This is a genomic window from Campylobacter concisus (assembly GCF_902460595.1).
Classification (GTDB): Bacteria; Campylobacterota; Campylobacteria; order Campylobacterales; family Campylobacteraceae; genus Campylobacter_A; species Campylobacter_A concisus_BL.
Map to the genome: position 1 here is coordinate 202,453 of NZ_CABPVA010000002.1, position 57,671 is coordinate 260,123.

At 40.3% G+C, this 57,671-nt stretch carries 51 protein-coding genes and 1 tRNA gene (1 of these 52 running past the window's edge); 28 read left to right on the forward strand and 24 right to left on the reverse strand.

Features of this window, described 5'->3' with window-relative positions:
• Window positions 1-29 precede the first annotated feature (29 nt).
• From F3G86_RS05740 to F3G86_RS10475, 11 genes are all read left to right on the forward strand, one after another.
• The gene (locus tag F3G86_RS05740) at window positions 30-1,136 is read left to right on the forward strand and encodes an MlaE family ABC transporter permease (RefSeq protein ID WP_149723276.1); all 1,107 of its coding nucleotides are present in this window, start codon (window positions 30-32) and stop codon (window positions 1,134-1,136) included.
• Window positions 1,133-1,873: an ABC transporter ATP-binding protein gene (locus tag F3G86_RS05745; protein ID WP_149723277.1), complete on the forward strand. Its 741-nt coding sequence runs from the start codon at window positions 1,133-1,135 to the stop codon at window positions 1,871-1,873. Before F3G86_RS05740 ends, F3G86_RS05745 begins: the two co-directional genes overlap by 4 nt.
• Window positions 1,874-2,809, forward strand: coding sequence for an MlaD family protein (locus F3G86_RS05750; RefSeq protein WP_148786852.1), 936 nt, complete (start codon window positions 1,874-1,876; stop codon window positions 2,807-2,809).
• Window positions 2,806-3,366 carry an ABC-type transport auxiliary lipoprotein family protein gene (locus F3G86_RS05755; protein ID WP_149723278.1) on the forward strand — a complete coding sequence of 187 codons (561 nt, stop codon included), beginning with the start codon at window positions 2,806-2,808 and terminating at the stop codon, window positions 3,364-3,366. Before F3G86_RS05750 ends, F3G86_RS05755 begins: the two co-directional genes overlap by 4 nt.
• A gap of 103 nt (window positions 3,367-3,469) precedes the next feature.
• The gene (locus F3G86_RS05760) at window positions 3,470-4,888 is read left to right on the forward strand and encodes a COG3400 family protein (RefSeq protein ID WP_149723279.1); all 1,419 of its coding nucleotides are present in this window, start codon (window positions 3,470-3,472) and stop codon (window positions 4,886-4,888) included.
• A gap of 3 nt (window positions 4,889-4,891) precedes the next feature.
• Window positions 4,892-5,929 (forward strand): 3-dehydroquinate synthase, encoded by a 1,038-nt coding sequence (aroB, locus tag F3G86_RS05765; protein WP_149723280.1) that lies wholly within the window; start codon window positions 4,892-4,894, stop codon window positions 5,927-5,929.
• Window positions 5,926-7,515 (forward strand): mechanosensitive ion channel domain-containing protein, encoded by a 1,590-nt coding sequence (locus F3G86_RS05770; protein ID WP_103573081.1) that lies wholly within the window; start codon window positions 5,926-5,928, stop codon window positions 7,513-7,515. The genes aroB and F3G86_RS05770 overlap by 4 nt, the downstream gene beginning before the upstream one ends.
• Window positions 7,515-8,753, forward strand: coding sequence for a tRNA (N(6)-L-threonylcarbamoyladenosine(37)-C(2))-methylthiotransferase MtaB (gene mtaB, locus F3G86_RS05775; RefSeq protein ID WP_149723281.1), 1,239 nt, complete (start codon window positions 7,515-7,517; stop codon window positions 8,751-8,753). The genes F3G86_RS05770 and mtaB overlap by 1 nt, the downstream gene beginning before the upstream one ends.
• Window positions 8,740-10,392, forward strand: coding sequence for an ATP-dependent metallopeptidase FtsH/Yme1/Tma family protein (locus F3G86_RS05780; protein WP_149723331.1), 1,653 nt, complete (start codon window positions 8,740-8,742; stop codon window positions 10,390-10,392). The genes mtaB and F3G86_RS05780 overlap by 14 nt, the downstream gene beginning before the upstream one ends.
• A 13-nt stretch (window positions 10,393-10,405) precedes the next feature.
• Window positions 10,406-10,945: a molybdopterin adenylyltransferase gene (gene mog, locus F3G86_RS05785; RefSeq protein WP_149723282.1), complete on the forward strand. Its 540-nt coding sequence runs from the start codon at window positions 10,406-10,408 to the stop codon at window positions 10,943-10,945.
• A 228-nt stretch (window positions 10,946-11,173) separates the two neighbouring features.
• Window positions 11,174-11,515 (forward strand): hypothetical protein, encoded by a 342-nt coding sequence (locus F3G86_RS10475; protein ID WP_188116430.1) that lies wholly within the window; start codon window positions 11,174-11,176, stop codon window positions 11,513-11,515.
• 36 nt (window positions 11,516-11,551) lie between these two features.
• Here F3G86_RS10475 and F3G86_RS05795 read toward each other — a convergent pair whose 3' ends face one another.
• The 15 genes from F3G86_RS05795 to murA all read right to left on the reverse strand — a co-directional run bounded on the left by F3G86_RS05795 (window position 11,552) and on the right by murA (window position 24,444).
• Window positions 11,552-12,160 carry a thiamine phosphate synthase gene (locus F3G86_RS05795; protein WP_149723332.1) on the reverse strand — a complete coding sequence of 203 codons (609 nt, stop codon included), beginning with the start codon at window positions 12,158-12,160 and terminating at the stop codon, window positions 11,552-11,554.
• Window positions 12,153-13,307, reverse strand: coding sequence for a 2-iminoacetate synthase ThiH (gene thiH / locus F3G86_RS05800; protein ID WP_149723283.1), 1,155 nt, complete (start codon window positions 13,305-13,307; stop codon window positions 12,153-12,155). The genes F3G86_RS05795 and thiH overlap by 8 nt, the downstream gene beginning before the upstream one ends.
• On the reverse strand, window positions 13,307-14,071 hold the full coding sequence (locus tag F3G86_RS05805) for a thiazole synthase (RefSeq protein ID WP_149723284.1): 765 nt from the start codon (window positions 14,069-14,071) through the stop codon (window positions 13,307-13,309). The genes thiH and F3G86_RS05805 overlap by 1 nt, the downstream gene beginning before the upstream one ends.
• On the reverse strand, window positions 14,072-14,923 hold the full coding sequence (gene thiF / locus F3G86_RS05810) for a sulfur carrier protein ThiS adenylyltransferase ThiF (RefSeq protein ID WP_149723285.1): 852 nt from the start codon (window positions 14,921-14,923) through the stop codon (window positions 14,072-14,074).
• Between the two features lie 7 nt (window positions 14,924-14,930).
• Window positions 14,931-15,134, reverse strand: coding sequence for a sulfur carrier protein ThiS (thiS, locus tag F3G86_RS05815; protein WP_149723286.1), 204 nt, complete (start codon window positions 15,132-15,134; stop codon window positions 14,931-14,933).
• Complete coding sequence (locus F3G86_RS05820) at window positions 15,134-16,312, reverse strand: pyridoxal phosphate-dependent aminotransferase (RefSeq protein ID WP_149723287.1); 1,179 nt, start codon at window positions 16,310-16,312, stop codon at window positions 15,134-15,136. The genes thiS and F3G86_RS05820 overlap by 1 nt, the downstream gene beginning before the upstream one ends.
• A gap of 11 nt (window positions 16,313-16,323) precedes the next feature.
• Window positions 16,324-18,159: a biosynthetic arginine decarboxylase gene (gene speA, locus F3G86_RS05825; RefSeq protein WP_103558040.1), complete on the reverse strand. Its 1,836-nt coding sequence runs from the start codon at window positions 18,157-18,159 to the stop codon at window positions 16,324-16,326.
• Window positions 18,156-19,382, reverse strand: coding sequence for a histidine--tRNA ligase (gene hisS, locus F3G86_RS05830; RefSeq protein WP_149723288.1), 1,227 nt, complete (start codon window positions 19,380-19,382; stop codon window positions 18,156-18,158). Before hisS ends, speA begins: the two co-directional genes overlap by 4 nt.
• 29 nt (window positions 19,383-19,411) lie before the next feature.
• Entirely contained in the window at window positions 19,412-19,999 is a 588-nt protein-coding gene (tmk, locus tag F3G86_RS05835; RefSeq protein ID WP_149723289.1) for a dTMP kinase, read from the reverse strand.
• A gap of 1 nt (window position 20,000) precedes the next feature.
• Window positions 20,001-20,471 (reverse strand): pantetheine-phosphate adenylyltransferase, encoded by a 471-nt coding sequence (gene coaD, locus F3G86_RS05840; RefSeq protein WP_021092340.1) that lies wholly within the window; start codon window positions 20,469-20,471, stop codon window positions 20,001-20,003.
• Entirely contained in the window at window positions 20,468-21,019 is a 552-nt protein-coding gene (locus F3G86_RS05845) for a UbiX family flavin prenyltransferase (protein ID WP_149723290.1), read from the reverse strand. The genes coaD and F3G86_RS05845 overlap by 4 nt, the downstream gene beginning before the upstream one ends.
• A complete protein-coding gene (gene flgA, locus F3G86_RS05850) occupies window positions 21,016-21,822 on the reverse strand; it encodes a flagellar basal body P-ring formation chaperone FlgA (RefSeq protein ID WP_107916751.1) in 807 nt (268 codons plus the stop codon). The genes F3G86_RS05845 and flgA overlap by 4 nt, the downstream gene beginning before the upstream one ends.
• Before the next feature lie 65 nt (window positions 21,823-21,887).
• Window positions 21,888-21,962, reverse strand: a tRNA-Gly gene (locus F3G86_RS05855).
• A 50-nt stretch (window positions 21,963-22,012) separates the two neighbouring features.
• On the reverse strand, window positions 22,013-23,173 hold the full coding sequence (locus F3G86_RS05860) for a molybdopterin molybdotransferase MoeA (RefSeq protein WP_149723291.1): 1,161 nt from the start codon (window positions 23,171-23,173) through the stop codon (window positions 22,013-22,015).
• Between the two features lie 2 nt (window positions 23,174-23,175).
• Window positions 23,176-24,444 carry a UDP-N-acetylglucosamine 1-carboxyvinyltransferase gene (gene murA / locus F3G86_RS05865; RefSeq protein ID WP_149723292.1) on the reverse strand — a complete coding sequence of 423 codons (1,269 nt, stop codon included), beginning with the start codon at window positions 24,442-24,444 and terminating at the stop codon, window positions 23,176-23,178.
• Between the two features lie 138 nt (window positions 24,445-24,582).
• Between murA and F3G86_RS05870 the strand changes: the two genes are divergently transcribed.
• Genes F3G86_RS05870 through F3G86_RS05885 form a run of 4 tightly spaced genes read left to right on the forward strand, consistent with a single transcriptional unit; the run spans window position 24,583 to window position 27,115 of the window.
• Window positions 24,583-25,263, forward strand: a complete 681-nt coding sequence (locus F3G86_RS05870; protein ID WP_103610146.1) for an NlpC/P60 family protein — start codon at window positions 24,583-24,585, stop codon at window positions 25,261-25,263.
• The gene (locus F3G86_RS05875; protein ID WP_149723293.1) at window positions 25,247-25,822 is read left to right on the forward strand and encodes a rhomboid family intramembrane serine protease; all 576 of its coding nucleotides are present in this window, start codon (window positions 25,247-25,249) and stop codon (window positions 25,820-25,822) included. The genes F3G86_RS05870 and F3G86_RS05875 overlap by 17 nt, the downstream gene beginning before the upstream one ends.
• Window positions 25,809-26,621 carry a ferritin-like domain-containing protein gene (locus F3G86_RS05880; RefSeq protein WP_107969612.1) on the forward strand — a complete coding sequence of 271 codons (813 nt, stop codon included), beginning with the start codon at window positions 25,809-25,811 and terminating at the stop codon, window positions 26,619-26,621. The genes F3G86_RS05875 and F3G86_RS05880 overlap by 14 nt, the downstream gene beginning before the upstream one ends.
• On the forward strand, window positions 26,618-27,115 hold the full coding sequence (locus F3G86_RS05885) for a SixA phosphatase family protein (RefSeq protein WP_107829673.1): 498 nt from the start codon (window positions 26,618-26,620) through the stop codon (window positions 27,113-27,115). Before F3G86_RS05880 ends, F3G86_RS05885 begins: the two co-directional genes overlap by 4 nt.
• Before the next feature lie 742 nt (window positions 27,116-27,857).
• Here the strand turns inward: F3G86_RS05885 and F3G86_RS05890 are convergent.
• The 5 genes from F3G86_RS05890 to F3G86_RS05910 are packed head-to-tail and all read right to left on the reverse strand — an operon-like array spanning window position 27,858 to window position 34,914.
• Window positions 27,858-28,349 (reverse strand): flagellar protein, encoded by a 492-nt coding sequence (locus tag F3G86_RS05890; RefSeq protein ID WP_149723294.1) that lies wholly within the window; start codon window positions 28,347-28,349, stop codon window positions 27,858-27,860.
• Between the two features lie 4 nt (window positions 28,350-28,353).
• The gene (locus tag F3G86_RS05895; protein WP_149723295.1) at window positions 28,354-29,700 is read right to left on the reverse strand and encodes a TolC family protein; all 1,347 of its coding nucleotides are present in this window, start codon (window positions 29,698-29,700) and stop codon (window positions 28,354-28,356) included.
• A gap of 1 nt (window position 29,701) precedes the next feature.
• On the reverse strand, window positions 29,702-31,630 hold the full coding sequence (locus F3G86_RS05900) for a MacB family efflux pump subunit (protein ID WP_149723296.1): 1,929 nt from the start codon (window positions 31,628-31,630) through the stop codon (window positions 29,702-29,704).
• Complete coding sequence (locus F3G86_RS05905) at window positions 31,631-32,827, reverse strand: efflux RND transporter periplasmic adaptor subunit (RefSeq protein WP_149723297.1); 1,197 nt, start codon at window positions 32,825-32,827, stop codon at window positions 31,631-31,633.
• 53 nt (window positions 32,828-32,880) lie between these two features.
• Window positions 32,881-34,914: an ATP-dependent helicase gene (locus tag F3G86_RS05910; protein ID WP_149723298.1), complete on the reverse strand. Its 2,034-nt coding sequence runs from the start codon at window positions 34,912-34,914 to the stop codon at window positions 32,881-32,883.
• Between the two features lie 65 nt (window positions 34,915-34,979).
• Here F3G86_RS05910 and pbpC point away from each other — a divergent pair, with 65 nt between their 5' ends.
• The 6 genes from pbpC to F3G86_RS05940 all read left to right on the forward strand — a co-directional run bounded on the left by pbpC (window position 34,980) and on the right by F3G86_RS05940 (window position 47,810).
• Window positions 34,980-37,148, forward strand: coding sequence for a penicillin-binding protein 1C (gene pbpC, locus F3G86_RS05915; protein WP_149723299.1), 2,169 nt, complete (start codon window positions 34,980-34,982; stop codon window positions 37,146-37,148).
• 1 nt (window position 37,149) lies between these two features.
• Window positions 37,150-42,273 carry an alpha-2-macroglobulin family protein gene (locus tag F3G86_RS05920; protein ID WP_149723300.1) on the forward strand — a complete coding sequence of 1,708 codons (5,124 nt, stop codon included), beginning with the start codon at window positions 37,150-37,152 and terminating at the stop codon, window positions 42,271-42,273.
• 121 nt (window positions 42,274-42,394) lie between these two features.
• The gene (locus F3G86_RS05925) at window positions 42,395-45,016 is read left to right on the forward strand and encodes a valine--tRNA ligase (RefSeq protein ID WP_149723301.1); all 2,622 of its coding nucleotides are present in this window, start codon (window positions 42,395-42,397) and stop codon (window positions 45,014-45,016) included.
• A 146-nt stretch (window positions 45,017-45,162) separates the two neighbouring features.
• The gene (locus F3G86_RS05930; RefSeq protein ID WP_149723302.1) at window positions 45,163-46,149 is read left to right on the forward strand and encodes a diaminopimelate dehydrogenase; all 987 of its coding nucleotides are present in this window, start codon (window positions 45,163-45,165) and stop codon (window positions 46,147-46,149) included.
• A 30-nt stretch (window positions 46,150-46,179) separates the two neighbouring features.
• Window positions 46,180-47,136: a methionine ABC transporter ATP-binding protein gene (locus F3G86_RS05935; RefSeq protein ID WP_149723303.1), complete on the forward strand. Its 957-nt coding sequence runs from the start codon at window positions 46,180-46,182 to the stop codon at window positions 47,134-47,136.
• Complete coding sequence (locus F3G86_RS05940) at window positions 47,136-47,810, forward strand: methionine ABC transporter permease (protein WP_002940443.1); 675 nt, start codon at window positions 47,136-47,138, stop codon at window positions 47,808-47,810. Before F3G86_RS05935 ends, F3G86_RS05940 begins: the two co-directional genes overlap by 1 nt.
• On the opposite strand, the gene F3G86_RS05945 is transcribed toward F3G86_RS05940, so the two are convergent.
• Window positions 47,799-48,758: a permease gene (locus F3G86_RS05945; RefSeq protein WP_149723304.1), complete on the reverse strand. Its 960-nt coding sequence runs from the start codon at window positions 48,756-48,758 to the stop codon at window positions 47,799-47,801. The genes F3G86_RS05940 and F3G86_RS05945 overlap by 12 nt on opposite strands.
• Window positions 48,759-48,858: 100 nt before the next feature.
• Here F3G86_RS05945 and F3G86_RS05950 point away from each other — a divergent pair, with 100 nt between their 5' ends.
• From F3G86_RS05950 to F3G86_RS05965, 4 genes are all read left to right on the forward strand, one after another.
• Window positions 48,859-49,194: an ArsR/SmtB family transcription factor gene (locus F3G86_RS05950; protein WP_103599125.1), complete on the forward strand. Its 336-nt coding sequence runs from the start codon at window positions 48,859-48,861 to the stop codon at window positions 49,192-49,194.
• 260 nt (window positions 49,195-49,454) lie between these two features.
• Complete coding sequence (locus tag F3G86_RS05955; protein WP_002940462.1) at window positions 49,455-50,237, forward strand: MetQ/NlpA family ABC transporter substrate-binding protein; 783 nt, start codon at window positions 49,455-49,457, stop codon at window positions 50,235-50,237.
• Window positions 50,238-50,311: 74 nt separating this feature from the next.
• Window positions 50,312-51,091, forward strand: coding sequence for a MetQ/NlpA family ABC transporter substrate-binding protein (locus F3G86_RS05960; protein WP_149723305.1), 780 nt, complete (start codon window positions 50,312-50,314; stop codon window positions 51,089-51,091).
• 158 nt (window positions 51,092-51,249) lie between these two features.
• Window positions 51,250-51,840 (forward strand): DedA family protein, encoded by a 591-nt coding sequence (locus F3G86_RS05965; RefSeq protein ID WP_035142906.1) that lies wholly within the window; start codon window positions 51,250-51,252, stop codon window positions 51,838-51,840.
• A 69-nt stretch (window positions 51,841-51,909) separates the two neighbouring features.
• Here the strand turns inward: F3G86_RS05965 and murI are convergent, their stop codons facing one another.
• Window positions 51,910-52,698 carry a glutamate racemase gene (gene murI / locus F3G86_RS05970; RefSeq protein ID WP_149723306.1) on the reverse strand — a complete coding sequence of 263 codons (789 nt, stop codon included), beginning with the start codon at window positions 52,696-52,698 and terminating at the stop codon, window positions 51,910-51,912.
• A gap of 91 nt (window positions 52,699-52,789) precedes the next feature.
• Here murI and F3G86_RS05975 point away from each other — a divergent pair, with 91 nt between their 5' ends.
• Window positions 52,790-53,950, forward strand: coding sequence for a peptidoglycan glycosyltransferase FtsW (locus tag F3G86_RS05975; protein WP_149723307.1), 1,161 nt, complete (start codon window positions 52,790-52,792; stop codon window positions 53,948-53,950).
• A complete protein-coding gene (murG, locus tag F3G86_RS05980) occupies window positions 53,947-54,969 on the forward strand; it encodes an undecaprenyldiphospho-muramoylpentapeptide beta-N-acetylglucosaminyltransferase (RefSeq protein WP_149723308.1) in 1,023 nt (340 codons plus the stop codon). Before F3G86_RS05975 ends, murG begins: the two co-directional genes overlap by 4 nt.
• Here the strand turns inward: murG and F3G86_RS05985 are convergent.
• A complete protein-coding gene (locus F3G86_RS05985; RefSeq protein ID WP_149723309.1) occupies window positions 54,961-55,695 on the reverse strand; it encodes an imidazole glycerol phosphate synthase in 735 nt (244 codons plus the stop codon). The two genes, murG and F3G86_RS05985, sit on opposite strands and share 9 nt — an antisense overlap.
• Window positions 55,696-55,810: 115 nt before the next feature.
• Between F3G86_RS05985 and F3G86_RS05990 the strand changes: the two genes are divergently transcribed.
• A complete protein-coding gene (locus tag F3G86_RS05990; protein WP_149723310.1) occupies window positions 55,811-56,569 on the forward strand; it encodes a hypothetical protein in 759 nt (252 codons plus the stop codon).
• On the opposite strand, the gene F3G86_RS05995 is transcribed toward F3G86_RS05990, so the two are convergent.
• Window positions 56,570-57,671, reverse strand: partial view of an RNA polymerase factor sigma-54 gene (locus F3G86_RS05995; RefSeq protein WP_223228563.1) — the 3' portion only. It continues 149 nt past the right edge of the window; the window shows 1,102 of its 1,251 coding nt (coding positions 150-1,251); the start codon falls outside the window, past its right edge; its stop codon occupies window positions 56,570-56,572.

Consider the following 57,671-nt stretch of genomic DNA (forward strand, 5'->3'; position numbering starts at 1 on the left):
ATCCAGAAATTTTAAGGCAAAGGAACTTTTTGCAAAAGAGAAATGATATCGTTTTTACCGAAGCAAACGGCACTGCGACCATAAAATTTGCAGGTGAGTTTAGCTACAAAGAGGCTAAAAATTTACAAAGCATTTTTAAAAAAATCCAAAAGCTTAACGGCAATATTAAATTTGACTTTAGCGAGCTAAAGAGTATTGATTACGCTGTTTTGATCCTTTTAAAAAACACGCTAAATGGCAAGAAATTTGAGATCATCACAAATGACGAGAAGATAAAGGCGATGGGCGAACTGCTAAATGACGAGAAGATCGACTTTAGATATATGCCACCGCACAATAGCCTAAATTTTTTCTCACGCCTCGGTGAGAAAATTTGTGAAGGTTTTGTAAATTTAGTTGAGTTTGGCTCGTTTTTGGGCGAGTTTTTGATAAAAAGCGTGAGGATTTTATTTAATCCTGCAAATTTAAGGTTTAGAGAATTTAGCAACTACATAAAAGATGGCGGTGTAAATGCCGTTTTTATCGTATCGCTCACCGCTTTTTTGATAGGCGTCGTGCTTGCATATCTTGGTAGTGCGATGCTTGCAAGCTTTGGGGCAAGTATATTTATAGTTGAGATCATGGGCATGCTAACGCTTAGAGAGGTGGCTCCGCTCATCGCTGCTATCGTTGTGGCGGGCAGGTCGGCCTCCAGCTTTACCGCTCAAATTGGCGCTATGAAGCTAACTGAGGAGATAGACGCGATGAAGACGATGGGTTTTGAGCCATTTAACTTCTTGGTCTTGCCTCGCATCATCGCCATGGTGCTTTGCGTGCCTGTCATCATCTTTATAGCTGACGGCATAAGCATTTTAGGGCAGATGATCATTTGTCAAACTATTCTTGACATCAGCTTTAGCGACTATCTCAATAGATTTCGCGAGATGGTCGAGCTTAGGCACTTTGCTGTTGGCATGATAAAAGCGCCGTTTTTTGGCGCTGTAATAGCGATCATTGGGTGCATGAGAGGGTTTGGCGTTAGTCAAAATGCCCAAAGCCTTGGAGCGATGACAACCGTTAGCGTTGTAAATGCGATATTTTGGGTCATCGCGCTTGATGCATTTTTTGCGATAATTTTTATGTGGCTAAAGATATGAACGAGATAATAGTTGGAAAAAACATAACGACAAGTTATGGCGATAAGATAATGCACGATAACGTGAGCTGGAGTGTCAAGGAGGCTGAAATTTACGGCTTCTTAGGCGGCAGTGGCGCTGGTAAAACCACACTTATGAAGACGATGATATATCTAAAAAAGCCAAGCAAGGGAGATATATTTTTTGATGGCGTAAATATGTGGAAAAGTAGCCCCAAAGAACAGCAAGAGATCAAGCTAAAAAGCGGGACGATGTTTCAGTTTGGAGCGCTTTTTAGCTCGATGACGATACTTGATAATGTGGGCGTTTTACTCCATGAGTACTCTAAATTTAACAAGCGTCAGATCGATGAGATAGCGATGTTTTGGATACAAAAAGTTGGGCTTAAAAAAGAGGTATCAATGCTTTATCCAAGCGAGCTAAGTGGCGGTATGAAAAAGCGTGCCGCGCTTGCAAGAGCCTTAGTGCTAAGCCCTAGGGTGCTATTTTTGGACGAGCCAAACAGCGGCCTTGATCCAGTTAGCTCACGCCAGATGGACGCGCTCATAAAAGAGCTTCGTGATAGCATCGGCGTAACAGTCGTCATGGTGACGCATGATGCTGATAGCATTTTTGATATTTTGGATAGATTTTTGATAATAGATAACAAAAAGATAGCCTTTGAGGGAGATATAAAAGAGCTTGAACATCTTGAAAATAACCCGCTTGAAGAGCTATTTAAAATGAGGAAAAAGTAGATGGAAAATAGAAATTCTTATACCATTGTTGGCATGTTTTTCATAGCCTGCCTTACAGCATTTGCGATATTTATCTGGTGGATGACTAGCAAAAATAACACAAAAGTTGATTTTAAGGAGTATTACATCCACACAAGCGAGCTGCCAAGCGGATTAAAGGTGGATTCTACGGTTAAATTTATAGGCGTGCCAGCTGGAAGCGTTAGCGATATAAATTTTGTCGATGATAAAAATGCTCTTATAAACATCACGATGAAGATAAGAGAGGATCTGCCTATCAAGGCTGATAGCGTGGCAAGCATCGAAGTTCAGGCTATTAGTGGCGTGGCTAGTATAAATATAAGCCGAGGTACGAAGGATTTTAAACCAGGCGATAAGCCTATATTGCAGCTTGAAGAGAGCCTTCTTTCAAAGCTTGGAAACAACGCTGAAAACATCACTTTAAAAATAAATCAAACCCTTGATAAGGTTGATGGCTTTTTCTCGGCTGAAAATATCTCTCACATCGAGTCGATCCTAAGAAATATCGATAAATTTACACAGGTTTTAACCGATGAAAATGGTCTAAGCGAGGTTGATAGCATCGTTAAAAATGTAAAAAATTTCACCGATAGTTTAAACAAAACTGACACAAAAGAGCTTGCTAAAAATTTAAACACGCTAATAGCAAGTGCAAATTCAGTTTTCAAATCAGCAAATTCAGCCGTCACTGGATATAGCTCGCTTCAAGACATCGTCACTCAAAAGGTAAAAAACGGCGAGTATGACCTTAGAAACACGCTCTCGCCGCTGCTTAGAGAGGCTAGCGATTTTTTAAATGGATTTGACAAGACGCTTCGTGAGTTTAGGGGTGCGCTTCAAAGACTTGAGGACAATCCTTACGAGTTTTTCTTTACAAATCCAGTGCCAAATACAGATAAAAAGGACAAAAAATGAGAAATTTGATATACGCTGCGGCTGCATTTTTATTTTTTGGCTGCTCGCTAAAGACCGACGTACCACAAGCTACGATGTATGAGATACACTACTCAAATAAGGAGTGCTCGGCTGAAAACAAGCAAAAAGAGCTAAAAAATGTCTTCATCGAAAACGTGAGCGCCCTTGATATGGTCGATACCAGAAAGATCCTAATCGTCGCTGAAAATAATAAGATAAGATACTTGAGCGACGCTAAATTTGTCTCTGAGCCAAGCGAGATGGTCTATAAGTCGCTCGTAAAAGGGCTTTACTCAAACTGCGCTGCAAAGCCGATATTTTCGCCAAATGCAAAGGATCTTAGGCTAAAAGTTAGCATCATATCACTGCAAATAAGAGGCGACAAGGCCGAAGTTTCGCTAGCTTACGAGCTATTTAACGCAAACACCTCGCTAAAATCAGGCATGATCACAAAAGAAATTTTCTGCCCAGATCCAAGCTCAAGCACTATTTTTGAAACGATAAATAAGGCTGCAAATTTAGCTATCGATACTTTAATCTCTGAAATAATCTACTAAAATTTTCTTAAATTTTTTGGCTGTGAAAGATTAAATTTACAGCCAAAAATAGCTTATTTTAAAGACCTTTTGTTATAATGCGGCTTTAAAATACGGAGAATTAATGAAGAAAATTTTAATAATCGCAGATGGAGCTTTTGCAAGAAATTTTTTAAGCAGACTTCTTGGAGCAAAGTCAAATTTACACCACTACATCGTTGTTTCAAACGAAGACCTTAGCCAAAAGGCAAATTATGAAAATTTCACATTTTATCAGTTTGACCCAACAAGCCTTTCAAAGCTAAAGAGCATAAGCGACGGCTATTTTAGCCAGTTTTGTATCGTAAGCAACAATGAAAAAGAGGCGGTTGCTATTTATGAAAATTTAAGACAGATCAGCACAAAGACAGAGACCATTTTTATGAACTCATGGGAGCTTGATGAAAAGTGCAAGGAGACTTTTGCAAGTGATAAGCATCTAAGCGTGGTTGATATCAGAGATATCGCAGCTTCAAGGCTCATGGACTATCTGCCAGATATGCCTGTATATGCTGATAATATCGGCTTTAGCGAGGGCGAGATCATGGAGGTTAAGGTGCCTATTGGCAGCTCATATATGTATCGTCACGTAAGCTCGATCGCTCAAAAAAGATGGCGGATAGCGCTTATTTACAGAGGTGCTGAGATCATCTTGCCAAAGCCAAATACAATGATTCAGCCAAGCGATATCTTGCTAATCGTTGGCGATCCAAACGTGCTTCAAAATGTTTATCGTTCGATAAAACGCGAAAGCGGGCAGTTTCCAAGTCCATTTGGTAGCAACATCTACACTTTAATAGATATGAGATCAATGAGTAAAGAGCGCGTTAGCAAGCTCATAAAAGATAGCCTATATGTGCATTCAAAGCTAAATAACAAACGCCTTATCTTTAGGGTGATAAATCCAACTTTAGGCGAAAATTTAGAGACGCTAAAGGCGATAAAAGAGAAAAATATCCTTGTTTTGATGGATTATTTTAACAGTGACAATAAATCGATAAAAGATGACGTTTTAAAGCACGACATCGGACTAATCATAAGCGATGATAGATACTTTTTTAAATTTCAAAAGCTATTTTATGAGCTTAAAATCCCAGTGCTAAAAACGGGTAAAATTTTGCTCTCGAAGGTAAAAGAGGGCGTGATACTTGGCGATCAAAGCCAAGAGGTCGAAAATCAATCAGCTGTCATCACAGACTGCTGCGCGCAGCTTGATTTGGAGATGAGATTTTACTATTTTGATAACAAACACAGCGATGACGAGGCGCTAAAAGAGCACTTTGAGAGCATTAGTACGCTCTTTTCAAAGCGCATAAAGATAGAAAATCACAGCCTCAAAAACCCGCTAGTGAAGCTAAAAGGTACAAATGATCTGCTTCATTTTGTGATGTTTAGCAAGAGCGTGGCAAATGGTAGCGCTTTTGCCTTTTTATCGACAAATTTAAATAGACTTTATAAAAAACTAAGCCAAAACGCACAGCTTTTTGTGCCAGTAAGTGAGTAGAAAATGCAGATAAATTTAAACCTTAAGGAAAAGGCGTCAAACTATAAAATTTATATAAATGAGCTTGAGAAGTTGGAGCTAAAAGGTAAGGTCGGTATCGTCACAAACGCCAAAGTTGCGGGGCTTCACCTTGAAAAGCTACTTAGCGTTTTAAAGTGCGATGAGAAATTTATAATAAGTGTGCCAGACGGCGAGGAGTATAAAAACCTTGAGACAATAGAGCAAATTTTAGAGCAGCTTTTTGTTAGTAAATTTGACCGCGCATCTACGCTCATAGCCCTTGGCGGTGGCGTCATAAGCGATATGACCGGCTTTGCGGCAAGCATTTATGAAAGAGGGATAAACTTCATAAATATCCCAACCACGCTTTTAGCGCAGGTAGATGCAAGTGTAGGCGGAAAAACGGGTATAAATAACAAATTTGGTAAAAATTTAATCGGCTCTTTTTATCAGCCAAAGGCAGTTTTTTGTGAGATAAATTTCTTAAAAACATTGCCAAAGAGAGAGTTTGCAGCTGGCGTGGCTGAGGCTTTAAAGATGGCGATAACATTTGATAAAGAGATGTTTAACTGGCTAAAGAGTGTAAATTTAGACGATGAAAACTTAGCTAAGCTAGTTGAAAAATCAATAAATTTAAAGGCTAGAGTGGTCGAGCAAGACGAGAAAGAAAAGGGGCTAAGAGCTATCCTAAACTACGGTCACACCTTTGCTCACGTCATAGAAAATGAGACAAATTACAAGGAATTTTTACACGGCGAAGCGGTGGCGATAGGTATGAATATGGCAAATCGCCTAAGCGTTAGACTAGGTCTCATGAGTGAGGCGCAGGCAGAAGAGATCAAGCAGGTTTTGGTGAAATTTGATCTGCCTGTAAGCTACAAAATAGAAAATGAATATGCATTTTACGAGGCGTTTTTTATGGATAAAAAGACAAAAGGTGATAAGATAAATTTCATCATCGCAGATAAAATCGGCAGTGCGATCATCAAAAATGACGTCAAAAAAGAGGACGTTTTAGAAACTTTGAGAGAATTTAAATGAAAAAGATCCTAGTTTTTCTACTTTTTTGCTTTGCACTTTATGCTGAAGAAAACGCTACACTTGAGCAAAATGTCTCACAAAATTTACAAAATAGCGAGCTTATAAAAGAAATTTCAAACCTAGATAACTCCCTAAAAAATAACATCTGGATCACAAGATACGCCAACTACAACACCTATCAAAAGCTTCTTGATGAGCTAGAGCAAAATGAAAATGAGCTTAAAAAGCTTGATAAAGGCTCAAAAAGAGGTGGCGATCTCATAAAGAGAAGTCAAACTCTAAAAGAGCAGATAAATTTGCTAAAAGAGTATGAGAAAACGCCATTTTCAAATATGCTAGCAGCACCAGAAATGGAGACGCCGCCTAGGATAAATAGCCCAGTTGCGCTAGTATCTGGCTTTTCATACATCAAAAAGATAAGAAGCGACAAGATCGAGTACCAAAGGCACATCAAAGAGCTTGACACCTTGCTTGAAAAGCTTGAAGCAAAAGAAAATTTGCTAAATAGACTAAATTTGATAGATGATAGCGAGCAAAATAGAGCAAGTCTAAACCTTGTAAAACAAGAGATAGGCGACTTCAAAGCAGCAAAACAGATCGCTGATACCACTTATAGCGTCTATGAAAAAAGGGCTGATGAAGCGATAAATTTGACGACCTCTGACATCAAGGCTCAGTTTTTAAGCATGGGCTACACAGCCATCGTCATCCTTCTAACGATCGGATTAACATTTATCGCTAAATTTATCGTTAAAAGAACGATCACGGATAACGAGAGATTTTACACTGTCAATAAATTTCTAAACGTGCTAAACATCACCGTTATCATCATAATCCTACTCTTTTCATACATCGAAAACGTCACGTATCTAGTAACCGTGCTAGGTTTTGCCTCAGCTGGTATCGCCATCGCGATGAAGGATATGTTTATGAGTATGCTTGGCTGGATGGTTATCATGTTTGGCGGCACGATCCACGTGGGAGACCGCGTAAGGGTCTATCACGACGGGAGCGAATTTGTGGGCGATGTGATAGACATTTCACTGCTTCGCCTAACCGTTTTTGAAGACGTTAGCTACTCAACTTATAAGACAAACCGCCGTGCAGGCAGGATCATCTTTGTGCCAAATAACTATATCTTTACAGACCTCATCGCAAACTACTCGCACTACGGCATGAAGACAGTTTGGGACGGCATAGATGTCGTGATAAGCTTTGATAGCAATCACAAAAAGGCAGCCTATCTAGCAAAAAATATAGTAAAAAAATATTCAAAAGGCTATACAGACATCGCAAAACGCCAGATGAACAAGCTAAGAAGCCAGTACAGCATCAAAAATCCAAATGTAGAGCCAAGAATTTATACATTTTTTGAGCCTTATGGCATCAATATCTCATGCTGGTATATGTCAAACTCATACGCCACGCTCGCTCTAAGAAGCACGATAAGCGCTGAGATAATCGAGGCATTTTTAGCTCACGATGATATAAAGATAGCTTACCCAACGCAAACTATGTTTATAGGCAAGAAAGAAACGCCAAGCGATCATGTAGCTCACGCTGAGCAAGAGGGTGAAAATATCTAATGCAAAAGATATTTTTTAAGACATTTGGATGCCGCACAAACATCTATGACACCGAGCTTTTAAAGAGCTACATAAAAGACTATGAGATCACAAACGACGAAGAGAGCGCTGATATCGTAGTCATAAACTCATGCACCGTGACAAACTCGGCTGATAGTGGGGTTAGAAACTATATAAATGGCGTAAAAAGACGTGGGGCAAAGGTCATACTAACAGGATGTGGCGCAGTTAGTAAGGGTAAGGAGCTGTTTGCAAGCGGCATTTTTGGCGTGCTTGGAGCTAGCAAAAAGAGTGATCTAAACGAGCTTTTAAAACAAGAAAAGCCCTTTTTTGAGCTTGGAAATTTAAACTCAGTCGATAAAAACATCGTAACAAACTACGAAAATCACACAAAGGCATTTATAAAAATTCAAGAGGGCTGCAACTTCAACTGCAGCTACTGCATCATCCCATCAGTGCGTGGCAGAGCTAGGAGTATGGACGAGGCGATGATCTTAAAAGAAGCTAGAATTTTAGCTCAAAATGGCTATAATGAGCTAGTACTGACTGGCACAAACATAGGCAGTTACGGCAAAGATACAAATAGCTCTCTTGGCAAACTGCTAGCAAATTTAGGCAAAATTTCAGGCATCAGACGCATAAGACTTGGCAGTATCGAGCCAAGCCAGATAGATGAGAGCTTTAGGGAAATTTTAAAAGAGGAGTGGCTGGAGCGCCATCTACACATCGCACTTCAGCACACGAGCCAGGCGATGCTAAAGATCATGCGCAGGAGAAACAACGCATTTAGCGACTTAGAGCTTTTTAATGAGCTAAGCTCACTTGGCTTTGCTTTGGGGACTGACTATATCGTGGGCCATCCAGGTGAGAGTGAAGAAATTTGGGCAGAGGCGGTGGAAAATTTCAAGAAATTTCCTATCACGCATTTGCACGCTTTTGTCTATTCGCCAAGGCGTGATACGCACTCAGCGACGCTAAAGAGTGATGTAAGCGGCGACGTGGCAAAGAGTAGGCTCAAAATTTTACAAGGCATAGCTTTGCAAAATAATGAAAATTTTAGAAAAAAACATAACGGGACTTTAAAAATTTTAGTCGAGCAAAAAAACGGTGACTTTTACGAGGGCTTTGACCAGTTTTACAACAAAGCTAAAATTTCTAGTCAAAACGACATAACAAAAGAGTGGTTGGAGGTAAGCGAATATGAAATTAAGCCAGATGCCAATTATGCAAAAATTTAAATTTAACAAGAAAAACATCCTGATAATAGCCGCTGTGGCTCTGATAATAGCGCTACTTTTTGCTGTGAGCAAAGAGCCACGAAACATCACCTACTCGCAATATAAGCAACTAATGGATGGAAATTTTATCGATAAAGCGGTCATCGACGAAGACGAGGTTATCCTCTATGCGCAAAATAACCGCTTTGCTATAACAAAAGAGGGCATAGACATAAAAGAGCTCATCAAAAAGGTCCCAGTCGAGCGAAGCGTGCAGTATATCACTCCTGGCATGGTCTGGGGAAGCATCATTTTTGTTTGCCTTGTGCTTTGGTACTCCTATATTTTTAGGGCTATTAAGAAAAAAGAGGAGAGCCTTTTAAACAAAAAAGACGGCGCTTTTGAGATAGAAAGCGTGCTAAACCAAAATGCGATGCCAGTTATCTCAAACGTGAGATTTAGCGATGTGGCAGGCATTAGCGAGGTGAAAAGCGAGCTTAGTGAGATAGTTGATTTTCTTAAAAATCCGCAAAAATATAGAAATTTTGGTATCAAAATGCCAAAAGGCGTGCTAATGATTGGCCCTCCGGGCGTTGGCAAGACGCTTGTGGCAAAGGCGGTTGCAGGTGAAGCCAATGTGCCGTTTTTTTACCAAAATGGCGCGAGTTTTGTGCAAATTTATGTCGGAATGGGCGCAAAAAGAGTTAGAGAGCTATTTAGTAGAGCCAAATCCTACGCGCCTTCAATCATCTTTATCGACGAGATAGACGCCGTTGGCAAGAGCAGGGGTGGTGCTAGAAACGACGAGCGAGAAGCCACACTCAATCAGCTGCTAACCGAGATGGACGGCTTTGAAGATAACTCAGGCGTCATCGTCATAGCTGCTACAAATAGGATCGAGATGATCGACGAGGCACTACTTAGATCGGGCCGCTTTGATAGGCGTATATTTTTATCAATGCCTGATTATAACGACAGGGTGGCGATCCTAAACACATATCTAAAAGATAAAAACTGCGAAGTGCCAGCTGAAGATATTGCTAGGATGAGCGTTGGCTTTTCTGGTGCAGCACTTAGCACGCTTGTAAATGAAGCTGCGATAAATGCCCTAAGAAACGGCGAGAGCGTCATAAAAATGAGGGACTTTGAAGCCGTTTTAAACAAGGTCTTGCTCGGCAAGAAAAAGGTGCTAAGCTACAGCGAGAGCGAGAAGAAAATTCAAGCTATCTATCAAGGCGCAAAGGCGCTAAGTGCCTACTGGTTTGATGTGAAATTTGAAAAAATTTCGCTCATAGAAGACCGCTTTATGGCGACTGAGCAAGAGATCGAGTCAAAGTCCCAGATGTTCTCACGCATAAAGGTGCTTATCTCTGGCATGTGCAAGCTTGAGATAGATGAGAACGACATCTTTTCAAACTCAAGTAACGATCTAAATTTAGCAAAAGAGATCGCTTCAAAGATGGTTTATGAGTATGGCATGGGCAACTCTTTCGTGCCAAATCCAAACGACGTGGAAGAAATTTTAAAGCAGGCAAAAGAGGAGATAATCTCCTTTTTAAAGGGCACAAACGAGCAAATCGCAAGGATAAGCTCATATCTGCTTGCTTATGAAAGTGTGGATAAAGAGACGCTTGCTAAAATTTTAAATGAAAACTACTAATAAAGGAGAAAAAATGAAAGCAAAAATAGGAATTCTGACTATGTCAGATCGCGCAAGTGAGGGCACATACGAGGACAAATCAGGTCCAGCGATCAAAGAGGTACTTGAAGGTTGGATAGTAAGCGAGAGAGAGTATTTTTACGAGGTGATCCCAGATGAGCTTGATCTCATAAAAGAGAGGCTAGTGCACATGGTAGACGTGCTAGGATGCGACCTTGTACTAACGACTGGAGGTACAGGACCAGCTGTAAGAGACGTCACGCCAGAGGCTACTGAGGCGGTTTGTGAGAAGATGATGCCAGGCTTTGGCGAGTTAATGAGAGCTGCAAGCTTAAAATACGTCCCAACAGCGATCCTCTCACGTCAAACAGCAGGTATCAGAGGCCACGCGCTCATCATAAATTTACCAGGTCAGCCAAAAGCGATAAAAGAGTGCTTGGAGCCTGTATTTCCAGCGGTACCATACTGCATCGATCTTATAGAGGGTGCATTTATCGAGACCGATGAAAACGTGATGAAAGTTTTCCGCCCAAAACAAAAGAAAATCTCGTAAATGGGTTTGAGAGATAGCCTAAATTTAAAAGCCACTGCCTTTGCAAATAGGTGGTGACTTGTTATTAAAATTTGGCTTGTTTTCTCTTTTTTATCCTATGCGCTAGCATATTATTTTGAGTTAGAGGTTTTTGGCTTTATCTCGGCCATTTCTATCTTTGGCTGTGTTTGCCTGCTAGCCTTTAGCTCACTTCTTTGATTTATCGCTAGCCTTGTATTTTTACAACCCTTGGTATTTTTACTACTTGAAAAATTTGATGAAAGTATTACTGTTTATGCTTTAGCCTGCGCAATTTGGCTGCTTGGCTGGATCACTTTGTCGCTTGTGGTAGATGATAAATTTGCAAGACTGGGAAATGACATCTTGCTAAAGATCTCTCGCATAGTTTTTGTTGGCGAGTTTGCCTTGCTATATTTTTTTAACTACAACAGCAGCCTTGACATAGAGACTTTAATAAAGTCAAATTTGACAAAGTCGCTGCTTTTAGTGCTAAACTCCTATATGCTGCCATCGCTTGTGACGCTACTTATATTTGATATAAAAACATATATCGCTAGTAAAAATGAGTAAAATTTTATGTATTATTTTGCATAATTTAAACTAAATTTAGCAGTTTTTGCTCTCTGCTATCTTTTTTATAGGCTCTATATCGCCATTCATTGCTAGGCTCATAAAGCAAATTCCGCTTGCGCCAGCTTTTATAGCTTCTTTGTAGTTCCCACTATCTAGTCCGCCAAGTGCGTAAATTTCTTTGTCTAAGCTTTTTAGCTCGCTTATAAAATTTACTCCTTTTGGCTCTAAGCCCGCCTTGCAAGAGGTGGCAAATATATGAGAAGCAACGAGCATGTCAGCGATAGAGGCTGAAATTCTAGCCTGCTCTAGATCATGAGCTGGGGCGTAAATTTTAGCTGTTTTTCTAAATTCATCTAAAAAAACGGCGTGATTTTTAAAAAAATCAAGCTGTGTTGAAGTGAGCCAAAAGTCGCTATTTAGCTTGCAAGCTACGTCAAAAAATTGATTAATGATAAATTTCTTGCGGTAGTTTTCACAAATTTGAGCCACAACCCTAGCAAGATCGTAAAAATCAGCCTCGCTTAGACCCTTTGCACGAAGCAAAATTTCATCCACGCCAGCCTTGCAAAGTAGCTGTATCCTCTTTAAAAAGTCATCGCCCTCATAGCTTTCAAAATCAGCCACGCAGAGAATTTTAAACATAGACATACTCGCTCATCAAGGGCTCTAAGCCGTTTGCTTTTATCATTGCTTTTATCTCATTCACGCTTCTGTCGTCGCTTATTTCAAACTGCTCATCGCCCTTTTTCTCTTCGCCGTGAGCGCCGATGCTCACTTTTACGCCAGCGCTTATTTTGTTTGTGGCGATCTTTACGGCGTTATCGCGAAATTTCGCCTTTTCTCTGGTTGAGATCGTTATGCTAGCTGTTGGCATGAAAATTCTATAAGCGCAGATCACTTGCAAAAGCTCGCGTTCGCCCACATCGCGAGGATTGATGCGGTCGTTGTTTATGATAGGGCGAAGTCTTGGGCATGAAAATGCGATCTCAGCGTGCGGATATTTTTTTTGAACCAAGCTTGCGTGCAGTGCGGTCGCAAAGGCGTCAAGTCTAAAGTCATCTATGCCAAGAAGTGCCGCAAAACCAACCCCTCTCATGCCTCCAAGAAGCGCTCGCTCTTGCGCATTTAGGCGGTATGGGAAGATCCTTTTATTGCCGCCAAGGTGGATTTTTTCGTATTTTGTGGGACTGTAGGTCTCTTGAAAGACGGTCACGTAGTCTGCGCCACTTTTGTGAAGTAGGGCGTAGCCGTCTGAATTTAATGGGTAAATTTCAACCCCAACGACTTTAAAAAATTTCTTTGCTAAAGCGCAGGCGTTTGCGATGTAGGCGACACTTGAGTTGGTCTCGCTCTCACCAGTTAGGATCAAAATTTCTTCCAAGCCGCTCTTTGAAATTTCTCTTAGCTCTCTTGTGATCTCCTCGTCGCTTAGCTTTGCTCTTTTTATCTTGTTGTTAGCGTTAAAACCGCAATAAACACAGAGATTATCGCAGTAGTTTGCTATGTAAAGCGGGGTAAAAAGCGTGATGTTTGAACCAAAATTTGCCCTTGTTTTTGCCTGAGCGAGCTGGGCTATTGGCTCTAAAAATGGCACTGCTGCAGGCGAGAGTAGGGCTTTTAAATTTTCAAGCGAGCAGTGCTTTGCATTAAGAGCTGCTTTTACGTCAGCCTCGGTGTAAATTTCAGGCTTGTAATTCGCTCGCTCTTTTAAAATCTCATCCATAATGTCGCTGCCAACATCCTGCATGTGAGGTAGCAGCTGCATGTGGTCGGTTCTTGTAAATTTCATCAGTCTAAAAATCCAGTGAGTGGTGATGAGGCATTTGCGCTTTTGCTCTTTGCGCCAAGCCCTGCTAGATAGGCGTTGCGACCAGCGATAATAGCCTCTTTGAAGGCTCTTGCCATGAGCGGGATATTTTTAGATGAGGCGATAGCTGTGTTTGCCATGATCGCAGCCGCCCCCATCTCCATCGCTTCGCACGCTTGTGAGGGCCTGCCAATGCCAGCATCAACTATGATCTGCGTATCAAGCTCGTTTATCAAAATTTCAATGATATCTTTAAAAACTAGCCCCTGATTTGAGCCGATTGGCGCAGCTAAAGGCATGATACAACTTGCTCCCGCACTTAGCATCGCTCTTGCGGCGTTTAGATCTGGAAACATATATGGCATCGGCACAAAGCCGTCATTTGCCAAGGCTTCGCACGCTTTTATGGTTTCAACGTTGTCTGGAAAGAGAAATTTAGAGTCAGTGATGATCTCTATCTTAACAAGCTCGCCGCATCCAAGCTCACGTGCGAGCTGGGCGATACGAACGGCCTCTTTGGCGTTTCTAGCGCCACTTGTGTTTGGCAATAGCGTCACGCCTTTTGGGATAAAGTCAAGTATATTGCGCTCTTTGCTCTCGTTTATGCGCCTAAGAGCAAGCGTTAGGATCTGCGCTCCAGCCTCGTTTATGGCTGAGTCGATGAGCTCGTGCGAGTACTTGCCAGAGCCAAGGATAAAGCGGCTTTGAAACTCCTTGCCGCCAAGGATCAAGCTATCACTTTGCACTTACGCCTCCAAGCCCATAAGTAGCCTAATAGCTAAATTTGCCTCATGATTTGCGCAGATCGCAACGCGTGGCGCCATGAGCCCTTGACCGATCTTTGCTTCATTTGTGAGGTCGCCACAAAGATAGACATTTTTGGCAAATTTTATGGTTTTTATGAGATTTGAGCTAAAGTATCCTGCCATGCCAGAGGCGCCGATAATTTTTTTCTCTTTTAAGCTAGCTCCAGCTTCGTTTAGTATCATCGCCTTGCCAGCGACGTTGTCAAAGGCTTCGCATAAAATTTCACACTCGCCAAAGACGCTAGCTACGTTTTTTTCATCCAAAAATATATCGTGAGCCTCGACCTCGACAAAGGGATTGACGTCATTTATCAGCTCTTTAAGCGCCTGCGTCTTTTTCAAGCCGATGTGGCGGACGAAATACTGCTGGCGGTTTAGGTTGCTTGGCTCAACGACGTCAAAGTCGGCAAGCACTAGCTTTTTTACGCCAACTCTTGCAAGACTTAGGGCGATATTTGAGCCAAGGCCGCCAAGTCCAGCCACGCCGACCACGGCTTTACTTAGGGCTAAATTTAGCTCAGGGCTGTTTCGTGAGGCGATCATAGAGCGTAAAACTTCACGCTCAGGCATCACGCCACGCCTTATAAATACGACATTTGAGCCATCTTTTAGCTCGCTATCTTCTTTTATAGCAAAGCCATCAACGATAAAAATGTCCGGCTTTGTTGCGTTAAATTTCTCCAAAAATTTGTAAATTTGGCTATTTTTATCGCCAAGAGCAAGCTCTTTTAACTCGCTAAGGTTTTTTGCTGGCACTTTAAATTTTGTGCCATTTAAAACTATCTCTATCATTTTCTCCTCATCCACCGCCAACTAAAGTGACGATCTCATAAGCTTTGGCCTCGCTCATGAAGTGCTCACTCCAAAGCTTTTTTGGCAAAATTTCTCCGTCTCGCTCAAGGGCTATAAATTTAAGCTCATAGCCATTTTGTGCTAAAAAATCATAAACGTTTATATCGTTTTCAAGCTCGAAAATTTTGCCATTTACTCTAAATTTGATCATTAAATTTTGTAGCTTTTTACAAAATTTGCGATCCTCTCGATCGCTCTTTTTATGCTCTCGATGTCTGTCGCAAAAGAAATTCTAAAATATCCATCCATGCCAAAGCCAACTCCTGGCACGGTCGCTACATTTACCTCTTCAAGCATCTTTTTGCAAAACCTAAGTGAGTCGCCATCTACCTCTTTGCATTTTACAAATAGATAAAATGCGCCATCAGGCTTAACTACGCTTAACCCAGGGATAGCATTTATCATCTCAACTGCCACATCGCGTCTTCTTTCATACTCTTTTCTCATATTTTCGATATCGTCATCAGTTTCGCCAAGAAGTGACGGGATAGCGCCTATTTGCACGATCGAGCTAATGTTGCTTGTGCTTTGGCTTTGAAGCTTTTTGATGCCAGCAATTAGCCAGTCCATCGAGCTTGCGATATAGCCAAATCTCCAGCCAGGCATCGCGCCACATTTGCTTAGTCCATTTATCGTGACCGTTCTTTTGAAAAGATCCTCGCTCACTGAGGCTACTGCGTGAAATTTCTTGCCGTAGATCACTTTTTCATAAATTTCATCGCTTGTGATGATGATGTCAGTGCCCTTTAAAACCTCTCCAAATGCCGCGATCTCCTCTTTTGTATATACAGCTCCAGTTGGATTTGTTGGGTGATTTAGCGAAAAGACCTTTGTTTTTGGTGTGATCGCTTTTTTTAGCTGCTCGGCTGTGACTTTGAAATTTGTGCTCTCGTCCGCCTCGATAAAGACAGGCACGCCGCCACAAAATTTAACGATCTCAGGGTAGCTCACCCAGTATGGAGATGGGATGATGACCTCGTCGCCTGGGTTGATAAGCGCTTGAAATACATTAAAAAGTGAGTGTTTTGCGCCGATGTTTGTGACGATTTGATTTGCTTTGTAGTCAAGCCCATTATCTCTTTTTAACTTTGCTCTAATGGCATCAATGACCTCAGGCAAACCTGGTACTGGCGTGTATTTGCCGCTTTTGCTATCGTTATCAAGTGCATTTTTTACAGCTTCTCTTATCTTTTTTGGAGTCATAAAGTCAGGCTCACCAGCTGAAAGTGAGATCACGTCGATGCCAGCAGCCTTCATCTCTTTGGCTTTTGTGCTGATCGCGATTGTGATTGACTCGCTTAATGTTTGCATTCTGTTTGCTAGTTGCATTTTCGTCCTTTTTAGTTGATTGTCTTTAAGTAGCTATTATCATTTAAAAATAGATAAAGTTCGCCCAAAATTTGCTTCTTTTGTGTTTCGTTTATCAGAGTTGATTTCTCTAAGCGCTCATTTAGAGTGTCTTGGATCTCGTAGATATCGTAGTCCATGTCCTCCATGATATCAAGGATCGACTGGCTCTCTAGTAAATTTGTGATCTTGTAGCCATCGCTTGTTATCTCCACGGTAGCTTCTGTTGGATGAGTAAAGAGATTGTGCTTCATGCCGATCACCTCTTGATATGCGCCAACTAGGAAAAATCCCAAGAAATAATCCTCCTTCTCCACATCCACGTCGTGCAAAAGTAGCGGATTTTTCTCGTCATCATAGCTGATCTCGCCGTCGCTATCGCAAGTGATATCCCAGATCGAAGCTGGCAGGGTAGGGCGCTCATCTAGCCTGTCAAGTGGCATGATAGGGAAATTTTGCTTTAGTCCCCAAAAGTCTGGCAAGCTTTGAAAGATCGAGAAATTTAGCAGGTATCTCTCTTGAACCTCTTTTTGAATTTTAGTTAGATCGCTTGAGTTGCTCTTGTTGCCAAGCATCACGACAGCCTTTTTGCTAATGAGCCTTAAAAGCACCTCTGCGTTTGACCTATCTTGTAGATCGACATAGCCTAGATCAAAGAGTGTAAGGATGCTCTCAGTGTGGTGGATGGCGTCGTGCAGGTACTCTAGGGCGTTTGAAGGCTTGATTGATTTATAAAGATCAACTAGCTCGGTTATTAAATTTGGATTATTTTTCTTTAAATTTAACTTCTCTTCGGTGTATTCTTGAGAAAATAGCTCAAGCACAGGAGCGACCAAAAGCGCGTGAGAAGCGGCGATGTAGCGACCTGACTCTATGAAAATATCTGGTTCGATCTCCTTTTTTTGCTCACTTATGGTTTTTAGCATATAAACAACGTCGTTTGCGTATTCGTTTAGCGTATAGTTTCTGCTGCTCTCCTCTTTAAACTGCGAGTATTCAATCGCTAGACCGCCGCCCAAATTTATCGCTTTTAAATTTGTTGCGCCCATTTTTCTAAGCTCAGCGTAGATGTTGCCAGCCTCGATGAGTGCCTTTTTAAGAGGGTGGATCTCGCTTATTTGAGAGCCGATGTGAAAGTGTATCATCGTGAAATTTTCAAGTAAATTTGCCTTTTTTAGCATCTTTACAGCTTCTATTAGTTCGGTTGATGTTAGGCCAAATTTAGAGTGTATGCCTCCACTTTTTGCCCAGAGCCCCGATCCAGTCGAGTGTAGTCTCACTCTAAGTCCGATCTTTGGTTTTGGTTTAAAGCGCTCTTTTGCGATGGCGATAATCGCTTCAAGCTCGTTTAAGCCCTCGATCGTTAGCGTGATGTTATGCCCCATTTCTGCGGCGATGAAGCCTATATTTATCATCTCTTTATCTTTAAAGCCATTTACCGTTATAGGCGCTTTGTCGTTGTTATAAGCCATAGTTAGAAGTAACTCAGCCTTGCTACCAGCCTCAAGGCCGTAGTTATAGGGCTTGCCAAGGCGTACTAGGTTTTTTACAAAGCCAGGATATTGATTGACCTTAAGCGGGAAAACGGCGTTAAAACTGCCTTTGTAGGCAAACTCTTTCTTTGCCTTTGCAAAGCTTGCGTGGATCTGCTCGATCTGTTTTTGGATAAGGTGCGGAAAGCGAAGTAGTAGCGGCCCTCTGTAGCCATCGTCTCTTATCTCTTTTACGATATCGATGATCGCTGGCTTGCTAGCTTCGTTTATGCAGACTTTGCCGTCTTCTATCACAAAATTTGAATTGCCCCAAATGCTAAGTCCAAAATCATTCATCCCAGCTCCTTTTCAAGCTCATCTAAATTTATCGTTTTTTCATCTTTGGTCTCTAAATTTTTATACCAAATTTTATTCTCTTTCATCTCATTTTCGCCCACGCAAAGGAAAATTTTTGCATTTTTATTGTCGGCATTTTGCAAATGTTTTTGAAGTTTTTTGGCTTCATAAGAAATTTCAACCTGATATTTTTTGCGAAGTTTTGAGCCAAGATTATAGATAAAATCAACATTCGCCGCATCAAGCGCGCAAAGATAAACTCCGTCTCGCTCATCACCAGCTTCACCTAAAATTTCCATTATCCTCTCAACGCCCATCGCAAAGCCAACGCCATAACTTGCTCTACCGCCAAGATACTCGACCAGCCTATCGTATCTGCCGCCACCTGCGACCGCACTTTGTGAGCCGATCTCGTTGCTGATAAACTCAAACGCCGTCTTGCAGTAGTAGTCTAGCCCACGAACGAGCTTAGTGTCTATCTCAAATTTAACGCCATTTGCCGTTAAAATTTCTTGCAGTTTTGCAAAATCAGCCTGCGCCTCATCGCTTAAGCTATCAGTTATGACTGGGGCGTTTTTATAAATTTCTTGGCAGCTTTCTATCTTGCAGTCAAGCACGCGGATAGGGTTTAAGAGCTTGCGTCTTTTGCAGTCCTCGCAAATTTTTTCACTGTTTTCATCTAGAAATTTAACAAGTTTTTCTTTGTAAGACTTCATCGAGCTCTCGTCGCCAAGTGAGTTTATTTTTAGGGTTGTTTTGATGTTTAGCCTGTTAAAAATTTCGCTCACCATCAAGATAATGCTCGCATCCTCATAGACGCTGCCCTCGCCAAAACACTCACAGCCAAACTGGTGAAACTCCCTTAAGCGGCCTTTTTGTGGGCGCTCATAGCGAAACATCGAGCCATGATAAAAGCAGCGTTTTGTCACATTTGCTCTGTCAAGTTTTGCCTCGATAAAGGCTCTAACGACGCCAGCTGTGCCTTCAGGGCGCAAGCAAACGTCGTTGCCGCCTTTGTCTTCAAACTGATACATCTCTTTGCCAACGATGTCGCTACTCTCACCGACACTTCTTTTAAAAAGCGCCGTCTCCTCGAGGTGCGGGGTCAAAATTTGCTCATATCCGTAGTTTTTTGCGACTTCCTCGCAGGTTTTGATTATCTGTGCGTAAAGTTTTGCGCGAGCTGGAAGCATATCTTTCATGCCACGAAGTGCCGTTATCATCGCATTATCCTTTTTATTTTTTTGTGATTTTACTTAAAATTTATAAAATTTTCTATCTCTTTTGAAATTAGCTCTATGCTTTTAGATGCGTCTATAAAAAGCGTTTCAAAGCTATTTTTGATGAGAATTTGCTTCATCAGGCTTTGCACTTTAAAAAGATACTCTAGCCCACGAGCCTCGATCTTATCGCTGGTGCCTCTTGCTTTTAGGCGCGAGCTTATTAGCTCACGGCTTGCTTCAAAAAAGACGATCTTGTCTGCAAATTTATCATTTAGTGCAAATTTATTAAGCTCTAAAAGCACGTTTTCATCTAAGCTTTCATCATTTGCCAAAGCGTAGGCGATGCCAGAGATAAAGCCTCTGTCGCTTAAAATCAATTTGCCTAAATTTGGAGCGACCAGCTTTTCAAAATGCTCAGCCCTATCAGCCAAAAAGAGTAAAATTTCAGCCCTTTTGCCTATTTTGATGCTTGAGCTTAGTAAAATTTCACGTAAATTTTCACCAAGCTTTGTGCCACCTGGCTCTTTTGTGACGATGGCATCACTAAATTTAGAAGCTAAAATTTCTATCTGCGTGCTCTTGCCAACGCCGTCAATGCCTTCAAACAAAACATACATTTTACGCCTTTAAATTTTTAAGAATTTTTGCTGGCACTAGGTTGCTCACATCGCCGTCGTGGCGCAAGACTGAGCGGACGATCGAGCTTGAGATGAAGGCGTTATTTAAGCTTGGCATAAGATAAACCGTCTCAAATTCGTCCCAGAGTGCAGCGTTTGCGTAGCCGATTTGTAGCTCATACTCGAAGTCACTAACCGCACGAAGCCCCCTGATGACGGTGTTTATGCCGTGCGATTTAGCAAAATCAACCAGCAAGTTATCAAAGCCAAGAACGCTTACATTTTTTAGATCGCAAACTGCCTCTTTTGCCATCTCTATGCGCTTTTCATGTGCGAACATTGGCTGCTTGCTATCACTTTTTGCAACTGCGACGATTACCTTGTCAAAAATTTTTGTAGCTCTTATGATAACGTCTAAATGGCCGTTTGTTATGGGGTCAAAGGTCCCTGGATAGATGCAAGATTTTTTCAAATTTGCCACCTTTTGTAAAGATTATTTTCGATTTTTAAGGCATCAAGCCACTTGCCGATGATGAAATTTTCCATATCAAGAAGGCTCTTTATGCCTGCGTAGTAGCCTAAAACTGGCGGAGCGATGGTAGCTCCAAGAGATGAGAGCAGCTGCATCTGTGAAAGCGCGATCGTAGAAAATGGCATCTCTCTAACGCCCAAAACTAGGGTTTGCCTCTCTTTTAGCGCAACACTTGCAGCCCTTGTGATGAGCGTGTCGCTTATGCCATTTGCAACTTTTGCTAGAGTGTTGGTAGAGCAGGGCGCTATGATCATCGCATCCGTGCCAAATGAGCCAGAGGCTGGACCTGCACCAAGGTCTTGATCATCATAAATTTTTACGCCAATATTGTCTAAATTTAGCCTCAAATTTTCTTCAGCCTCTAAAACTTTCATAGCATTTTTACTAACTATGACATGCGCCTCACAGCTATCTTTTGCGGCACTTATTAGCTTTAGAAAAAGCCCAGCCCCGCTTGCTCCAGTGGCTGCAAAAACTACCTTTTTCATCTGATAACTGCCTCGTCTTTACCTGAAACTGTGGCCTGTAAAATTTTATTTTCTCTTGTTCTTATCTTTATCATATCGCCTAAATTTCCATCCTCAAGCGCCTTTACCTCGGCAATTATCTTGACGCCACCTTCGCTTAAAACTGCGTTTAGCATTTGACCTTTTTTGACTAAACTAATGGCGTTAAACTGACGTTTTGTTAAAATTTCTCCGCTTCTTATCTGCATTTTTGTGACAAGAGTTGAGGCGCTAAGTCCAAAGAGTGCATCACGCGGCCATTTGCTAAACTCGATCATCGTTGGTTGATAGTCAAGCAAGCTTAAAATGTGGTTTGTGTTCATTGAGTTTATAGCGATAAAAACTGGCATTTTGGCGTTAAAACTAAATTTAAAATAAAGGCTTTTCAAACTTAGATCAACGTCCTCAAATGAGGCTCTAAAGACGCCTTTTTGGCTATTTTGATCGTTTAAAAATATATTTTTAAAAACTAAGTCTTTAAAATTTGCAGGGAGTTTGTTTTGCGGACTGATGCTAAGATCGCTCACGCTAATGCCTGGGTACTCGTTGCTGATCTCTCTTAGAAATTGCATCTGAATTTCATCCATGATAGAGCAGTTTTTTACAAAAGCTACGCTGCCGCCGCTTTTATCATTATATGTTTTAAAATTTGCTGTTAGAATTTCATAGAGTTTTTTGCTATCTATCTTGGCAGCTCTTTTGCTATCTAAGTTTAAAATTTCATTGTCTTCGCCTTCAAAGCCAAAAGTACTGAGTGAAATTTGATCATTTACGACGCAATACATCGGATAGATGCTGACTTCATTTGCAAAAAGTTTTGTGGAAAGTAAAAAAATGAGTATAAAAAAGATGGAGCGGGAAACGAGATTCGAACTCGCGACCCCAACCTTGGCAAGGTTGTGCTCTACCCCTGAGCTATTCCCGCAATCAAAATGAAGTCCGCATTTTATCAGATTGTTTTTCATTTGTCAAGGATTATGGAAGTTTTATGAGTGAAATTTCACTATTTTGTAAAATTTCACCTTGATCAGGGCTAGTTATCAACACAAAATCACTCTTTAATATATGATTTATCATGCCTGAGCCATATTTTCCGCCGTCAGTTGCTATAAATTTACCATCAGCTACATTGCCAAAAACCGCATTTGCTCTGCCTGATTTTACCTTTAAATTTTCGCTATTTATAGCTTTTTGCGTCACAAAACACTCGCTTTTTAGAAGTGGCAAAACAAGCATCATCGTGCAAAGATAAGCAGCCATAGGGTTGCCAGGCAAGATAAAAACAAGCCTGCCATCTTTTTCATAAGCCTTGCAAGGTCTGCCAGGTCTTATGTCAAGGTGCGAGAAAATTTCGTTGTATCCAAGCTCACTTAGGGCTATCTTCATAAAGTCAGCCTCACCAGCGCTCGCTCCACCAGAGCAGATAACGATATCGTAGTTTGCAGCGTTTAAAAATGCCTGTTTTACAGCGCTTAGATCATCTTTTATGATGCCAAGATATGAGCTTTTTTGACCGATTGAGCTTAAAAGTGCGGTGATGCCAAGTGCGTTTGCATTGTAAATTTCATCCTCGCTAGCTCTTTGCCAAGGCTCAATGATTTCGTTGCCACTTGAGTAAATTCCAACACTAGGTTGCTTTTTCACATCTATAAAGCTTATGCCCTGAGCTGCTAGCATCATCACACTTCTTGTATTTAAAATTTCGCCACTTTTTAGCAAAATTTCACCAACCTTTGTCTCTTCGCCTTTAAAGCGGTAAGCTTCGCCTTTTTTAAGCTTAGCTGGCGCTTTTACAAACTCACCCTCAACCACGCAATCTTCAAACCTCATGACCGTGTCAGCGCCTTTTGGCATCTTTGCACCTGTCATTATCTTCACGCACTCGTTTTTGCCGATAGCTAGCTGCTCTTTATCGCCTGCAAAGGCACTTGCGATGATCTTATAAGGTTCATCTTTCTCATCAAATTTAACAGCAAAGCCATCAAGCGCTGAGTTATCAAAGCAGGGCAGGTCTTTGACCGCTATGACGTCATTTGCTAAGGTTTTGCCAAGAGCCTCGCTTATGGGTAAAATTTCACTCTCATTTTTTGGTTTAAATTTAGCTTTTAAAGCCTCAAGTGCGTCATTTACTAGCATTTTTACTCCTCAAGCCTAACTATTTTTGCTCCAAGGCTTTTAAATTTCTCCTCAAGCCTCTCGTAGCCCCTATCAAGGTGGTAAATTCTATGCACCAAGCTCTCGCCATTTGCGATGAGAGCGGCTAGTATCAGCGCCGAGCTTGCTCTAAGGTCAGTCGCCATGACATCAGCTGCATTTAAATTTGCAGGGGCATAAACGCTTGCGATGTGACCATTTAGGCGGATATCAGCGCCCATTCTAGCCAGCTCACTAACGTGCATAAATCGGTTTTCAAAAAGTCTCTCATCTATCGTGCTAACGCCATTTGCTGCTAGACAAAGCGCCATAAACTGAGCTTGCATATCGGTTGGAAAGCCAGGATACTCAGTCGTTCTTATCTCGACTGGTTTTATCTCATTTGTCGGCAAAATAGTGATCTTATCGCCGTCTATTTCGATGCCAAAGCCCATCTCTTCAAATTTATTTAAAATGGCTGTCATGTGCGCAGCATTTGCCTTTGTGACTGAAATTTTACTATTTGTGATAGCTCCAGCGCAAAGGTATGTGCCAGCTTCGATCCTATCAGGGATGACTTCGATATCGCAAATTTCAAGTAGCTTTTGACCGCTACCAGTGATCTTTAGCTCGCTTGTGCCTATGCCTTCGATCTTGACGCCACTTCTTGCTAAAATTTCACAAATTTGCACCACTTCAGGCTCAAGCGCGACATTGAAAAGCTCTGTCGTGCCATGCGCAAGAGCTGCTGCCATGATGATGTTTTCGCTGCCAGTTACGGTGATCTTATCAAAAACGATCTTTGCACCTTTTAGACCATTTGGTGCGGTTGCGACAACGTAGCCTTGCTTTATCTCGATATTTGCGCCCATTTTCTCAAGTGCGTTTAGGTGCAGATCTATTGGTCTTTGTCCGATCGCACAGCCTCCAGGAAGGCTCACTTCGCAGTGTCCAAAGCGCGCTAGAAGCGGACCAAGCGTCAAGATAGAAGCGCGCATCTTTCTAACGATGTCGTAGTTTGCCGTGGTCGAATTTACGCTGCTCGTGTCGATACTTAGTGAGTTTTCATCTTTAAATTCACACTTTGCTCCAAGATTAACTAGCAACTGGCAAAGCGTCTTTATGTCAGCGACATTTGGGATATTTGTTAAATTTATCTTATTTTTAGCAAGTAGGGTTAGGGCGATGATAGGTAGGGCGGCATTTTTGGCTCCACTGATCTTTACTTCGCCGCTTAATTTGGCATTGCCTTCTATTTTTAAATAGTGCATCATTATTTTTTGCCTTAAGAAAATATTTTTTTTGCCGATTATATTGTTTTTAAACTTAGAGTAAAGAAAACAGGGCGCTATTTTCGCTTTATTTACATTTAAGAGTTAAAATTACGAAAATTAATTATTTTGGATAAAAATATGTTAAGTTTAATAAATAAAAGAATATTTTTTGCACTTTGTATCGCACTTTTTACAGGTTGTTCTTTCACCTCAAATGAGCCTAAAATCCCACAAAATGACTACAATCAAACCGCCTCTACAAATGGTGACTTTAGCAGACAAACTTCAAGTGAGCTTTTAGACGAAGATGACGGCAGAGCTGATAAAGAATTTGGTTCATTTTTTAAAAAATACTTAAACACTAGAGCAGGGGGCGACTGCTCAGGCTTCGTCTCTATAGTAAATGCAAAATATAAAAATATGTATTTTGATGAAAAAACTATCAATAACTACTACAGCAAGGGCGGCAGAAAGTCAAAAGCGATCTACAACTTTTATGAAAGCCAAAATTTGATCACTCATAAAAATCCAAAAAAAGGCGATCTCATCTTCTTTTCAAACACCCTTGGCAAAGGCATACAAAAAAATAAAGACAAGAAAAACGTCACTCACGTTGGTATCGTGACAGCCATACTTCCAGACGAGACAGTGAAATTTATCCACAACTCTGGCGGCAGGATCATCCACAGCTATATGAATTTAAAACAAAAAAACACGCATCTAAAGGGCGACAAAGAGATAAATAGCTACGTTGTAAGATGCTCAAACGCTAGCTGCCTTGCGGCAAATAGATTTGCTGGATATGGCAAAGCTAAGTAGCCCGGCTACATTTGCGCTTATCATTTTAAATTTAGCTGCATTTTTTAGTCTCACCTTTTTGCACTCGCGTGAGTTATGGCTCGCGCTTGGCTTAAATATCTATTTTTTAGAAAAACTCTATATATTTGAGCCCCTCACATCTATCTTTATACACGCAGGTGCAGGTCACTTGCTCATGAATATGCTCTTTTTATATCAAGTTGGCACGATGAGCGAGCTATATCTTGGCACGAAAAAATTTATCATTTTTTATATCGTTGGCGGCGTTTTGACGCAAATTTTAAGCTTTATTTATATATATTTTGCATTTGAAAATGAGAAATTTATAAATTTAGTAGGTGCAAGCGGCGCTTTGTGTATGCTCTTTGGCATGCTGGCGACCTCGGTGCTTTACTCAGACAAAAAGGCGTGGTTTGGCTACTTTGCCATAGTTGTTGCCATGAGCTTTTTACCGCTACTTATGGGCATAAATGTCGCATGGTACGCGCACTTTATAGGCTGGACTGTTGGCTGTTTGTATGCTAAATTTTACTTAAAGAGAGCAGATGAGATTTTTTGATGAGATCTGGGATATTTTAAACGAAGGCGACGTGGGGCTTAAATTTTTAAAATTTGAGCTATTTTACGAGAAATTTAGATCAAATTTGGATATTTGTTTTGATGAAATTTCTGCGCCAAACGAGCTAACTACCCCGTGCTACGCTAAATTTTGCGACGTCGTTAGTATGAAAGAGCTAAACAAAAAGGTAAAGCCAAAAGATAAAAACCTAAATTTCATCCACTCAGTCGCTCACATCGAGTTTAGCGCTATCGACATCGCGCTTGATGCTTGTTATAGATTTAGAGGGCTGCCAAGGGAGTTTTACGAGGACTGGCTGGAGGTGGCTGAGGATGAGATCAGGCACTTTTGCATGATAGAAAATTTACTCACAAAGCAGGGTGGTAGATACGGCGAGCTAAGCGTGCATGATGGCCTATTTATCGCACTTCAAAAGACTTCAGACAAGCTCACTAGCCGCATGGCGCTACTACCAAGATATATGGAGGCAAACGGGCTTGATGCAAACGCCCACATCATCAAAAGGCTAGAAGCTGAAGGCGGGCAAGAAGAGCTAATAGAGTGCCTAAAAGTCATCTTAAAAGAGGAAGTCTCTCACGTTTATAAGGGCGATAAATGGTTTAAATTTGCCTGCAAAAAAGAGGGTATTGATGAGAAAAGCTACTTTGACATCATCTTAAATTTATATCCAAATTCATTTAAAAGCATTAGAGAGATCAACGAAAAAGACCGCTTAAAGGCTGGATTTAGCGAGGAAGAGCTTAGTTGGATAAAGAATTTCTCAAAGGAGAGATTATGAGCAAAATTTATTTCATAAGGCACGCAAAAGCAGTTGATGAGAACAAAGACGGCGCAAAAGACGCCTCAAGAGAGCTTAGCCCAAAAGGAAAAGAAGACGCTAAATTTATGGCTAGCAGGCTAAAAATGTATGACGTGATGCCAGGAGCTATCTTTTCAAGCAGTGCCAAAAGATGCGAGCAAACAGCAAAAATCATCGCTAAAACTTTAAAATTTAAAGAAAAATCCATAGAGATAAAAGATGAGCTTTACGATATAAGCTTTGAAGATCTGTTGGAGTTTGTAAGAAATTTAGATAAAAATTTAGATGAAATTTTCATCATCACGCACAATCCAAGTGTGACTGAAATTTGCGAATACCTAAGCGACTCATCGATCGATAATATCCCAACGTCAGGCATTTTTTGCATAGAATTTGAGTCTGAATTTAAAGAGCTAAAAGAGGGCAGTGCAAAAGCTTTGTTTTTTGACCACCCAAAGAAACATCAAAGATAAGTTTTAGAAAAAAACGCAAATTCATTTATTGTGATTTGATAGGCACAAAGGATATCTACTTATTTAATTTTCAAATGCAAGTTTTGCTTTTGAACCAAAAAAATCTTCTACTCAAATTTTAAAATTTATCACTCCAATTCAAATTCATATTACCAATTTTTAAAATTTAACCATTTCAAGTTCAAACCGCCAAGCATAAAAGCAAATTTAAAATCAACTATAATTGCAATACCAAAATATGACAAAAGGTAAAATGCAAGGTATTTTATATATTTTGTATTGAAAACTGTAATTTTCAAATTGATATTTTAAAATCTTGATTCTGCTCTTTTGAAAGTTTTAAATGGCTATATTTGGATAGGTTTTGCATTTTATCTTTTGTGTGATCTAAATTTATCCATTAAATTTAGTGTAAAAATTTTTGTAAGAAAATGAGTTAAATTTTACACTTTTCAAAAATTGTGAAATTTGCATTTATCTTATACATAACTTAAAATTTGATCTACCCTACTTTAAAAAATGATGAGTGAGAGCCACCTTAATGAGTTTGTGACAATTGCGTTTAAAAACTAAACACCGACCTTGCAAAAGCCACGATAAATGCAAATAAAGCGCTCGCTTAAGAAAGAGTTATCTTTTACGTTAAATTTTTAGATTTGAGCGATCTTTCGTGCTAGATTTAAGAGATAGTAGTTAAATTTACTATGAAAACACGCCTGAAAACTATTTTTTTAAAGCCTAATTAAATTTTATCGTCAAAAAGCGTGTGGATATCTAGTGTGAAGTTTTTAGGCATAAAGATCGGTGAGTCTAAAATTTTAAGCACACCGTCATCAAATGAGAGAAATTCCACTACTCTTTTGCGCTTGTTATCAGTTTTTATGCTCATATTGGCTAGGCGCACTACCTTTATGATCTGCATTTTATCTGTCGTCCATTCAGAAAAAGCTAGAAATTTAGAGTCCTTTGAAAACAAAAAGCAAGCAGCCGCTCTCTCGCTAAGTAAAATTTGATGGGTGCTGCCATCTTTAACTAAATTTTGATCCAAATTTGATAGTCTTTTTGCGTGGTTTAAGAGCTCGTTTTTTAAATTTAGATAGTGCTCGCTATTTACAGAAAGTCGTAGCTCGCCAATGGTTGGAGCGCCCATGGCAACCTCGCAGCCTTCAAATTTGGCACTAAATTTGCCATCCTTGCTGCACGCGTTTGCCTCGTAGTCCCAAGCTGAACTCATAAATTTACCTATTAAATTTACCAGCCATCGCTTTATAGATATTTAGCTCATCTTGTAAAAGCGTGTATTTTGCTTTTAGTAGCCCTATTTTGGCCTCTAGTTCGCTATTTTTAGCCTCTAAAAACTGCTTTAGCTCGACCTTACCGTAAGAGTATTTTAGCTCGTAAATTTTTGAAATTTCCTCGTAGTTTTTTATCTGCTCTTGGTAGTTAGCAAGCAGTGCTTCGTCGTTTAAGTAGCCTTTGTAAAATGCGTCTATCTCGTTTAATGCGCTATTTAGAGTGCTTATGTAGTTTAGCTTTGCAAGCTCGAAATTTGCCTCGCTAACCTTTAAATTTGACTTTAGCTTGTGGTAGTTTAAAAATGGCAAATTCAAAGCGATGTTGCCATTTAGAAATTTAAGGCTGAAAGCTTCCTCTTTTTTGTCGGTGCTGCTTTTGAGGCTAGCTCCTAGCGTGATGGTCGGATAAAACTCTTTTTGGCTCACTTTGTAGTTTGATATGCCCTCTTCTATGCGGTAAATGGCCGCTCTTAGATCAGGGCGGTTTGCTATGGCGCTTGTTGGCACATCTAGATCAACGCCCACTCTTTTAACGGGACTTAGCGTGAGGTCTTCAAATTTAAGCTCAAATTCTGGCCTCTCATTTAGCAAAATCCTAAGCGTTTTTTTAGCACTCACAAGCTCTTTTTTGGCACTTTCTATCTTATTTTGAGCGCTTAAGAGCTGCGAGTTTATCTGCTTTAGACTTAGCGCCTCCTCTTTGCCAAGCTTAAATTTAAGCCCAACTATCTTATTTAGCTCATTATAAATTTCTAAAATTTGCTCATAAGTTTTTATACTCTCGTTTAGATATAAAATTTGAAAATAAGCATCTGCTACGGAGTTTATCACACTTAGTTTGCTAGCTTCCAGATCAAATTTGCTAGCTTCTGCTTCAAAGATCGCTGCGTCTTTGCTATTTGCTAGCTTTTGCCAAAGATCAAGCTCGTAGCTAAGCCCTATGCTTGAGCCAAAACTTCTACTAGAAGCGCCGCCCTCTTTTATATTTTTACTACTTCCAGCCTCGATGCCAGCGTTAAAGCTTGGGATGAGATTTGCCTGCAAAACGCCAGCTTGAGCGAGCGCTTTATTTACATTTATCGCAGCTTTTGCAAGGTCGGTGTTGTTTTTAAGCGCAAGCGCTACAAGCTCATCAAGATAGCTTTGCTGATACTGCTTCCACCAAGAAGTATCTAAATTTAGCTCACGGCTGGCGTTATCTTCAAATAAAATTTGCTTGTAGTTTTCATCTATATTTTTAACAGCGCAACCGCTTAAAACGAGCACTAAAGCTAGGCTTAGAAATTTCATATTACTCCCTTGAAAGCGCATCTATTGGATTTAGTTTTGAGGCGTTCTTGGCAGGCATGTAGCCAAAGATGATACCAATAGCCATCGATGTGACAAGTGCAAGCACGATCGAGCCGTTTGAAAAGATCATGCTAAAGCCGTTTAAGAAGTTATTAAAGATGTAGCCGATAGCGTAGGATAGGACGATGCCGATGGCTCCGCCTATTAGGCAAAGTAGCACCGCCTCTATCAAAAACTGCTGCAAGATGTTGCTCTGTCTGGCTCCGATCGCCATTTTTATGCCTATCTCTTTGGTGCGCTCGGTGACTGAGACTAGCATGATATTCATGACGCCTATGCCCCCAACTACGAGCGAAACGACGGCTATGCTTGAGATGAGAAGGCGCATGGTTGAAATGGTCTCTTCGATGGTTTGCTTGATGCTGTCTGAGTTTCTAGTGAAAAAGTCCTTTTTGCCGTGCTTGATCTCTAAAAGCTCGCTTAGGCTCTTTTCGGCGATTTGCGCATTGACACCTTCATTTACTTTAGCTGTGATCGAGCTTATAAATTTATCCCCAGTGATCTTGTTTAGCACAGTCGTGTAAGGGGCGTAAATTTTAAGCGTGCTTGAGTCGCCCATTTTAAAATCATCCTTTTGCAAAACGCCGATAATGCGAAGTGGCTTTTTGTTAAAAAGTATGATCTTGCCTATAGGATCATCATTTTTAAAGATGCTATTTTTGGTGTTTTGATCGATTAGAGCAACTGAATCAGAGTTTAAAACCTCGTCTTCATCGTAAATTCTACCCTCTTCTAGCTTTAGCCCATTTACGTCAAAGCTCCCTACTCCACCACCTTTTAGGCTCGCACTTAGCGAGATATTTTCATAGGTTAGCACGCCTGAGGTGCTTGTATTTGGCGTGACTGAGTCTAGAAAGGACTGCTTGGCAAGCATGTTTGCATCGCTTATGGAGAGCGTTTTTACCTTGCCTGAGAGCATATCGCCAAAGCCTTTACCGGGCATGATGTCGATCGTGTTAGTGCCGATCTTTCTAATGCCAGCTAAAATTTGCTCCTGCGAGCCTTTGCCAAGGGCCACGACGCTAATGACTGCGGTTATGCCGATAATAATGCCAAGCATGGTTAAAAGCGACCTTAGTTTGTGAGCGAGCATCGCATTTACCGACATTTTAAAGCTTTCAATTAGCTGGTCTTTATAGTAGGTAAATTTGCTCTTTTCTGGCTGAGTTTGCTTTGCAGTCTCGTAAATTTCACTGTTTTTTACATTATCACTTACGATGTTGCCATCTTTTATCTCGATCACCCTACTCGCATACTCTGCTATCTTTGGGTCGTGCGTGACGATGATGATAGTGTGGCCTTTTTTGTAAAGATCAACCAAAATTTCCATCACTCTTAGACCACTTTTGCTATCAAGCGCGCCTGTTGGCTCGTCTGCTAATATGATCTCGCCACCATTCATCAGCGCCCTTGCTATGGAGACCCTTTGTTGCTGTCCGCCAGAGAGCTTGTTTGGTAAATTTTTCGCTTTTTCGCTAAGACCAAGAGAGTCTAAAATTTCCATCCCTCTTTTCTCTCGTTCGCTCTTGTTTGCACCTGCGTAGATGCTTGGCAGCGCTACGTTTTCAAGGGCGTTCATCGTGCTAAGAAGGTTGTATCTTTGAAAGATAAAGCCAAATTTATCTCTTCTAAGCTTGGCAAGGGCGTCGCTATCAAATTTTGATATATCTTTGCCGTCCAGCAAATACTCGCCACCACTTGGGCTGTCTAAGCAGCCAAGGATGTTCATAAGGGTTGATTTGCCAGAGCCAGACTGACCGATGATGGCTATAAATTCACCCTTTTTTATCTCTAAATTTATGCCATGCAAGATCTCTATCTCATTCTCGCCTAGCTTAAAGCTTTTGGTGATGTTTTTTAGACTTATCACTTAAAACTTCTTATGTTCTTTTGCGATCATCTTAGCGATCTCGCTTGATGAGCCTTGAGATGTGATGATCTCGTCGCCTTCATTTACACCGCTAATGATCTGCGTATCGAGGTTATCTTTTATGCCAGTTTTGACCGCTGTTTTTACGGGCTTGCCATCTTTTAGCACATAGACAAAAGTGCCGTTTTCATCTTTTTTGATGCCGATGCTTGGCACGATGATGGCGTCCTCAACATTTGCTATTAAAAGCTCGTTTTGCGTGGTCATGCCTATTCTTAAAATTCCATCTTTGTTATCAACGATGCTTTGCGCGTAGTAATAGACCGCCGAGCTGCTGCTAGAGCTACTTGAGTATGAAGACTTACTGCTGCTACTTGAGCCGTAGCTGCCGTCACTTAGCGTGGTGAGCCCAGGGTCGATCGAGCTAACAGTCGTTTGAAATTTCTTCGTTGGCTCAGAGAGGATAGAGTACTCAACTGGCGTGCCGACTTTTATCTTGGTGATGTCGCCCTCTGCTATTTGCATCTTCATCTTCACATGGCTAAGATCGGCGATATTTACGATAGTTGGCGTAGTTTGGTTGGCATTTACAGTTTGACCCTCTTCAACCTGCACGCTTACAACGGTGCCGTCTCTTGGTGCGGTGATCTTTGTGTAGCCTAAATTTATCTTAGCGGTGCTTAGCTCGATATTTGTCTGCTTGATCTGTGCTTCAAGCTCCTTTATCTTTGCGCTGTTTGCGCTAAAAGTGTTTTTTGCGCTTTCAAATTCTTGCTTTGAAGTGGCATTTTTGGCAAAAAGTGCATTTTCTCTATCAAACTGCGTTTTAGCGATATTTAGAGCTACTTTTGCGCTTTCAAGCTGGGCTTTGTAGATGGCTAGCTGTGCCTCTTTATTATCGATGCTATTTTGCTGGGTCGAGCTATCGATACTTGCGATCATATCGCCCTTTTTTACCTGATCTCCAAGCTTAACATAGAGCTTTTTTATCTGACCGCTCACCTGAGCTCCCACGTCGATTAGCTCAGTGGCGAAAATTTCACCAGTCGCATCGACCTTTTTGCTAAATGAGCCCTTCTTTGCCTTTTTGGTGATAAACTCCACCTTTTCATCTTTTACCTTAAAAAATTTATCGTAGATAAAATATCCACCGACGCCTAAAATAAGTAGAATTATTAAAATTTTAGTTTTTTTCATCGCTTCTCTTTGTAAAAAATTGGTAAATTCTACTTCACAATAGTAAATACTCTTTAAGCTTCCTCTTTTGCCATGCCAGCCTCTATCAAAAACCTACTTGGCTGATAAGTCACCTTCTTTATCTTGTCGTATTTTGCATAGCTTAAATAAAGCTCGTCTTTAGCCCTAGTTACTGCTACGTAAAAGAGCCGTCTCTCCTCTTCTAGGCTGCCGCCCATGCTCATTAGCTTTAAATTTGGAAAGCGATTTTGCGCGAGATCTACTATGAAAACTTGGTCAAACTCAAGCCCCTTGCTCGCATGCACGCTAAGCAAGCTAACGCCCTGCCCTTCGCTCATCTCGTTGCTACCAAGGGCTAAGAAGTTGTAAAATTTACTGATATCTTGATACTTTTTAGCTAGCTCGCTTAGCACCACGCTCTTTGCCATTATGCGCTCTTTGACCTCTTCTTTGAGCGCCAGATCGACGTTGCCGTTTTTTAGAGTTGCCCTTTTTGTGCTGATGTTTTCGACGATTAACGAGTAAATTTTGCTAGTTTTTATCTCATTTATCATCGTGGCTGGCTTTGAGATATTTCTCATGCCTCTTAAAAAGTTGTAAATTTCATACAAAAACTGCGCCCCACTCTCGCTTAGCTTTTGTAGTTTTAGCACAGGGTGTCCTAGAAATTTATCGCTAAAGCCAAGCTTAGAAAACCTTGAAACCTCGGCAAATTCGTCAAGGTCGTCAAAAAGGCCTAGCTGGTAGTTTCGCCTTTTATTTGATGAGATATTTACGCTCTCATCTGGCTCAACTATCCCTTTTATCAAATTTCCATGCCCAAGCTTAAGCAGTGCGTCAAAAATTTCTTTGCTAACTGCGCTGCCAACGCCTTTTGCGTATTCGCAGATGTGGATAAAAGCCATTATATCTTTTGGATTGACATAAATTCCCATTATGTCGATGAGCGCCTTGATCTCACGGCTCTCAAAAAAGCTCACCCCGCCCTTTCGCTTTGAGCCGATACCCCTCTCTTTTAGTGCGACCTCGATGCCATCGGCTGATGAGTTATTTCTAAAAATTATGGCGATATTTTCTCTATTAAATGGCGAAAACGAGATGATATCAGCGATATTTTGATACTGGTCAAAAAGCTCGTTATAGACAAGTAGTCTTGGAGGCTTGAAATTTCCCTCGCGACTAACTGTGAGGTGCTTTTCATAAAGCCTTGGGTTGTTGTTTATGACCTTATTTGCGAGAGCTAGTATGCTTGAGCTTGAGCGGTAATTTACATTTAAAGCGTAGATATTTGCGTTTGGGAAGCGATCTTTAAATGAGCCAATGATCTCGATGTTTGCGCCGTTAAATGCGTAAATGCTTTGATCAAAATCGCCCACGCAAAAGAGGCTCTTTGTCTTAAATGCGTCTATAAGGCTGCCTTGAAGCGTGTTTGTATCTTGATACTCGTCGATCAAAATTTCATCATAAGATAAATTTGCCCCCTTTTTTAGCTCATCGCGCATTTTTATGAGAAGATCGTTAAAGTCAGCGTAGGCAAATTTAGCCTTTTCAGCCTCAAACTCCTCTAAAACATCTTCATAAATTTCAGCATAAACGCCCTGCTCTTCGCTTTTCTCACTTATCCATTTGCCAAAAGTTGTGCCTTGCTCGCTGTTTTGAAATAGCGAGTAAAGGTCGTATAGATATGCCCCGCCGTAAGGCTTGACGTCGCTTAAATGGTAAAATTTACGCCTCTCAACAAGACTTTTTAAAAGCGTCTTTAGCTCGCTTGGTTGCTTTAGCGTGACGCCTTTATCAAGGCTTTTTAAAAGTGAAAATGAGACCGAGTGGAAGGTGCCTGCGGTAATTTTGGAGGTAATTTGTTTATCAAAATACCTATTTAAACGCTCTATCATCTCGCTGGCTGCTTTGTTGGTAAATGTTAGAAGCAAAATTTTCTCTGGCGCAACGCCTAAATTTAGTAGATGAGCGATGCGAGCGACAATCGTGCTAGTCTTGCCAGTGCCAGCTGAAGCGATGATGAGATTGTGTCCAAATGGCGCAGTTGCGGCGGTGTATTGTTCTTTGTTTAACCTAGATAAGGGCATTGTTTCCTCTTTATTAAAAAGGGCTAATTATAGCTACTTAAACTTTAACAGCTATAATCACGCCGATGAAAAAGTTTAAATTTTTAAAATTACTTGCCCTATTTTTGGCTCTAATGGTTGCTACTTTTTTGATACTGGATCAAATTTATCCACTAAATTTAGACGCACTAAAAAAAGACGAAGCCAAAATTTTGCTTGATAAAAATGGAAACATTATAAATATGAAGCTTAGTAGCGATGGAATTTGGAGATTTCACGAGCAAAGCTTTCCAAATTCGCTAAAACAATGCGTTGTGCTTTTTGAGGATAGATACTTTTACTACCATTTTGGCGTAAATTTTGCCTCCATTTTTAGGGCATTTTTCCACAACCTAAAAAACGACAACCGCATAGGCGCTAGCACTATCACGATGCAAGTGGCCAGGATGCTTGAGCCAAGTGATAGGAGCTATAAAAATAAGATAAGAGAAATTTTTAGAGCATTTCAGCTTGAGCTTCACTTTAGCAAGGATGAAATTTTAAATTTATACCTAAATTTAGCCCCATATGGTGGCAATATCGAGGGTGTAAAGGCGGCTAGCTTCTTTTACTTTGGCAAAGAGCTAAACGGGCTTAGCTACGCTCAGGCCGCACTTTTAAGCACAATACCAAAAAATCCAAATAAAAATAGACTTGATAGAGTCTCAAACATAAACGCCCTAAAAAACAGGGTCATAAAGATGCTTTATAAGGCAAATTTAATCGATCTTAGTGCCTTTAAAAGAGCTCAAGCTGAGCCATTTAAAAATGTAAGAATAAGAGCTGTCGTAAATGCAGGCGACTACGCAAATGTCGCTTTTAAAAACCAAATCGTAAAGGCAAGTTTGGATCTAAATTTACAAAAAGATATGCTTAAAATTTTAAAAGACGCGATGTTTTCGCTAAAGGCCAAAAACGCAAACAACGCCGCAGCCGTGATCATCGACAATAAAAAAATGAGCGTTGTTGCCTTTATCGGCTCGCATGATGAGCGCGCGCGTGATGGCAAAAACTCAGCCCTAAATATGAAGCGAAACACAGGCAGCACGCTAAAGCCTTTTATCTACTCTCTTGCGCTTGATAGCGGGCTTATCACGCCAAATTCGCAGCTAATTGACACGCAAATTTATGTAAATGAATATGTGCCAAAGAACTTTAACAACGACTTTTTGGGGCTTGTAAGCGCAAAGGACGCTCTAAATTTTAGCCTTAATATCCCAGTCATAAATTTAGACTTAAAACTAAAAGAAAACTCGCTTTATGAGCTGCTTGAAAAGGTAAATTTAGTTGATGAAAACAAGGAGTTTTACGGCTCTTCGATAGTTTTAGGTAGTGCTGAGATGAGCCTGCTTGATCTTGCGCATCTTTATACGATATACGCAAATGAGGGCATTTATAGGCCGCTTGAGTTTGCTGGGAAAAACTACAAAAATGAAGACAAAAACATAACCCTCATCTCGCCTCAAAGCGCCTATCTAACCGCTAAAATGATGAGCGAGGCCTCAAGGTCATATCTAAAAAATGCTTGGCAATACGCGCAAAACACGCCAAAAATCGCCTTTAAAACAGGCACAAGTGCAAACTCACGCGATCTTTACGCCATAGGTGTCAATGAAAACTACACGATAGCCGTCTGGGTGGGCAACTTTAACGCTGAAAAAACTGACAAGCTAACTGGGCTAAATGACGTTTCAAAGATCGTTTTTGATATGTTTAAGATCACGGCGCAAAGGCAAAATTTAGAGTTTATGAGCGAGCCAGAGGGCATCGAAAAAGTGCCAACCTGCCTTGATGCTTTTAGTTATGAAACATGCAAAAAAACGGCGCTTGATGATAGGATAGTTGGAGTTAAACTGCAAGATAAGTGCGAGAGTTTAAGAGGCGAGGAGCTTGAGTTTTTGATAAAAAATGGCTTTTTAGACAAAGACGAGGTCAAAAATAGCCCTTGCGCTGAAGTTTACAAAGACAAAAAGCCAGTCTTTGCCTATCCGTATGACGGCGAAGAGATCGTGACAGATGAAAATGTAACACAAATTATGCTAAAATGCTACGCGTTTTTAGGTGATGAAATTTACCTAAAAGTGGATGATTTGAACTTTTCTAAGATAGAAAATGCAAGTGAAAAAAGGCTAGATCTAACTCTTGGCGAGCACACTTTAAAATGCCTTGATCAAAACTCAAATCAAAGTGAAATAACAATAAAACTAAGGAGATAAAATGCAGCAAAAAGCGCTACTTCTAGCACTTTTAGGAGCAATAAATTTATATGCTTTAAGTCTAAATGGCAATGTCGAGTTAAAGTCGCCTTTAAGCGTGGAATTTGGACTAGAAGATGATGTTAGCAAAAATCTCATAGGCACACTAAGCGAGAAAAAGCTTATCTCGTGCGAGCCGGCACTGAGTGGCACGGTGAAATTTAACGCTCAAAGCCTTACGCTTTTTACAAAAGATATGCACGCAGGCGTAGAGTATAGCTGTAAGCTAGAAAATGGCAGCAGTGCTAGCTTTGAGACTAAAGAATTTGCGCTTGAGAAGATAGAAAAGCTCACTGATAGCAAATTTATCCTTAAATTTAATGACGAAGTTAGTGAAGAACTTGTAAAAAAAATAGCCGTAAAAGGCGCAAGCTTTAATGCCTTGCAGCTCTCTCAAAACAGCTTTGAGCTTGATCTTGATAAAAATATAAGCGAGCCTACTTTTGATCTTGGAGAAAATTTTGAGAGTAAATTTGGCGCTAAACTTGCAGGTGATGGCGTGGTGAAATTTAGTGAGCAAGCAAGCAGTGAGAGCGTAAATATAAACGCTGAGGCAAAAAGCTTTGAGATAGCTAAAATTTATCCGACAAGCCTTGATAACGGCATCTTGGCCTTTAGAATTTATCTAAAAGAGTGGCTAAGCGATGATAATAATCTAAAGAAATTTATAAAGATAAAAGGCGTAAAAAGCTTTAGTATAAGCGACGTGGCATATAAAAATGATGGTGAGGTTGGCGCGCTAATTTCTGAGCTTGAGGGGTATGATTATTACATCGATATCACAAGCGATGAGTTTAAGCCACAAAATAGCTACGAGATCACGATAAAACCGGGCTTTGGAGATGATAGAAATGTCGTAAGAGAGGCTAAAACCTACGAGGTGGTCGCTAGCAACTTCACTCCATTTGCAAATTTCACAAACGAAGAGCCTTACATCTCAAGCGTGGGCGAGATCGGCATCAGAAGTGCAAATTTACCTGAGCTAAATGTAAGCGTTGAAAAGTTAAGCGATCAAAATTTTAGATATTTTTTAAATTTCAACGACAATAGCGAAGATCTAAGCAACTTTAGCTCAAAAGTAGCAAGCAAAAGCTACAAGCTAGAGGGCGTGCTAAACGAAATTTCACTAAACAAGATCAAGCTTGACTTTGCTGGAGCAGGAGACGGCGTTTATAAGATAAGCTTAAACTACGGCAAAGATAAGAGCGTCTCAAAGGTCGTCTATCTAAGCGACATCGCCATAAATGCAAAGCTTGGCAAGGATGAAATTTTCGTCTTTGCAAACCGCCTTGGCGAAAACACAATGCTACCAAACGCAAATGTAAAAATTTATGGCAAAAGAAACGAAGAGATCGCAGTTGGCGCGACAAATGACGTCGGCGTCTTTAAATTTAACAAAAAAGATATCTACAAAGAGATATCATCGATCGTCGTCTCACTTGGCAAGGAGCAAAATTTCCTCATCATAAAAGATGGCGAAGCACTAAATGAGGCAAAGCTCATCAGCCAAAATCCAAGCGAGAGCATCGATGCTTACACGCATTTTGCCTCAAATATCATAAGACCAAACGAGAGCCTAAAAGGAGCAATTTATCTAAGAGATAGGGACTTTAACCCGCTTAAAAATATGCCAGTTAAGATCAAATTTATCGATCCACAAGGCAAAAGTAGCGCCCAGATCACGCAAAATACAAATGATGTTGGCATGATAAATTTCGAAAAAGAAATTTTAAGCGATCTAAGCGGTAGATTTAACATGCAGATAATCTACGCTAGCAAGGTGATAGCAAGCGTGCCATTTTATGTCGAGAGCTTCGTGCCAAACAAGATAAAAAATGACATAGCCATAGATGCGGACAAATTCTTTTCAAATGAGCTAGTAAAGGTAAATTTGACAAGCAGCTATCTCTTTGGCGGAGCAGCTAGCGACCTAGCTGGCAGCATGCAGGTTAGCTTCTTTGACGATGAGTATAAAAATAGCGAATTTAAAGAGTATAAATTTAAAAATGACACCCTAAAAGCGGCTGCTTATCCAAGCATAGAAAATGATCTAACTCTTTCAAAAGATGGCAAATCAAGCCAGATGATAGATCTTAGCTTTAACACCAAAAACGCACCTTCAATAATAAAAGGCGTCATAAATTTCAACGTAAATGATGATGGCAAAAACGTAAGTGACGCAAAAAGCTTTACACTCTATCCTTACAAAGATATGGTTGGCATCGCTGCTAGCACGGCATTTGCTGATCCAAACGAAGATGTAAAAATAAGAACAGTCGTCGTTGATATGCCAAGCCAAAAGACAGTGAAGTCAAATTTGAAATTTGATATAAAACGTGTCTCATGGCAGTATCAAAGGGACGCAAACGGCTATATAAAATGGATCCAAACGCTTGAAGATGTGGATAGCTTTTATAAAAATAGTGGCGAGTTTAGCTATAAATTTACGCAAAGTGGCTCATACGTCATCACGGCTACAAATTTAGTAAGTGGTGCGAGCACGAGCCTAGACATCGATGTGAGCGGCTACAACTACTCAACCCTAGCCCCTACAAAAGAGCTTAGCAAGTCTCAGATCAAGCTAAACAAAAGCGTCTATAAAAAAGGCGACGAGCTAAGCGCAGACATAAGCTCAGCCATAAAAGAAGGCATCGCACTTGTCACGCTTGAAGATGCAGGTGTCAAAGCCTACAAGGTTGTCAAGATCAAAAACAACTCAGCAAACGTTAAATTTAAGCTAGACTTTGACTTTAACGGTCTTTACGTGAGTGCAAATATCTACCGCATGACTGACGCTGGGCTAACTCCGTTTAGAACCTACGGCAAGGTCTATGCAAACGGCGATAAATCTTCAAGAAAGATAGAGCTTACTCTTGATGCGCCAAAAAGTGCCAAGAGCGATGAAAATATCAAAATTTCACTAAAAACAAAACCAAAAGCTTACGTAAATTTATTTATCACAGATGTTGGCGTGCTTGATATCACATCGCAAAAGCCAGCTGATCCGCTTAAGTTTTTTGACAAAATTTTACCTGATGGCGTCTTTGACTACGACATTTACAATATGCTCACAAACTATAAGGTAGAGGGCAAAACGCTAAGCTTTGGCGGTGATGCCGCGGCGATGGCTGTGGCGGCGAAAATGGCAAAACACGCAAGTCCAGTTGATAGCAAAAATGTAAAAACTTATGCAAATTTAGTGAGCCTTCAAGCAGACGACAAAGGCGAAATTTCATACGAGTTTAAAACGCCAAATGGCTTTAACGGCGCTGTTAGAGTAGATGCTGTGGCAAATGACGCAACTGCAATGAACGCCGTAAATAGCGAGATAAAAGTAAAAGATGATGTGATCATTAAGCCAAGTGCTTTAGTTTATCTTTTAAAAGGCGATGAATTAAGCGCAAATTTAAGGCTTATAAATACGACAAATACGGACAAAAACCTTACTATAAACATCGTAACAAGTAAAAATTTAAACATCAAAACGCAAGAAAATGCTAACCTAAAGCCGCTTGAAAACAAGGCGTTTGTGCTTAAAATTTCAGCCCTTGAAATAGGTGCTGGCGAATACAATATAACAATAAGCGACAAAAATAGCTCAAAAACGCTTCAAAATTTACTAGGCGTCATTAGCCCTTATACGATCAGCACCTACGCAAAGAGCAGCGTCTTTGACAAAGAGAGCAAAATTTCACTCCCAAAAGGCTATCATGATGTGAGCGTTGATGCGTCAAGCTCGGTCTCAAGCGTGCTTTTAGCAGCTTCAAAGAATTTAGTAGAGTATCCTTACGGATGCGCGGAGCAAAGGAGCTCAAGATTGCTTGCGCTTTTAAATTTAAAACCAAAAGATGAGCTTGAAAAAGGCGACCAAAAGAGATTTATCGTTAGCGGCATAGATGAGTTAGTTAAGATGCAAAAACCAGACGGCAGCTTTGGCTACTGGAGCGATCTAGGCGAGACAAATGCATTTGCAAGCATCTTTGCAACTGATGTTTTACTTGATCTTAGCGAGGCTGGATATGAGGTAAGCAAAGGCGTCAAACAAAATGCACTAAACTCTCTCTTAAAATACGCAAACAACGACCTTGAGACAATTTACGCTCTTTATGTAAGCTCACGTGTAAATATGGCTGACAGACCAGTTTTAAATAAAATTTACGACGACAAAGCCTACAATAAAACAGCACTAAGTAAATACCTAATGGCGGCAGCTCTAAAGCTAAACGGCCTAAATGACGAGGCAAAGGTCGCGCTAAAAGATATCAAAAATGCTAAAACAAGCGAAGAAAATGCATCTGATTTTAGCTCAAAAGTAAGAGATAACGCCTTTATTTTATACTTGCACGCAAAATACTTTGAGAAAAACGACTACTCAGATGACCTTGCAAATTTCTTAATCACAAATTTAAATGAGCTTAGCTCAACGCAAGAGCGTGCATTTACGCTAAGAACGCTAAATGCATACTTTGGCAAAGATAGTGGCGAGAAAAATAACAAATTTAAGCTTAGCTACAATGGCGAAAGTAAAGAATTTGACGGTCTTTTAAGCACATCATTTACTACAAAAAATGGCGAATTTAGCATCGCTCCACTAGGCTCAAACAAACTTTATGCGACTATCTTAAGCTACGCTTACTTGCCACTTGATATTAGGCATAAAATAGAGCCAAAAGAGCTTGATATCTACCGAGTTTTTGTCGATGAAAAAGGCAAAGAGTTAGATATTAACAGCCTAAAAGTAAATGACGTCATCTACTCAAAAGTGGTGATAAACTCAAAAACAATGGTTAAAAACGGCGTTATCAACGAGATCGTAAGTAGTTGCTTTGAGCCGATAAATGAAAATTTAAGTAACTTTACAAAGAGCTTAAAAAACAGCTTGCAAGTTGAGTATAAAAGCGTAAAAGATGACCGCGTGCTAAGCTTTTACACGCTAAGTAGCGACGAAAAAGACGCCGTGCTTTATACACCTTATCGTGTAAGACTTGGCGGTAAATGTTCTCTTGGTGCAGTCACAACTGAAAATATGTACAACGAAAGACAAAACGACTACGACCTAGCCGTGAGAAGCTTTAACGTTAAATAGCTATTTAAACCACGGGGCGTTTAACCGCCCCAAGCCCATATTTCCCCACTTTTGCAAAGATTTTTTTAAACAAATTTTAGATAACATTAAGCATTTTTTAAACGAAACTGAGGAGATAAAAGTGGCAGATTTTTACAATGCAAAAGAGATAGAAGACAAATTTTATAAAATTTGGGAAGAACGCGGATATTTCGAGATAGACGCAAACAAAGATATCCAAAAAGATGGATGTAAATTTTGCATTATGATGCCACCTCCAAACGTGACTGGCTCGCTTCACATCGGACACGCCCTAACCTTCACACTTCAAGATATTATGACTCGCTACAAGAGGATGGACGGCTACAAGACACTTTGGCAGCCAGGACTTGACCACGCTGGTATCGCCACTCAAAACGTCGTTGAAAAGCAGCTTTTGGCTCAAGGGATCAAAAAAGAAGAACTTGGACGTGAGAAATTTGTAGAAAAAGTGTGGGAGTGGAAGGAAAAAAGCGGCGGTATGATCGTCCATCAGATGCGAAAACTTGGCATCACTCCGGCTTGGTCACGCCAGAGATTTACTATGGATGAGGGCTTAAGAAAAGCTGTGAAAAAAGCCTTTGTAAATTTATATGACAAAGGGCTAATAGTCCAGAAAAACTACATGATAAACTGGTGTACGCACGATGGCGCACTCTCTGACATCGAGGTCGAGCACAAGGAGAACAAGGGCAAGCTTTATCATTTGAGATACTACTTTGCAGACAAGCCAAGCGAATTTGTTGTTGTTGCGACCACTAGACCTGAAACATATTTTGGTGATACGGCGGTAATGGTAAATCCAAACGACGATCGCTATAAAAATTTAATCGGCAAAAAAGTGGTGCTACCTATCATAAACAGAGAGATCGAGATCATCGCGGACGAGCACGTTGATATGGAGTTTGGAACAGGTCTTGTTAAGGTCACACCTGCGCATGATCAAAATGACTACGAGGTTGGCAAAAGGCACGACCTTGAGTTTATCACTGTATTTGATGAAAAGGGCATTTTAAACGACAAGTGCGATAAATTTGCAGGTCTTGAAAGGCTTGAGGCTAGAGATATCGTAGTAGCCGAGCTTGAAAAACTCGGCAATGTTGAAAAGATAGAAGACTACGAAAATCAAGTAGGCTACTGCTACCGCTGCAAAAACGTCGTCGAGCCATATATCTCAAAGCAGTGGTTTGTCAAAAAAGAGATCGCAGACGAGGCGATACAAAAGGTCTCAGAGGGTCTTGCCAAATTTTACCCGCCACACTGGATAAACAGCTTTAATGCGTGGATGAGAGAGCTAAGAGATTGGTGTATCTCACGCCAGCTTTGGTGGGGACATCAAATTCCAGTATTTTACTGCGATGATTGCGGTCATATGTGGGCTGACGAGGACGAGCCGTGCGAGTGCAAAAAGTGTAAAAGTAAAAACATCCACCAAGACCCAGACGTGCTAGATACGTGGTTTAGCTCTGGTCTTTGGCCATTTAGTACGCTTGGCTGGGGCAATGAAAATGAGCTAAAAAATGAAAAATGGTTTGAAGGCGATTTGGCTGAGTTTTATCCAAATAACCTTCTCATAACTGGCTTTGATATATTATTTTTCTGGGTTGCTAGGATGATGTTTCAGGGTGAAAACGCCCTTGGCAAGCTACCATTTGACGACATCTACCTGCACGCGCTTGTAAAGGATGAGTTTGGCAGAAAGATGAGTAAAAGCCTTGGCAACGTCATCGACCCACTTGATAGCATAAATGAGTATAGTGCCGATATATTGCGCTTTACGCTAACGCTTCTTGCCGTTCAAGGACGCGATATCAAGCTAAGTGACGCCAAGATGAAGCAGGTAAGAAATTTCACCAACAAGCTTTATAACGCTAGCAAATATCTCATGCTAAATGAGAGTAAATTCCCAAATTTAGAGGATATCAAGCTTGAAACAAAGCTTGGAATTTATATGAATAGCCGCTTTAACGAGTGCGTGAGAGAGGTGCGTGAAAACATCGATGCCTACCGCTTTAATGACGCTGCAAACACACTTTATAAATTCCTTTGGGATGAGTTTTGTGACTGGGGTATCGAGCTTAGCAAGGCTGATAAAGCGAGCGTAAAAGAGCTTGGAAGTATATTTAAAGAGGCGATGAAACTGCTAAATCCTTTCATGCCGTTTCTCTCAGAGTATCTATTTCAAGAGCTTAGCGGCACACAGCTTGAAAATGCAAAGTCAATAATGGTGATGAACTATCCGGAGATAAAAGAGCGAAATTTAGAGGTTGAGAAGAAATTTGAGCTAGTTATCGAGGCGATCGTGGCTATTCGCCGTGCAAAAGCTACTATCGATCTTGGCAACTCAAAGATAGCAAAAGCCTTTGTTAAATTTAATGAAAAAATAGACCTTGACGAGGTAAAAGAGTATATTAAACTGCTTGCAAAATGCGAAGAGATCGGCTTTGTAGATGAAAAAATAGAAAACTCAATAAGAGACGTGAGCGAAAATTTAGAGGCATTTGTTCCGCTTGAAGGACTTGATATGAGTGGTATCATCACAAGGCTAAGGTCTCAAAAGACAAAGCTTGAAAAAGAGATAGCCAAACTCTCAGGCATGCTAAATAACCAAAATTTCGTGGCAAACGCACCAAAAGAAGTTATAGAGACAAACAAAGAGGCTTTGCAGAGCGCTGAGGCTAAATTTAAAAAAGTATGCGAGGAGCTAAAGGCTCTTGGCGAGTAGATTTTGCGGCAAAAGTTGAAGGGTGGTGTTTCTTTGGCAGTTTGTTGTTGTCATGCTGCCCTTAGTGCTAATATATTGTCTTACTAAAATGAAATTTATCGCCCTGCACTATTTTGCATGTAAATTTAAAATTTAAAGGATCAAAAATGCGTGAAAAAATAAAAATAGCAGTTTTAGGATATGGAAATTTGGGTCGTGGCGTCGAGCTTGCGGTGCGAAATAGCAAGGATATGGAGCTTGTGGCAGTTTTTAGCCGCAGAGATCCAATCGAAGTAAAAACATGTGGCGCACCAGTATTGAGTGTGGATGAAATTTTATCGCACAAGGGCAAATTTGACGTTTTAGTCCTTTGCGGTGGCAGCGCAACTGACTTACCGACGCAAACGCCAGAATTTGTACAAAATTTTAACGTAGTTGATAGCTTTGACACACACGCTAAAATACCTGAGCACTTTGCTGCAGTGGACGCAGCTGCTAAAAAAGGTGGCAATGTAGGTGTCATCGCTGTTGGCTGGGACCCGGGGCTATTTTCGCTAAATAGGCTATTTGGCGAGAGCGTGCTTGAAAATGGCAGCAGCTACACATTTTGGGGCAAAGGCGTGAGTCAAGGCCACTCAGACGCTATCCGCAGAATAAAAGGCGTCGTGGATGCTCGTCAATACACGGTGCCCATAGATGGCGCTTTAGAGCGAGTACGCGCTGGGGAAAATCCAAATTTAGCGACAAGAGAAAAACACCTGCGTGATTGCTACGTAGTGGCGCAGGACGGCGCTGATAAGGTACGCATAGAGCATGAGATAAAAACGATGCCAAATTATTTTGTCGACTACGACACGAGCGTGCATTTTATCGACCTTGAGACGCTTAAAAAAGAGCATGGCGGCATCCCACATGGGGGATTTGTACTGCGAAGCGGAGTGAGCGGAGAGCATGGCGAGAACAAACACTTGATCGAGTTTTCGCTAAAACTTGATTCAAATCCAGAATTTACAGCAAGCGTGCTTGTAGCTTACGCCAGAGCGGCATATCGCTTGGCGCAAAGAGGCGAGCGCGGCGCATTTAGTGTATTTGATATAGCCCCAGCACTTCTTTCGCCAAAGAGCGCTGATGAGCTAAGGCGAGAAATTTTATAAATTTAGGCAGTTAAAAATAAGGAAAATTTAGTGATAAAAATAGAAAATTTAACCAAATTTTATGGCGATACACAGATCCTTTTTGATGTAAATTTAGAGGTTAAAAAGGGTGAAATTTTTGCTATCGTGGGTCATAGTGGCGCTGGTAAATCAACGCTTTTAAGGTGCATAAACGGGCTAGAGAGCTATCAAGGTGGCAGCTTAAAAGTCTTTGATCAAGAGATAAAAAATTTAGATGAGACGCAGCAAAGACATTTGAGGCGAGATGTTGGGATGATATTTCAGCATTTTGCCTTGATGGCTAGAAAAAATGTCTTTGAAAACGTCGCTACTCCGCTTAAATTTTGGGGATATAAAAGCGACGAGACCGAAAAAAGAGTGAGAGAGCTTTTAAATTTAGTCGGTCTTGAAAGCAAGGCAAAAAGCTATCCAAGCGAGCTAAGCGGCGGCCAAAAACAGCGTGTAGCCATCGCTAGAGCGCTTGCTTTAAATCCTAAAATTTTACTAAGCGACGAGGCGACTTCAGCTCTTGATCCAAACACGACAAATCAAATTTTAGAGCTGCTTGAAAAGATAAACAAAGAGCTAGACATCAGCGTCGTCATCGTCACGCACGAGATGGAAGTGGTAAAATCGATCGCAAAACGTGCCATTTTACTTGAAGGTGGCAAGATCATAGGCTCTGGAAGCATCGAAGAGCTATTTTTAAAGCCAGATGAGAAGATGAAAGAGTTTTTGGGTGAAGTTGAAATTTTGCCAAGCACTGGCACAAATATCAGGCTATTTTTCCCAAAAGAAGTGGCTCAAAACAGCGTAATCACACACATGGCAAGAAGCCTAAATATCGACTTTAACATAGTCTGGGGCAAGCTTGAGAAGCTAAACGACAACGTCCTTGGCTCGCTTGTCATAAACATAGATGAAAAAGATAAAGAAAACGTGCTTAACTACATCAAGCAAAGTGGCGTTTTGTGGGAGGTTGCTTGATGTTTGGTATTGATTTTTCTAAATTTCCAGATGTATTTTCTAGGATACTTTTGCCAGCTATCGGCGAGACACTATATATGAGCATCGTCTCTACCCTGCTAGCCTTTGCCATAGGCCTTATACCAGCGGTTTTACTCATACTTTCAGACAAAAACGGCTTAAAGCCAAACAAACAGCTTTATTTTGTCCTTGATATCGTTATAAACGTGCTTAGAAGCTTTCCATTTATCATTTTGATCATCGTGCTCTTTCCAGTCACAAAAATGATCGTAGGCACAAGTATTGGCACCACAGCTGCGATCGTTCCGCTAACTATTGGAGCGGCTCCATTTGTAGCAAGGCTCATTGAAAATGCTCTAAAAGAGGTCGATAAAGGTATCATTGAAGCGGCGCAAAGCTTTGGTAGCTCGAAATTTCAGATCATCTTTCGTGTGATGTTTGTCGAGGCACTTCCTGGCATCATCTCGGCATTTACGCTAACGCTTATCGTAAATATCGGCTTTTCAGCGATGGCTGGTGCAGTTGGCGGTGGCGGGTTAGGATCAGTCGCTATAAACTACGGATATCAGAGATTTCGCCCAGATATCATGCTCTACACCGTGGTTATTCTCATCATTATGGTGCAAATTTTCCAAGTTTTAGGCAACTATCTCTATAAAATTTCAAAAAAATGATTTTAAAAACATTGCAAATGCCAATGCCACACATAAGATAAAAGCGATAAAAATTGCCATAAATTTTGGCTTAAAAAACCTATTAAGAAGTATGATTTCCGGCAGGCTAACCCCTGCCGCCGTTATTACAAACGCTCCAAATGCGGCCGCACTAGCACCCGAGGCAAGAAGTGCTAAGCCAATTGGCACTAGCGCTTCTACTCTAACATAGAGCAAAATTCCAAACAATGCCGAAATAAGTATCGAGGCGATGTCGCTAGAACCAAGATAGTTTGAGATAAGCTTTTGCGGAACAAATCCGTGTATAGCGGCGCCGATAAACATCGCAAGCAGTATGTAATAAAATAGCTTTTTATACTCTTTTACTGAGTTTAAAAGCGCCATTTTGTAAATATTTTTACTATTTTTTATATCCTTGCAAGAGCAAGCTTGTGTCTGATTAACGGGCGTAAAAACAAAGCCTTTGGTTGGATTGTATGGGCTAAATTTTGGTTTTAAAAAATCATCTTTTAAAAATAGATTTTGATCTGCTTTTGATAACAAAAGACCAAAAGCAAGCGATGAGATAAAAATGACCGTAAAATAAATAATGCTAAATTTAAACCCAAAGCTCATAAAAAGAAGCGTTAAAATTACAGGATTAACAAGCGGAGAGCTTAACAAAAATACGCTACTAACGCCAAGTGATACGCCGCTTTTTAAAAACCCATTTAAAAGCGGTATAGTAGAGCACGAACAAAACGGCGTAATAGCGCCAACCAAAAACGCCTTGATAAAGCTTGAAATTTTTGTGCTTATAAGGTGTTTTTTGAGTTTTTGACTAAATTTTTCAGATACGATAAATACCAAAAAAGAGACACAAAAAAATAGTAGTGAAATCTCTGTAAAATAAAGTATGAAAAATTTAATAAATTCAAATATATTGTGTTGATTAAAAAGATCGAGCATTTTTTACCTTTAAATTTTTATATGATTATATACTAATATAGGAATATAGTCAAGTATAAATTTAGCTCTTTTAAGTTAAAATCATAAAAAAGGTATAAAAATGCAATATGTTGATATTCTTGCGCTAAAAAGCGAATTTATGAGAGTTTTGGCTCATCCTGTTAGGATCGGGATAGTTGAGGTTTTAGGTGATAAAAAGATGAGCGTAGGTGAAATTTGCGAGCTTTTAAATAAAGAACAAGCAACGGTTTCAAAGCATCTTGGGGTATTAAAAAATGGAGGAATTTTAAAAAGCGAGAAGTCCGGACTTAATGTTTTTTACTCGGTTGATATTTGCTGTTTGCCAAATTTTTTAGAATGTTTAAAAAATATTTTAGAGGAAAAAGCAGCCAAAAACTCAAAAAATGCAAGAGGTGTCATAAAAAGTCTAAGATAAATTTCTAAAATTTATTTTTTTTTAAAGTTTATTTATTTAGAATGCGCGAAATTAATTTTAGCTGAAAGGACAAAAGATGAAATCAGATATGTGCCAGATGTGCCGCCTACTAAAAAACGCGTCGTCGAAAGACTAATCTCTAAGCACAGAATTTCTTTTTAAGTGCTTGGAAAAAGCTTAAGCGCTTAAAAAGAAATTTAACCTTCTAGCTTAAATTTATCCTTTTTTGGTGCTTGGCAAATTTTAAAAAAGGATAATAAATGAAAAAACTACTTCTTACCTCTTTAGTTGCCCTAGGCCTTAGCGTTAGCGCAAATGCAGCTGACAAGTCAAAAACAATAATCGTCGGTGCTACACCTATCCCACATGCTGAAATTTTAGAGGTTGTAAAGCCTATTTTGGCAAAAGATGGCTACACACTAGAGATCAAAGAATTTAACGACTACACCACGCCAAACCTTGCGACAGAGGACGGCGACCTTGATGCAAACTTCTTCCAGCACATCCCATATCTTGAAGAATTTAACAAAAACAAAGGCACTCACCTTGTAAAAACAGTTGGCGTACATCTCGAGCCAATGGGCGTTTATTCTAAAAAGATCAAAGACATAAAAGAGCTAAAAGATGGCGCAGTGGTCTCTATCCCAAATGATCCAACAAACGAGAGCCGCGCACTTGACATCGTAGCTAGCGCTGGACTTATCAAGCTAAATGACAACCCGCTAAAAACTCCGCTTGATATAGTTGATAACCCTAAAAAGCTTAAATTTGAAGAGATCGAGGCTGCTCAAGTGCCAAGAACGCTTGATGACGTTACTATCGCAGTTATCAATACAAACTACGCGCTAAATGCAAATTTAAATCCAACAAAAGACGCGCTTGTGATCGAGGGTAAAGATAGCCCATACGTAAACTACGTAGTTGTTAAAGCTGGCAACGAGAACAGCCCTAAAACTAAAGCCCTTGATAAAGCTATCAACTCACCAGAAGTTAAGAAATTTATCGAGACAAAGTATAACGGCGCTATCATCCCAGCGTTTTAATCAAATTTAACAAAGCGACGTAAAAGCTTTTACCTTTTTAGCGTCGCTTTACCAAATCAAAAAAAGGAAAAACAATGAAATTTATCAAACTTTTAACCGCATCTTTAGTTGCTCTAAGCCTTCACGCAACCGACAAAGACCACACTATCACTGTTGGCGTCTCGCCAGTGCCACACGCTGAAATTTTAGAATTTGTAAAACCAAAGCTAAAAGATAAAGGCTACGACCTAGTTATCTCTGAAATTTCAGACTATTCGATACCAAATGTCGCCACAGAAGATGGCAGCTTAGACGCAAATTTCTTTCAGCATTTGCCATATCTTGAGGAGCAAAACAAGGCTAGAGGCCTGCATCTTGTAAGCGTTGCGAGCGTGCATGTCGAACCACTTGGTTTTTACTCTAAAAAGATCAAAGATATCAAAGAGCTAAAAGATGGCTCAAAAGTTGCGATCGCTTATGATCCGTCAAATGGCAATAGAGCGCTTAGAATTTTAGAAAAAGCTGGTCTTATAGAGATCGACAAAAACGTAAAAGTTGCAACTGTAAATGACATAACTAAAAATCCTAAAAATTTACAATTTGTCGAGCTAGAAGGTGCTCAGATCCCAAGGACACTTGATGATGTCGATATCGCTGCTATTAGCACAAATTTCGTCCTTGATCTTGGCATGAGTGTGGCAAAAGATGCACTTTTACTTGAAGACGCCAACAGCCCTTATGCAAACATCATCGTCACAAGAGCTGGCAACGAGAACAATCCTAAGATCAAAGCTTTAGTCGATGCGGTACTTAGCCCTGATACTAAAAATTTCATCATCACTCGCTACAAAGGCGAGGTCATACCTGCATTTTAAAAACTGGGCGAGCTTTCGCCCTACTTTTACCTTTAAATTTAAACCTTATAGCTTTTCGTTTTAACTATCTTTTTTTAAATTTATCGCTTTTGTTAGTTACTATTAGTAAATAAAGCTTTGCTACAATGCCTCATTTTAAGATAAATTTCGGAGTAAAAATGCTACATGACATTATTGACTTTATCGTTTCAAGCGTGAGCAGCTGGGGGTATGCTGGCATATTTGTGATGATGTTTTTGGAGAGCTCATTTTTTCCATTTCCAAGCGAAGTGGCGATGATACCAGCTGGATATCTAGCTCACAAAGGCGAGATGAGCCTAGCGCTTGCTTTTATCTCAGGTACGCTTGGCAGCTTGCTTGGAGCCATTTTTAACTACTATCTTTGCTACTTTTTTGGACGCGAGATCATCTTAAAATATGGCAAATTTATAGGCATCACTCACGAAAAGATGGATAAATTTGAAGCATTTTTCAATAAACACGGCGAAATTTCGACCTTCAACTCACGCCTCATCCCTGGAATTCGTCAATACATCAGCCTGCCAGCTGGGCTTGCTAAGATGAACATTTTTAGATTTTGCTTATTTACCACACTTGGTGCTGGGATTTGGTGCGCGGTTTTGCTTGGAGTTGGCTACTTTCTAGGCTCAAATCCTAACAAACAAACACTTTTAACAATAACGATCGCTCTTTTGGCGGTGGTTGCGATCATAAGTGTTATCTATATAGTAAAGCAAAGAAAGAAATAATACATATAAAAATATGTAAAATTTAATGTATTTTGCTAAATTTGGCTCAAATTTTTAGCTAAATTTAGCCTAGCTAATCGCTCTCATTTTTTCTAATCTAGCTAAATTTCTTGAAATTTTCTCTAGCTCGCTTTGCTCGCAAACCTCGTCACCTGAGTAGAAAAATTTCACATTTGGAGTTAATTTTACACTTGAAATTTTAAGTTCAAGCTCGCTTATAAGGCGCTTTATCGTCCCTTCGTTGCCGTCTATTATGCTTACATTTTGGGGTAAAATTTCTCTTAAGCTATCTTTAAAATAGTTAAAATGCGTGCAGCCAAGCACCAAAAAGTCAAATTTACTTAGATCAAATTTAGCTAGCTCTTCTTTTAGATATGACTTCACGTTTCCGCTCTCAAACTCAGCCTTTTCAGCGAAATTTACAAGCCTAGGCAGAGCTAACAGTTCGGTTTTATCTTTTGCGTTTAAATTTGTGATCAGCTCTTTTAGTTTTGCGCCATTTACGGTGACTGGAGTGGCAATGACAAGCGTTTTTAGGGTATCATCGTGGCTTAGATCGTGAGCTTTTTTTACAGCTGGCTCCATGCCGATGATCGGCACGCTTAAATTTGCTCTAAGCTCTTTTATCGCTACGCTTGTTGCAGTGTTACAAGCTATCACGATAGCTTCTGCGCCATTTTTAACAAGAAATTTCACCGCGTCAAAGCTAAATTTTAAGATATCATCCCTGCTCTTTTGTCCATATGGGACATTTTTCACGTCTGCGTAATATAAAAATTCATGCTCGCTAAGCTTACTTAAAGCTTCGTTTAAGACGCTAAGTCCGCCAAGCCCCGAGTCAAATATACCTATCTTCATACCCATCCTTAAAGCCTGCAATTATAGCAAATAATATCTTTGTAAGCCGTTTTTTATTATACTTTGGCTCATTTTAAAGTTGGAGCTAAATTTGGCAGTTGATAAGGTTATTTTCTATCTTTGCGCGACTTTGATCGCCATAAGTATTATTTTCTCACTATCTTTGCCAGTTTTTACAGTTTTATTTTTTAACTACGACGAATTTCACTTTTTCATCCGCCAGTTTGCAGTCGGCTGTATAGGAATTTTTCTCATGTGGTGGCTCTCAAGGCTCAATCCCGACAAAGCGCTTAACTGGATAGGGTTTAGCCTTTTTGGCTTTTGCATCATCGCTATGATACTTATGCATGCCTTGCCAGCTTCTATGGTGACTGATGCTGGCGGTGCAAGACGCTGGATCAGACTGCCAGGCTTTTCGCTTGCGCCTGTTGAGTTTTTCAAAGTTGGTTTTGTCTTTTTTTTGGCATGGAGTTTTACTAGAAAATTTAGCGATGGCAAGAGAACTTTGATGGATGAGATCAAGATACTTTTTCCATATTTAATTCTTTTTTGTGTAGCCATTGTTTTGATCGCTATTTTACAAAATGATCTTGGACAGGTGGTGGTTTTGGCACTTACTTTTGTGACGATGGCGCTTTTTGCAGGGGCTAGCGTTAGGCTCTTTGGTATCGGTATCTTGGGCGCTGCCTTTGTCATGACGGTGGCGATAGTTAGCTCAGAGCACAGAATTTTACGTATAAAATCATGGTGGGGCACGATACAAAACATGGTTCTCTCTTTCTTGCCAGATAGCGTGGCAAACGTGCTTAGGGTGGCAGACGCACCAGAGCCATATCAAATTTCTCACTCACTAAATGCGATCAAGCATGGCGAGTTTTTTGGAGAGGGACTTGGAGCTGGGATATTTAAGCTTGGCTTTTTAAGCGAGGTGCATACGGACTTTGTGCTAGCTGGCATAGCTGAAGAGGTCGGTGTTTTTGGCATTTTATGCATCACAGCGATCTTTATAACTCTACTTTATAGGATATTTAGAATTTCAGCTAGGAGCGAAAACAAGGTCTATCACCTATTCTCGCTTGGTATCGGGCTTATCTTGTCATTTTCATTTTTGATGAATAGCTACGGCATCACATCGATCACGCCGATAAAAGGCATCGCTGTGCCATTTTTGAGCTATGGCGGTAGCTCCGTGCTTGCTATATGCATCGGCATCGGCATGGTCTTGATGGTTAGTAAAAAGGCAAAACTATGATAGTTATTTGTGGTGGTGGCACTGGCGGACATTTAGCGATCGCTAGAAGCTTTTGTGAAGAGCTAAATGAGAGAGGCGTAAAGCCTATCTTCATCGGTTCAACTAGCGGTCAGGATAAATTTTGGTTTGAAAATGATGATAAATTTGCAAAGAAATTCTTTTTACCAAGCAGTGGCGTCGTAAATAAAAGAGGTCTTGCCAAGCTAAAATCACTAACAAACATCATAAGCCTAGCTTTAAAGAGCAGGCAAATTTTTAAAGAAAATGGCGTAAAAGCAGTCATCAGCGTGGGAGGCTACTCAGCAGCCCCAGCAGCCATAGCAGCCATCATCTCAAAAACACCACTTTTCATCCATGAGCAAAATGCCGTAACTGGAAAGCTAAATAAAATTTTAAAGCCGTGTGCAAAGGGCTTTTTTAGCTCTTATGATGAGCTCTCGCCCTGCCCTTACCCAGTGGCAAATAAATTTTTTGAAAGCCAAAGAATAAGAGACCAGCTAAAAACTATACTCTTTTTAGGTGGTTCGCAAGGTGCAAAGGCGATAAACGAGCTGGCTATAAATTTAGCCCCATATCTTAAAGAAAAAGGGATAAAGATCATTCATCAATGCGGCAAAAACGCCCTTGATGAGCTTGAAAAAAGATATGATGAGTTTGGCTTTAGCGAAGCAAATTTAGAAATTTTTGACTTTAGCAAAGAGATAGAAAAGAAGATGAGCGAGGCTGATCTTGCCATATCAAGAGCTGGTGCTAGCTCACTTTGGGAGCTTTGTGCAAATGCCCTGCCTTCTATCTTTGTGCCATTTCCTTATGCTGCTGGCAACCACCAATTTTATAATGCTAAATTTCTAAAAGATAAAGGCATAGCTGAAATTTGCCTGCAAAATGGTGAAAATTTAGACAAAGATGAAGTCATAAAAATGATCGAGAGCTTTGATCTAAACAAAAGCAGCAAAGCCCTAAAAGAGATCCTTTTGCCAAATGGGGCAAAAGAGATAATGGATAAAATTTTAAGCTAGATCCTCGCCTATGGCGTAGGCTTTTAGCTCTCGTAGCTCGTAAATGAGGTAGTGATAGATAAGCTCGTTTGTCTTTAAGCTCTTGCCTGAAAGCACAGGTCTTATCATCTCGATGATCCTATCTGTGATGCCTGCAATCTCAACCAAAAGTAGCTCATCACCCCTTTGTTTGGCAACCCTTATGCAGTTATAAAAAAATGTGTAGATAGTTTTAAAATTTTCCAAAACGACGTTTGAGACGATTTGAGAGTCGAGATGTAAAATTTTATTCATCCTATTTTGTAGCTCCATAAGCTCGGCAAGTAGCCCTCTTATCATCGCTGTATCGCCACTTCTTGAGAAAATACTCTTTTTCTTTTTTTTATTTTGTATCTGATACTCAGCGACTAAGACCTGCATAATGTTTGAGATGTTTGTCAGGCTCTCTTGTAAATTTTGATTAGCCTTTAGGCTCACTCCAGCCTTTTCTATCTTGTAGTATAGGCTCTTGTTTGTCTGCTCGAGGTATGAGCTAATGTTTTCGTAGTAATCTTCAGTATTAAAGACGTTTTTAAAAAAACTGCCCTCGTCTGTTGTGTTATAAAGTCTTTTTTTGATCTCTTCGACATTTTTATTAAAAGTAAGCGCATCGATCTTTGTCTCAGGCTCGACAACGCCGTTGTTTTCGATAACTTCCAAGTTTTTCTTAAGCGTATTTATCAGCTTTTCAATCTCATTAAAATCCATTTTGCCTCTTTGAAATTTTTGGCTATTTTACTATAAAAAGCTGAAGTTTTCGCTTGCAATTCTTAAAAAGATATTTATACTTCTTTTAATAAAATATCTCAAAAAAGGAGCAAAAATGAATGGTGAAGTTTTTAACTCTTGCATTATCGTAGCCTCTATAAAGCAAGCATTAAAGTCAAATTTAGAGCTAAACTACAAAAGCGAAAAATATATAAAAAGCCTAGTTTTTGACTTTACCTTAGGTGATGAGCCAGAAAAAAGAGAGCAAGCTAGCATAAATGAGTGGTTTAAGCACGCCTTAAAGCTTGGGCTAAGCGACGTGAGATATGCCACAAATTTGACGGTCTCTTCAGAGGAGCGCTCGCTGCAAGGCTTTTCAAACGTAAGCTACAAGTCTATTCTTTGCATTTATAAAGATAAAATGAGCTATCTCGTGCCTCACTGGAGCTTTGAAGAAGACAAAAAGGGCTGGGATATAGTCTATAAAGAATTTAGTCTAGATGGCATGCTAGAGATTCAAAAATTTAGTGATAACACTTTGGAATTTAAGTATCTTCTCACAAAAATCGCTAAATTTGCAGATGAGATAGAGTGTGAGAATTTTGGCGATTGCTTTAGGGAAGGGCTAAAAGCGCTAAACGAGCCAGAAAAGATAGAGCAAAATATCCTAAACGCTCCACTTATGCCAAAGCTAAATTTGGCTCTTTTTAATGCGGCAAGTGCAGCTGATGTCTTTGGTGGTATGGGCTCATGGAACGACGACGCAGCAGGCTGGGCGAAGCGTAAAAAGCGTGATAAAGAGTACGATGAGCTTAGTGCAGAGCTTTTTACGCAGATGCATAAAGCCACTCTTTTTGCCATAAATGAGTGGTAGCTAGCCGTTTATCTGATAGATCTTTTTTCGCTGGCTTGAGCTGCCGATGTTTAGAATTTTGCGGTATTTGGTGATGGTTCGGCGAACGATTTGGATGTTAAATTTAGCTTGGATGAGCTCTTGAATTTTTAGATCAGAAAGAGGCTTTTTGTGGTCTTCATTTTTGATAAGCTCTAGCAAAAATTCCTTTATCGCAGCGTTTGAAGTCTCTTCATCAAAGCCAGTTGCAAAGAAATTTTTAAGCGCGACCGTGCCTCTTGGAGAGCTTAGATATTTGTTTGCGATGGCTCTTGAGATGGTTGAAGGATTGCGTCCTAGCTCGTCTGCTAGGTCTTTTAGCTTCATAGGCTTTATGTCGCCACCCAAAAAGTAGTCGTACTGATACTCAACTATCATAAGCCCTATCTTATAAAGCGTTGATTTTCTCATCTCAAGGGCGTCTATGAGCTCGCTTGCCTCTTTTATGCGTGAGCTGACAAAGGCCTCTTTCTCGTCTAGCCCCTCAGTATCGACCAAAATTTCAGGATAATAGTCGTCATTTATCTGCACGCTTATGCCACTACTAGTGCTTAGCACGAAGATGTCAGGTACCGCCTCTTTTTCGTCTTCAAGATACTCAATGGCCGGTGGATTTTTAAATTTTTTTATGATCTTTAGCGCGTCGTCGTAAAATTTAAGCTTTCTAAGCTTTTCTATATTTTCAAAATTTAAGATGATCTTTTTCGCGCACTCTACGATCTCTTCACTCGCCTCTGCCTCGCCAAGCTGAAACAAAAAGCTCTCTTTGAGATCCTTTGCACCCACGCCACAGGGCTCAAGGTAGGCAAATCTAGCCCTTACTCGCTCCACTTCGCTCTCGCAAAAACCAACAAAAATTTCATCATCATAAGAAAAATAGCCCTCGTCATCTAAACACTCGATGATCTTATATGCGATATCTTGGGACTTTTGCGTGGGGAAAAGTGGGGGATTTATCTGACTAATAAGCTTTTCATAAAGGCTTTCTTTATATATGCTTAAAGCCTCGATGCTCTCACTTACTGAATTTTTACTGACCTGCTCGAAAAAATTTCGTTTTTTTTCGCTTTTTTCTAAAGTTTTA

What these genes read in the sequence shown, in the direction of transcription:
- F3G86_RS05985 (WP_149723309.1), bottom strand. Translation starts at nt 55,695, where the DNA reads ATGGATTTTAATGAGATTGAAAAGCTGATAAATACGCTTAAGAAAAAC.
- F3G86_RS05920 (WP_149723300.1), top strand. Translation starts at nt 37,150, where the DNA reads ATGCAGCAAAAAGCGCTACTTCTAGCACTTTTAGGAGCAATAAATTTA.
- F3G86_RS05895 (WP_149723295.1), bottom strand. Translation starts at nt 29,700, where the DNA reads ATGAAATTTCTAAGCCTAGCTTTAGTGCTCGTTTTAAGCGGTTGCGCT.
- F3G86_RS05940 (WP_002940443.1), top strand. Translation starts at nt 47,136, where the DNA reads ATGTTTGGTATTGATTTTTCTAAATTTCCAGATGTATTTTCTAGGATA.
- flgA (WP_107916751.1), bottom strand. Translation starts at nt 21,822, where the DNA reads ATGTATTGCGTCGTAAATGATCAAATTTCACTCAGTACTTTTGGCTTT.
- F3G86_RS05795 (WP_149723332.1), bottom strand. Translation starts at nt 12,160, where the DNA reads ATGTTTAAAATTCTCTGCGTGGCTGATTTTGAAAGCTATGAGGGCGAT.
- F3G86_RS05820 (WP_149723287.1), bottom strand. Translation starts at nt 16,312, where the DNA reads ATGCAACTAGCAAACAGAATGCAAACATTAAGCGAGTCAATCACAATC.
- F3G86_RS05960 (WP_149723305.1), top strand. Translation starts at nt 50,312, where the DNA reads ATGAAATTTATCAAACTTTTAACCGCATCTTTAGTTGCTCTAAGCCTT.
- F3G86_RS05875 (WP_149723293.1), top strand. Translation starts at nt 25,247, where the DNA reads ATGGCAAAGCTAAGTAGCCCGGCTACATTTGCGCTTATCATTTTAAAT.
- murG (WP_149723308.1), top strand. Translation starts at nt 53,947, where the DNA reads ATGATAGTTATTTGTGGTGGTGGCACTGGCGGACATTTAGCGATCGCT.
- mog (WP_149723282.1), top strand. Translation starts at nt 10,406, where the DNA reads ATGAAAGCAAAAATAGGAATTCTGACTATGTCAGATCGCGCAAGTGAG.
- thiF (WP_149723285.1), bottom strand. Translation starts at nt 14,923, where the DNA reads ATGATAGAGATAGTTTTAAATGGCACAAAATTTAAAGTGCCAGCAAAA.
- F3G86_RS05930 (WP_149723302.1), top strand. Translation starts at nt 45,163, where the DNA reads ATGCGTGAAAAAATAAAAATAGCAGTTTTAGGATATGGAAATTTGGGT.
- thiH (WP_149723283.1), bottom strand. Translation starts at nt 13,307, where the DNA reads ATGAAATTTACAAGAACCGACCACATGCAGCTGCTACCTCACATGCAG.
- tmk (WP_149723289.1), bottom strand. Translation starts at nt 19,999, where the DNA reads ATGTATGTTTTGTTTGAAGGCATTGACGGCGTTGGCAAGAGCACGCAG.
- F3G86_RS05745 (WP_149723277.1), top strand. Translation starts at nt 1,133, where the DNA reads ATGAACGAGATAATAGTTGGAAAAAACATAACGACAAGTTATGGCGAT.
- F3G86_RS05880 (WP_107969612.1), top strand. Translation starts at nt 25,809, where the DNA reads ATGAGATTTTTTGATGAGATCTGGGATATTTTAAACGAAGGCGACGTG.
- murI (WP_149723306.1), bottom strand. Translation starts at nt 52,698, where the DNA reads ATGAAGATAGGTATATTTGACTCGGGGCTTGGCGGACTTAGCGTCTTA.
- aroB (WP_149723280.1), top strand. Translation starts at nt 4,892, where the DNA reads ATGCAGATAAATTTAAACCTTAAGGAAAAGGCGTCAAACTATAAAATT.
- F3G86_RS05755 (WP_149723278.1), top strand. Translation starts at nt 2,806, where the DNA reads ATGAGAAATTTGATATACGCTGCGGCTGCATTTTTATTTTTTGGCTGC.
- mtaB (WP_149723281.1), top strand. Translation starts at nt 7,515, where the DNA reads ATGCAAAAGATATTTTTTAAGACATTTGGATGCCGCACAAACATCTAT.
- F3G86_RS05860 (WP_149723291.1), bottom strand. Translation starts at nt 23,173, where the DNA reads ATGCTAGTAAATGACGCACTTGAGGCTTTAAAAGCTAAATTTAAACCA.
- F3G86_RS05885 (WP_107829673.1), top strand. Translation starts at nt 26,618, where the DNA reads ATGAGCAAAATTTATTTCATAAGGCACGCAAAAGCAGTTGATGAGAAC.
- F3G86_RS05905 (WP_149723297.1), bottom strand. Translation starts at nt 32,827, where the DNA reads ATGAAAAAAACTAAAATTTTAATAATTCTACTTATTTTAGGCGTCGGT.
- murA (WP_149723292.1), bottom strand. Translation starts at nt 24,444, where the DNA reads ATGATGCACTATTTAAAAATAGAAGGCAATGCCAAATTAAGCGGCGAA.
- F3G86_RS05955 (WP_002940462.1), top strand. Translation starts at nt 49,455, where the DNA reads ATGAAAAAACTACTTCTTACCTCTTTAGTTGCCCTAGGCCTTAGCGTT.
- F3G86_RS05750 (WP_148786852.1), top strand. Translation starts at nt 1,874, where the DNA reads ATGGAAAATAGAAATTCTTATACCATTGTTGGCATGTTTTTCATAGCC.
- F3G86_RS05910 (WP_149723298.1), bottom strand. Translation starts at nt 34,914, where the DNA reads ATGCCCTTATCTAGGTTAAACAAAGAACAATACACCGCCGCAACTGCG.
- hisS (WP_149723288.1), bottom strand. Translation starts at nt 19,382, where the DNA reads ATGATAACGGCACTTCGTGGCATGAAAGATATGCTTCCAGCTCGCGCA.
- F3G86_RS05890 (WP_149723294.1), bottom strand. Translation starts at nt 28,349, where the DNA reads ATGAGTTCAGCTTGGGACTACGAGGCAAACGCGTGCAGCAAGGATGGC.
- F3G86_RS05845 (WP_149723290.1), bottom strand. Translation starts at nt 21,019, where the DNA reads ATGAAAAAGGTAGTTTTTGCAGCCACTGGAGCAAGCGGGGCTGGGCTT.
- F3G86_RS05780 (WP_149723331.1), top strand. Translation starts at nt 8,740, where the DNA reads ATGCAAAAATTTAAATTTAACAAGAAAAACATCCTGATAATAGCCGCT.
- F3G86_RS05965 (WP_035142906.1), top strand. Translation starts at nt 51,250, where the DNA reads ATGCTACATGACATTATTGACTTTATCGTTTCAAGCGTGAGCAGCTGG.
- F3G86_RS05870 (WP_103610146.1), top strand. Translation starts at nt 24,583, where the DNA reads ATGTTAAGTTTAATAAATAAAAGAATATTTTTTGCACTTTGTATCGCA.
- F3G86_RS05950 (WP_103599125.1), top strand. Translation starts at nt 48,859, where the DNA reads ATGCAATATGTTGATATTCTTGCGCTAAAAAGCGAATTTATGAGAGTT.
- F3G86_RS05760 (WP_149723279.1), top strand. Translation starts at nt 3,470, where the DNA reads ATGAAGAAAATTTTAATAATCGCAGATGGAGCTTTTGCAAGAAATTTT.
- F3G86_RS05990 (WP_149723310.1), top strand. Translation starts at nt 55,811, where the DNA reads ATGAATGGTGAAGTTTTTAACTCTTGCATTATCGTAGCCTCTATAAAG.
- speA (WP_103558040.1), bottom strand. Translation starts at nt 18,159, where the DNA reads ATGAATGATTTTGGACTTAGCATTTGGGGCAATTCAAATTTTGTGATA.
- thiS (WP_149723286.1), bottom strand. Translation starts at nt 15,134, where the DNA reads ATGATCAAATTTAGAGTAAATGGCAAAATTTTCGAGCTTGAAAACGAT.
- F3G86_RS05770 (WP_103573081.1), top strand. Translation starts at nt 5,926, where the DNA reads ATGAAAAAGATCCTAGTTTTTCTACTTTTTTGCTTTGCACTTTATGCT.
- pbpC (WP_149723299.1), top strand. Translation starts at nt 34,980, where the DNA reads ATGAAAAAGTTTAAATTTTTAAAATTACTTGCCCTATTTTTGGCTCTA.
- F3G86_RS05945 (WP_149723304.1), bottom strand. Translation starts at nt 48,758, where the DNA reads ATGCTCGATCTTTTTAATCAACACAATATATTTGAATTTATTAAATTT.